A 55,596-nucleotide genomic window follows, 5' to 3' on the forward strand; every position below is an offset into this window, starting at 1 on the left:
ATGGTCGCCAACAAGGCCGAAGGGCGCGCGGGCGAGGCCGGCGTGTTCGAAGCCTATGGCCTCGGCTTTGGCGAGCCGGTGGCGCTGTCCGCCGAGCATGGCGAAGGCGTGGCCGACCTCTTCGGCGCGTTGTGGCCGATCATCCGCGACAAGGCCGAAGCGCTCGAAGCCGCCGAAGCGGCCCGCGCCGAGGCGGTGGCAGAAGGTGAGGAAGACGCGCCGCTCGGCCCGCTGCAACTGGCGATTGTCGGGCGTCCTAATGCCGGCAAATCGACCTTGATCAACCGGATGCTGGGCGAAAATCGCCTGCTGACCGGGCCGGAGGCGGGCATCACCCGCGATTCGATCGCGGTCGACTGGACGTGGACCGACCCGGCTACGGGCGAGACCCGCGCGGTCAAGCTGATCGACACCGCCGGGATGCGCAAACGCGCCCAGGTGACCGACAAGCTCGAAAAAATGTCGGTCGCGGATGCCCAGCGCGCGGTCGATTTCGCTGAGGTCGTCGTGCTGCTGCTCGACGCGACGCGCGGGCTCGAACATCAGGATCTCAAGATCGCCGCCCACGCACTCGAGGAAGGGCGCGCGCTGATCATCGCGATCAACAAATGGGACATTGCCGAGGAACCGAGCGCCCTGTTCAACGGGATCAAGCGCGCGCTGGAAGACGGGTTGTCGCAAGTGCGCGGCGTGCCGGTGCTGTCGGTGTCGGCGCGCACCGGGCGCGGGATCGACCAGTTGGTTGGCGCCGCCTTCGCGCTGCGCGAGGTCTGGTCGAAGCGCGTGCCGACTGCCGCGCTCAACCGCTGGTTCGACGATGCGCTGGCAGCCAATCCGCCACCGGCGCCGGGCGGGCGGCGGATCAAGCTGCGTTACATTACCCAATCCTCGGTCCGGCCGCCGCGCTTCGTGGTGTTCGGCACACGGCTCGATGCGCTGCCCGCCAGCTATGAACGCTATCTGGTCAACGGCATTCGCCGCGAGCTCGGATTTGACGGCGTGCCGATCCGGGTGGTGATGAAAAGCGCCAAGAACCCCTACGCGTCGCAGTGATGCTCGACATGCTGTCCCTTGCCGGCGATCTGATCGCCCGCACGTCGAGCACCGCGCGCGTACAGGAAATCGTCGAGCTGAGCCTCGCGCCGGTGTTCCTGCTGGCGGCGATCGGTGCGCTGCTCAACGTGGTCAATTCGCGGCTCATCTGGATTGTTGACCGGGTCAACCGGATCGAGGGCCTCGCCGAAGACGGGCGCGGTGGACGGCTGGTCGAGGAACTGCCGGCGCTTCGCCGGCGGCGCGGCTGGGCGCAAGGGGCGGTCAACCTCTCGGCCTCGGCGGCGCTGACGATCTGCTGCGTGGTCGCCCTGCTGTTCATCAGCGCCTTTGTCAGGCCGCCGCTGGGCACATTGGTGGCGGTGCTGTGGATCGTCACCATGGGCCTCATCATCGGTGCTCTGCTGCTGTTCCTGCTGGAAACGCGCGCCGCCATTGCCAGCCCGCGCGACCGGCGCCGCATCTCGCGCGCGATCCTGCGGCGCGGGGCCGATCACGCAAGCGAGTAGGGCCGCTGGCTCCTCAGCGTCGCAGCGGAAAACGCTGCCAGTAGGTCAGGCAGCGCCACAGCCATTCGAGCGGGCCGTAGCGGAACCGGTCGAGCCAGGCTTTCGACCACAGCAGCATCACGCCCCACGCGCCCAGCACGACAACATAAAGCTCTGGCCGGGTCAGCTGGCCATACAGGCCACCTGCCCAACCGTGGAACACGAACAGCATCAGCAGCGACGTGCCGAGATAGTTGGAAAAAGCCATCCGCCCGGCCGCGACCAGCCGCTCGCCCAGCCAGCCATGCACGCGCGCGCCGATAATCGGCAGCACGGCGGCAAGGCCGAGTATCATCGGCAGCCGCGCCAGCCCGCCGATGCCGACCATGATGAAATTAATCAGATAGAACTTGTCTAGCCCCTGATCGAGCGCCCACCAGGCGAGCGGCGCCTGCAACGCCAGGCCAAGCGCGATCCCGGCCAGCCCCCAGCGCATCTGCCGCCCCTGGTTCAATCGCCCGTCGAACAGGCCGAGCCTGAACAGGGCCATCCCGGCCATCATCAGCGGTACGGTTTCGAACAGCGCAAAGATCAGCTGCGTGCCGACGTCAGACCCATGCTTGGTGAAATTATGCGCGACATATTGGAACCAGTTGCCGTCCAGAATGATCGCCTGCTCGGCGCGGCCATCCTTGATCAGCTCGTTCACCGCCTTGGTCAGCTCGTTGGTCGCCTCGCCTCCGCCGGGCAAGCCGCCCGCTTCCATCAGCGCCATGCTCCCCAGCATCAGCGACAGCAGGAAGGTGCCGATCAGATAGGCCAGGCCCGCGACAAGCAGCAGCTTTTTCGGACGCCAGCCTATCGCGGCGAGGCCGATAAAGCCGCACGCCGCATAAAGCGTCAGGATATCGCCGCGCCACAGCAGGAAGAAATGCGCCATGCCGAAGACCAGCAGCCACATCAGCCGGCGGACCTGCAATTCGGTGCCGTCGCCTGCGGCCGCATCCTTGCGCGTGACGAACAGCACCAGCCCGGCCCCGAACAGCAGCGTGAACAGGCCGCGCATCTTGCCGTCTATCAGCACAAACTGCGCCGCCCACAGCAAGTCGGACAGGCGGTCATGCGCGGTCAGAAAGGCGCCGGGCCAGAAGGCCGCATTTACCGGGTGACCGAACGCGGCGATATTGGCCGCCAGAATGCCGAGCACCGCAATGCCGCGCGTAAAATCGAGACTGGTCAGCCGCTGCGCCCCGCTTGCCGGAGCCGGCATTGCTGGCTGGTCGGGCGTTGCGAGCGAAGCACCTGGCGGCGCGGTGTCGTTCATTGCGAGATCCCCCTTGCCGCGCGTCTAGCGCAGACGCGGGCGCGGCGGCAGCCCCTATCGCCGAGCGGCCGCGCGCGCCCGACCGGCGTCAGCGCGTCACCAGGCACTCATGTCCGGAACGCCGTAATCCGGCGCAGGCCGAGGCGGCGGCCTGCTGGCTGTCAAAGCCGGCGACGAGCAACCGCGTGACGCGGCCCTGCGCGACGAATTGCCGGCTCTTGCCGGCCAGCTCCGGCCGGGCCGCCACGCGCTGCCACAGCGCCTCGGCATTGCCGCGCACGGCGAAGGCGCCCAGTTGCAGCTTCCACGGCCCGCTGGCGGTGGCGGGTGGCGTAGGCGCGCGCGCTGGCTGGGCGGGCGCTGGCTGGGCGCGCACCGGTCGAGGCGCGGCCACCGGCGCGGTGGCCGCGCGCGCAGTCCGCACCGACGGCTGATCGAGCCCGGCCAGCGCGAGATCCACGGCGGCCAGGTCACTCGCGCGCCGCGCATCGGCCTGCTGGCGCAATTGGTTGGACAATTCCTGCGCGCGGCTGCGATCCTCTAGCGCGATATGCGTATCCATTTGCTGCAGCGCCGAGGCGGCTTGCGGCAGCCCGGCAGACTGGGCGAGCGTCAGCAGAGCATAGGCCCGCACCCAGTCGCGCGGCACGAGGTCGCCATTGAAATGGGCGATGCCGAGCAGATATTGCGCGCGCGGATCGCCGCGTTCGGCCGCCGCGCTCACATAGGGCAGCGCCTGCTCGCGCCGGCCGCTCTGAAACAGCAGCAGGCCGTAATTGTCCGCCGCCTGCACATGGCCCTGCCGAGCGGCGGCATCATACAGGCGCTCGGCCTCGGCCAGATTCGCCGCCACCCCGCGCCCGAGGCGGTAGGCCTGCGCCAGATTGAACTGGGCATCGGGGTCGCCAGCCTCAACGGAGCCGCGCCATTCGCGCACGGCGGCAACGTAATCGCCCGCGCTCCACGCATCGACCCCGCGCCGCACATCGGCCGCCGCCGGCGCCGCCAGCAAGGCGGCGGCAAGCAGGGCAGGAACGATGGAATGACGCGGCAGCATGGCAGGAATCCTCAAGCTTGCGTCGTTCTATAGTCAACCGGGCATTAGCGAAACCTTGCCGAATGAACGGCCCGTGCGGGCAGACTGCGTTAACCCAAAATTAGGGGTATCCGGCGCATTCCCTGCCTGACCCCGCACAAGGATGCGGGCGATGGGGACATTCAGGGGGTATCGGCCTTGCGCGTATTGGCACTGGCTTCGCAGAAGGGGGGATCGGGCAAGACCACCCTGTCAGGGCATCTGGCAGTTCAGGCGCAGCGCGCCGGGGCCGGGCCGGTCGTGCTGATCGACATCGATCCGCAAGGATCGCTGGCCGATTGGTGGAACGAGCGCGAGGCGGATTTGCCCGCCTTTGCCCAGACCACCGTCTCGCGTCTCGCCAGCGACCTCCAGGTGCTGCGCCAGCAGGGCTTCAAGCTGGCGGTGATCGACACCCCGCCCGCGATCACCATGGCGATCCAGTCGGTGATTTCCGTGGCCGAGCTGATCGTCGTCCCGACCCGCCCCAGCCCGCACGATCTGCGCGCCGTGGGCGCGACGGTCGATCTGTGCGAGCGCGCCGGCAAGCCGCTGGTGTTCATCGTCAATGGCGCCACGCCCAAGGCCAAGATTACCTCGGAAGCGGCGGTCGCGCTGTCGCAGCATGGCACCGTGGCGCCGATCACGCTGCATCACCGGACCGATTTCGCCGCTTCGATGATCGACGGCCGTACGGTGATGGAAGTCGATCCCGAAAGCCGCAGCGCGGCCGAGATCGCGGCGCTGTGGAACTATATTTACGACCGGCTGGAACGCAATTTCCGCCGGACCGTGTTTGCGGCGCCTGCCGCGTCCTCGCCGATCGCCGGCCTGCATCACCGTCCGGCCGGGGGCTTCGGCCGCCGCGTCGCGCAGTGAGGCGGTGGTGCCCGAATCCGACGAACCGGCCATGAACGAACCCGCTTTCGCCTCGCTCAGCTCGGCCCTGCTCGCCCGCAAGGGCGGCGCGCGCCCCGCGATGCGCCCGCAGCACGCCACGCTGGCCGCGCTGAGCGGCGCAATTCCCGAAGGTGCCAATCTGGAGGATTTGGGCTGGAACGACATGGGCGATGACGAGCCGCGCCAGCACCCCGTCCCGCTGCAGTTGACGCCCGCGCCCGATCCGCACGCCGCTTCGGCCGAAGCGGTGCACGATTTCTATGGCGAGCCCGAAACAGCGGAGCAGCCGCTAACCGCCGAGCCCACCATTCAGCAGCCCGAGGTGCATCGTCAGCACGAAACGCTGGCACGCTGGGTCGAGGATCAACCGGCCGCGCCCGCTCTCTCTTCGGCTCCGGCACCCGCTCCGACACCGGCTCCCGCGCCGGTTCGCCGTTCGGCGTTGTCCAGCGGGCGCCGCGCCGCTTTCACCCTTCGGCTCGATGCCGACCGGCATCTGAGACTGCGTCTTGCGGCGACGATCCGCGGCTGCAGCGCGCAGCAATTGGTGACCGAGGCGCTTGACCGGGTGCTGGCGGAGTTTGTCGAACTCGACGCACTTGCCGCGCGCATGAAGCGCGACTGACCGATTTTCGAGAGGGGGACAGACCATGACCCGGACCACCGACAAGAGCCTTGCACGTCGTCGCACGGCGCTGGTTGCCTCGACCGCGCTGGCCGCAACGCTGTTGACCGGCTGCGCGATCAAAGCGGCCCCGCCGGCGAACCTTTCGGCCGCCCGCGCCGAAGCGGCCCTGGCCCGCGGTTCGACCGGCCAGGCGGTGCGCCATGCCGAGGCGGCCGTGCAGGCCCAGCCGCATAACGCCGCCTTCCGCGCCACGCTCGGCGCGGCCTATCTGGACGCCGGCCGGTTCCGTTCGGCGGCGACCAGCTTCACCGATGCGATGGCGCTTGGCGATGCCAGCCCGCGCACCGCGATCAGCCTCGCCCTGGCACTGATCGGCGCAGGCGACCGACAGGGTGCGCACGCGATCCTGACCGACTGGCGCGATCAACTCGACCCGTCCGATCTCGGCCTCGCTTTCGCGCTGGCCGGCGATGCACGGCAGGGTGTCGGGCTTCTGTCCGACGCGGTGCGCAATGGCGCGGCGACGCCGAAAACCCGGCAGAACCTCGCCTATGCCTACGCCCTTGCCGGAGATTGGCGCGCCGCGCGGCTGATGGCTTCGCAGGATCTGCCCGCCGGCGAGGTTGACCAGCGGATCGAACATTGGGCGCGGACCATCCAGCCCGAAGCGTTTCAGGCCCGCATGGCCGGCCTGCTCGACGTGCCGGTAACGGCCGATGCCGGGCAACCCGCGCGCCTCGCCCTCGCCAATAATCCGGCGATGGAGCAATTGGTCGCCGAGGCCGCCGCACAGGGCGCCCCGATGGCGAGCGAACCGGCGACCGCGCAGATGGCGGGCGGGGAACTGCCCGCGCTTGCCGCGCCGGTGCCCATGGAAGCGCCCGCGCCCGCGCCGCAACTGGCGGCCGTCGCTTATGCCCCTGCTGCCCCCGTGCCGCAGTTTGACGACACCACGGTGGCGGCCGCTCCGGCGATGCCGACCCCGCAGCCGGCGGCCACGCTCGCTGCCCAGACCGCCGAGGCGTTGCGGATCGCTGCCGCGCCCGCAATGCGCGAATTGCCAGCTCGCGTCGCCGCGACTGTGGCCCCTGCCCCATCGCAGAGCGCTGCGCCGCGCCGCGTGGTCCGGCCGGTGCCGCGCGCCGCTGCGCCTGCCGCCGCGGGCGGCCAGCATCTCGTGCAGCTCGGCTCGTTCGCCAGCGAACAGGGTGCGCGCCGCGCCTGGGGCATTTACAGCCGGCAATATCCGCAATTGCGCGATTACCGGATGGTCATAACCCGCGCAGAGGTGAACGGCCGGAACTATTACCGCGTCTCGGCCGGCGGGCTGCACCAGGCCGCCGTGCGCTCGGTTTGTGGTACCGTGCGCGCGTCAGGCGGCGGCTGCATCGCCTGGCGCGAAGGCAGCCCGCTGCCGGGTGCGGTGCGCGCCGCGCCGGCCCGCATGGCACGCCGCTAAGCGCCGTCAGACCAGCCGTGCGCCGCCCTTGAACAGGGCGGTTGCCCGGCCCTGCACCGGCTGCCCGTCAAACGGCGTATTGCCGGCACTGGCGGCCATCTTGCGGCTGTCGACCACCCACGGGCGGTCGGGATCTATCAGCGCGATATCGGCAGCGGCGCCGACGCGCAGCACGCCGGCATCGACGCCCAGCAAGCGCGCGGGCGCCCCGGCGACAAGGTCGAAGGCGCGCGCCATCGTGATCGTGCCGTCGCGCACCAGCCCGAGCACCGCCGGCAGCAGCGTTTCGGCCCCGGCCATGCCCGGCAGCGCATCGGCAAAGGGTAGGCGCTTGTCTTCCGGCCCGCGCGGATCGTGGCCGCTGGCGACGATGTCAATCGTCCCATCCGCCAGCGCCGCCAGCACGGCGCGGCGATCGTCTTCGGCGCGCAAGGGCGGCGAGAGCCGGGCGAAGGTGCGAAAGCCGCCCGTCGCGAGGTCGGACAGCATGATATGCGCCGGCGTTACCCCGGCGGTGACTGCGACCCCGCGCGCCTTGGCCGCGCGAACCAGATCGAGCGCGGCGCGCGTCGTCACCTGCCGCAAGTGCAGCCGCGCGCCGGCCATTTCCGCCAGCGCTATGTCGCGCGCGGCGGCCAGCGCCTCGGCCTCGGCCGGCGCGCTCGGCAGGCCCAGCCGGGTCGCCATTTCGCCCGCGGTCGCCGCTGCTGTCCCCGCCAGCCCGCCATCCTCCGCATGGGTGACGACCACCAGGTCGAGCATCGCGGCATAGCGCAGCAGGCGCAGCATGACGCCGGAATCGGCGATCCATTTGCGCCCGGTGGCAATTCCGCGCGCGCCGGCCTCGCGCATCAGGGCGATCTCGGCCAGATGCTCGCCAGCCAGGTTCACCGTCGCGGCTGCCAGCGGATGGACCCACAGCCCCGGCTTGCCGCTCTGCGCGGCGAAGCGCACCCGTGCCGGGTGATCCAGCGGCGGCGACTGGTCGGGCATCAGCGCCGCGCGCGCGATGCCACCGAAATGGAAGGCCGGCTTGTCGACCGCAAAGGTGCCGTAATCGACCAGCGCCGGGGCGATCAGCGCGCCGCGCGCATCGACCCGCTCGTCCCCCTCGGCCGGGGCCACTTCCCCCAGCGCGGCGATGAGACCGTTCTCCAGCCGCACGCCGCCGTCTTCGATGCCGCCGGGCAGGACCAGCCGCCCGCCGGTAATGGTCAGCGGGGCGGCGATCATACCCACTGCTCCGTGCCCGGCGCCGGATCACCCCAGCCCGGCAATCCGCGCGCCCGCCGGGTCAGCACGTCGAGGCAGGCCATCCTCAGCGCAACGCCCATCTCGACCTGGCGGGTGATGAGCGAGATGCCGTCCATCTCGGCCACGTCGCTGTCAATCTCGACCCCGCGGTTCATCGGGCCGGGATGCATCACCAGCGCGCCGGGTGCGGCCAGCGCCAGTCGTTCGCCCGTAAGCCCGTAAAGATAGCGATATTCGCGCGCCGACGGGATGAACTGCCCGCTCATCCGCTCGCTCTGAAGCCGCAGCATCATCACCACATCGGCCCCGGCCAGCGCGGCGGCGAAATCGTGGTAGGGAATGACGCCCAGCCGATCGACCGCGGCCGGCATCAGCGCCGGCGGCGCGCATACGCGCACCTCCGCGCCAAGTGCGGTCAGGGCCAGGATGTTCGACCGCGCCACGCGGCTGTGCAGGATGTCGCCGCAGATCGTCACCTTGAGGCCGGTGAAATCATCCGCCGTCTCGCCCCGCTCGCGCAGCGCATGGCGCAGCGTCAGCGCGTCTAGCAACGCCTGCGTCGGATGCTCGTGCTGCCCGTCGCCGGCATTGAGCACCGGGCAATCGACCTTGTCCGCGATCAGCGCGACCGCACCGCTCGAGCCGTGGCGGATGACGATCGCATCGGCGCGCATGGCGTTGAGCGTCATCGCCGTGTCGATCAGCGTCTCGCCCTTTTTCACGCTCGATTGCGCGGCGTGCATGTTGACCACGTCGGCGCCCAGCCGCTTGCCGGCGATCTCGAAGCTCAGCAGCGTGCGGGTGGAGTTTTCGAAGAACGCGTTGATGATGGTGAGGCCGGCCAGGAGATCGACCCGCTTGGCCGCCTGCCGGTTCAGCGCGACCCAGCGTTCGGCCTCGTCCAGCAGATAGAGGATTTCATGGCGCGCCAGATGGCCGATGCCCAGCAGGTCGCGGTGCGGGAAAGCCAGCCCTCCTGCCGGATAGCGGCCATCGGCGGCGGGAGGTGGCGGCAGGTCCATTAAAGCCACGCCCTTAATCGAGCCTCATGGACCGCTCAAGCGGTTTCGGGTAGCGCGCATCGCTGCCGCCGCATACGCCGGCGATCAGTGCTGTTCTAAAGGTTGTCCGATGTCCTTTGCGCGCAAGGTATGGCATTTTCTGGTTGCGGTGAAGGACGGGCTGAGCCTCGTGTTCCTGCTGCTGTTCTTCCTGCTGCTCTATGCCGTGCTGACCGCGCGGCCCAGCCCGGTGCCGGTCCGCGAGGGCGCGCTGCTGCTGCGGCTGAATGGCGCGGTGGTCGAGGAAAAGTCACGGATCGACCCGCTGGCCGTGCTGATGTCGGACAGCGCGCCGGCGCGCGAATTCCAGGCGCGCGATCTGGTCCGCGCCATCGATGCCGCGGCGGGTGACGCGCGGATCAAGGCAATCGTGCTCGATCTGTCGGAATTTACCGGCGGCGGGCAGGCGCATCTGCAGGATATCGGAGAGGCGCTGGGCCGGGCGCGCGCGGCGAACAAGCCGGTGCTTGCCTGGGCGGTGGCCTATGCCGATGACGGATTGGCGCTTGCCGCCCATGCGAGCGAGATCTGGGTCGATCCGCTGGGCGGCGCGATGATCGCCGGACCCGGCGGCTCGCACCTCTATTATGGCGGCCTGTTCGACCGGTTGAAGATCAATGCCAGGGTCTACAAGGTCGGAACCTACAAGTCGGCCGTTGAACCTTATACGCGCAGCGACATGTCGCCCGAGGCGCGCGAGAACTACACTGCGCTGAACGGCGCGCTGTGGGAGGAATGGCAGGCCAATTTCCGCAAAGTGCGGCCGCAGGCCGATCTGGCACGGGTGACCGGCCAACCGGCCGAGTGGGTCGACAGCGCCCAAGGCGATCTTGCCACGGCCGGGTTGTCGGCCGGTCTGGTCGACAAAATCGGTACCAAGGTCGATTTCGGTCGCCGCGTCGCGCGGCTGGTTGGCGATGACGAGTGGGACAATGCGCCGGGCGCCTTTGCCCACACGGAACTCGATCCCTGGCTGGCGGATACCCAGCCATCGGCAACAGGCGACAAAGTGGGCGTTGTGACAATCGCCGGCACGATCGTCGATGGCGATGCCGGGCCCGGCACGGCGGGGGGCGAGCGCATCGCCAAATTGCTCGACGATGCGCTGGACGATGATTTGAAGGCGCTCGTCGTGCGGGTCGATTCGCCCGGCGGTTCGGCGCTTGCCAGCGAGCAGATCCGTCTCGCCATCCTGCGCCACAAGCGGACCGGGATCCCGGTCGCGGTATCGATGGGCAATGTCGCGGCCAGCGGAGGCTATTGGGTGGCGACACCGGGCCAGCGCATCTTTGCCGAGCCTGAGACGATCACCGGCTCGATCGGCATATTTGCCGTCGTCCCGACCTTCGAGCGGTTGGCTGCCGAATGGGGCGTCAACGCCGATGGCGTGCGGACCACGCCGCTGTCCGGCCAGCCCGATCTGGTCGGCGGGTTCACGCCCGAAGTGGACGCGATGCTGCAAAGTCTGATTGCCAATGGTTATCAGGATTTCCTCGGCCGGGTGGCCTATTCGCGCAAGATGAGTGCGGCGCAGGTCGATGCGATCGGACAGGGCCGCGTTTGGGATGGGGGCGCCGCCCGCCAGATCGGCCTGGTCGATCAGTATGGCGATCTCGATGATGCGATCGCCTGGGCGGCTGCGCAGGCTAAGCTGGACAAGGATGGTTATGCGGTGACGTATCTGGGCGACGGCCTGCCGACCTTCGACAGCTTGCTGGAAAACCTGGTCATGCGCGACAGCAGCGAGAATGCGGGGGCGCGTGACCTGTTCGCGCTGGTGGCAGGGCGTGAACAGGCAGCGCTCGAACGGCTGGCCGACGATGTGCGGCTAGTGTTCTCGCGCCGCGGGGTGCAAGCATACTGTCTCGAATGCCCGATGCCGCCGCAGCCAGGAAAGGTAAACGCGCCGCAGGATGCACTGACCATATTCAAGCGCCTGTGGCTTGAATGATTTGCCTGTCATCGGCGGGTTGCCAAAGCACCGGGTACATGGCAAAGGCGCGCCCCTGCCGCCTTGCTGGCCGGCGGGCGCGTAGCTCAGTGGTAGAGCACACCCTTCACACGGGTGGGGTCGCAAGTTCAATCCTTGCCGCGCCCACCATCTTTTCAATGACTTAAAAGAGATGGGCAGCGTTTCCATGAAAAAAACATGAAAAACCTGGGTGGACATCCGCGAACATCGGCGGGGACCTCGGCGCGATGAGTCTTCAAGCAATCGCCAACTCGATCGACCTGCATAGCCGCAGCGAACCAGAGGGTTACCGCATTTTCACGATTGGCTGACAAACATGCCCCGTCAAACTCGAGAGAAAGCATGTCAGCCCATCAACCAGTCCTTCCGGCCAAGGCCATTGAGCTCGTTAAGTCCAGAAATCTCGAAAAAGCTGATGATTTGCTAGCCGATTTCGCTGCGGCCGGTCTGATCAAACCTATGCTCTCGTGCGAGAAATAAGACCCCGCTGGGGGTCCGAGCAAGGTAGTGCGCGATGCTCAGATTCCGACCCAAGATTGGGAAAGGATTGTAGCATCAGAAAAATTCATGCCGCCCTAAACGGTGGAACGGTTCGGCTAGAAGGATCGCCTCTACAGGGGGCTTGCCGTCAGTCCTCATAACCGGAATCAGCTTTTCCGAAGCTGCGCTCGTCAAGGTTCTCGATAGGTATTGCGTGGGTTTACCGGCCTGTGCCTCCGAGCAATCTAGCGGCTGCGATGCGCACGCTATGACGAAAAGCATCGCTCCATCCATCGAAGTTTCCGAGGCAAAGAAGGAAGACGTGCAACCGATCAGGTCCGGCGATCTTACCGCGTCAGTCGCTCAGACCGAACAGGCGACTGGGTTGGGTCGGACGACAATCGACAAGCTTATGCGAGATGGCACGCTGGTCAGGAAAAAAGTCGGCAGACGAACTCTGATCACGGTCGAAAGCATCGAGCGTTTGGTTGGTGCAAAGGTAGCCTGACAACTAGGTTCAGGACCCATTAAATCGCTTGCGCGGGAGGCAATCGGTTGATTCAATGGCAGCATCAAGGAGGAGGTGGTGCTGTTGTCAGATCTGTGGTTGTTGAGCGAGGCGCAGATGCGCCGGATCGAGCCCTATTTCCCTCTGTCGCACGGCATTCCGCGGGTCGATGATCGCCGTATCGTGAGCGGCATCATCTTCGGCATTATTGCGGGCACCTTTTTCGATCTGGCCGGGAGCCTCGCAAATCGAGCATCCAACCTGCCCATGATCGCTACAATGTTCGTAGTCGCGCTGGCTGCCGCCTGGAAGCTAAAGGGTGCTTGGGTGGTCCCGATGCTTGTCGCTGCCGGAGCGGCAACTGGGTTTGTTCTGCTTGGCTGAGATAAGGTCAGAATGACCCCAGACAATGTCCGCTTTGAGGAGCTAAGAACTCGGGTGGCTACGTCCGACATCGGGGCGCAAAGCTGCCGATGCAGGATAGGCATTGGACAGGTGCAAAAAACGGATTCACAGAGGCACAGCAATCCTGCAAAACCGCGGATTTCCGTGGTTTTGGGTGAGAGCTATTCTGGTCTCGAATCCTCTCTCCCAGTCCAATGTACTGATGCTATCTGGATTCTTGTCGGCTGGCCTCATGCTAGAGGAATAAGGTCGCCAGCGCGTCTTCGGCATCGTCGCGCACAAGATGGCCATAGTGCTTCTCGATCATCGCGACACTTGTTCCTGACAATTGGGCAACTGTCAGGATCGGCAAGCGCACGCGCACAAGATCCGTGATTACGCTATGGCGTAATGTGTAAGCGGACACGGCATCCGGCAAGTTGGCTTCCCTTACAGCATCCTTGATTGGGTGCTTCCAAGTATCCTTGTTCCAGGCGTCGCCCGACGGCCGAGCAAAGACCGGCGCCGTTGGTAATTTGCCCTTCGCCTGAGCGGCAAGGAAACTGGCAATCACTTGTGGTAACGAAATCTGCCGCGGGCTGCCGTTCTTGTCCTTGCCAATTGTTAGTGTCCGGGTGCGCTTGTTAAAGTCACGCGCGACCAGGCCTGCAAGCGAGCCGGGACGCAATGGCAGGAGACATAGCGCCATTAGGAACGGCCGCACTTCCGCGCAGGCGGTATCGATCAGTCTCTTGCGCTCAGCCTTGTCCAAATAAAGTTCTCGGCGCTTGTCGGCACCCTTGGGGGGCTTAAGGGCCTCCTGCCATGCTGCATCGGTATTGGGGGAGCCGACCGTGAGTACACGCCCCAGCGCCGCGCGCAATGGCACCATGTCGCGGTTCACCGTCGATCTCGCTCGTTCCTTCCAGCGCTTCTCACCTTCCTTGGTCCGGGTCAACAAGGCGGGCGCCTTTTCCAGCCGCTTGCGCCAGCTGCGCAAGTGGTGCCGCCGAAGCTTGTCGAGCTTCACCTTGGCGATGGGATCATCGTAGACATGTCTTCGGAACACACCTTCAGCGATGGAATTGGGCCTCTCCTCCAGATAGGCGAGACAGGCATCCTTCACCGTCACCATATCGCGGGCGAGTTCGCCGCCGGACTCCACAGTTGCCGCCCACGCCTCAGCGTCGTTCTTGGCCTGCTTGAAGACGTCATGACCGGTAAGCGTGCCGTAATCGCCGAGCCGCTTGCGCTGGTTGCGATTGCGGTCCGCGTCGTAAAATCTAGCAAACCACGTGCCGCCGTCGGTCTTCTTCGATGGCCTATAGCCAAGGTAGACCCCTTGGCGTAGACGATGCCAATGCGGCTCAAATCTGGTATCCGGAATCGCTATCCTAAAATCCATGAAAAAAACATGAAAAACTTGGGTGGACAGCAGCGAACATCGACGGGCGCTATCCGCTGTTTTTACTAGATTTTCTCATTTCGAAAAACCGCAGATTTGCGTTATTCCCACCCTTCACACGGGTGGGGTCGCAAGTTCAATCCTTGCCGCGCCCACCATTTCAGACATCAAAGCGGGGCGACCCTTTGGGCCGCCCCGGTTTGCTCATTCCGCGGGCTTGATGACGGGTGCCCGGCCGCTCACGCCAGCTTGACCAGCGCCTTCGCGCTCTTTCTGGTCGAAGAAACGCTTGGCGACATAGCCGCCCGCCCCGAGCGCTATCATCGCCGGGAGGCTCATGCGGCGGAGCATGGTTGTTGCTACGACACCCAAGGCCGCGCCGGCGGGGCCGCCGACAGTGTGAGTCTGACGGGCGATCTTGTCGCCGACATAGGCACCGATAATCTTACCAATCACGTGTAATCTCCTTCGGGACGACAACACGCGGTGGCCAGGCATGTTCCGGCGTGGCGCGGCGAACAGGCGGCAGCGTGCGCCCCGCCTTCCTCGGGAACGCCGAATTCGTCTGCATAGTCACCCAGACGCGCGCGCACGGCCTCACGCGAGAGGCCGAACTGACCGAGATTGTAACTGTGCGGACGCGACTTCAGCGCGCGCGAACGATCAATATAGGCCTCCATCCCGGCTACGGCGGGTCCGATGTCGAGTTCGAGGAAACGATAGACCCGGTTCATCGTCCCGCGCCAGTCGCGCTCCATATCCTCGTACTGGACATCGATTTGGCGGTGTGCGGGGACAGCCTGACGAGCGGCACGCATCCGGTCAATCTGAAGGCCCGTCTTGCGCAGCCATTCCGCGCCGATCTGCGCGGGATCGACATGGTTCGAGTAAATGATCGTCTGGTTCCAGGCGAGCGATGCGGCGCTGCCGACGATGGCGGTTGGCGCGCGGTGCGTGAAAATCAGACGGGCATCTGGGAACACGGCGAGCAGCGCCGGCAGGTCGAGCATATGTTGCGGCGTCTTCAATATCCATGGCCTTATCGACGACACCTGCTGCGACCAGCCGATCAGCCGCAGCAGATCTGCGAGATAGGCATAGGCGGGCGTTGCATCGGCCGCTTCGCACCAGCGCGCATAGGCAGGGATCTGCCACTGCGCCTCGTGCTTCATCCCGTACATACTCGCCACCAGCAGGCCGAGCTCTTCTTCCGGTTCGTACGGGCCGGTCGGGTGGATCGACAGCGTGCGCGGATTTGCAAGGCGCGCGACCTGCATGATCCGCGCTGCCAGTACCGGGCGAAAATCGGCCTTGCGCCCGGCGAGAACCTCTTCGAAATCGGGGCGCGGCACCGGGCTTATTGTCTCGAAACTGCGCAGATGGCTGAACCGCCTGTCGGCCGCGAGCAACCGGTGCATCCGCGTGGTGCCCGAGCGCATCGGGCCGACAATGACCACCGGCCGCTTGAGCGGACGAGCGAGGATCTCGGGATGGCGGGCAAACCATTGCTGCGCCCACAGCCGGTCCACCAGCACCTTGCGAAACTGCTGAATGGCGGCAAATTCGCCCGCAGCGTTCAGCCGCGCCTCGTGCCGGACGGCATCGAGCAGCACCTCGAACGGGCCGGTGAACCAAGCGTCGCCGAAATCGTCGAGGCCGGCGACGCGCGCCGCATCGGCCATCAGCGCCTCGCGTTCCAGCACCGGCGAGCGCATCAGCCCGGTCGCGCGGCCCGCGCGCAGGCCGGCATCCAGCAGCGAGATAAACGGGGTTCGCCGCGGGGGTTGGCTTTCGCTGCTCTGCATTGCCCCCCCGTGCTGGCCCGTCCCCGCGCGATAACCACCGCACGGGCGCGATTCAATCGTCTGCTTGGTGGCTGTTCCATACTGGACAAGGAATGAACCTGGCCCGATAGCGCCGCCCATGCACGATATTCGAGCCATCAGGAACGATCCGGCAGCGTTCGATGCAGGGCTCGCGCGGCGGGGTCTGCCACCACAGGCAGCGGCACTGATCGCGCTCGACGAGCGGCGCAGAGCTGCGGCAACCGAGGCGCAAGAGGCACAGAACCGGCGCAATGCGGCGTCAAAGGCGATCGGCCAGGCGATGGCCAGCGGCGCAGCGGACGAAGCCGAAGCGCTCAAGACCGAAGTTGCCGCGATCAAGCAACAACTCCCCGAGCTTGAGGCGGAAGAGCGCGACGCCGGCGCGGCGCTCGACGCGGCGCTGGCGGTCGTTCCCAACCTGCCCGCCGATGACGTTCCCGAAGGCGCGGACGAGCAGGCCAATCGCGAGATCGCCCGCTGGGGCACACCGCGCCAGTTCGATTTCACGCCGCAGGAACACGCCGACCTCGGCCCGGCGCTGGGGATGGATTTCGAAACCGGGGCGGCATTGTCCGGCGCGCGCTTCACCTTCCTGCGCGGCCCGATTGCGCGCCTTCACCGCGCGCTCGGCCAGTTCATGCTTGACCGGCATATTGACGCCAATGGCTATACCGAGTGCAACCCGCCCGTGCTGGTCAATGACGGGGCGATGTATGGCACCGACAAGCTACCCAAATTCGCCGAGGATTCGTTTCGCACGACCGATGGCCGCTGGCTGATCCCGACCTCCGAGGTCAGCCTGACGGCATCGGTCGCCGGCCAGATCCTGCCCGAGCTCGCCCAGCCGATGCGCCTGACTGCGCATACGCTGTGCTTCCGCAGCGAGGCGGGCGCGGCGGGGCGCGATACGCGCGGGTTCATCCGCCAGCATCAGTTCGAAAAGGTCGAACTGGTCAGCATCTGCCGCCCGGAAGACAGCGAGGCGGAGCACCAGCGGATGCTCGCCTGCGCCCAAGGCGTGCTGGAAGCGCTCGACCTGCCCTATCGCACGATGCTGCTGTGCACCGGCGACATGGGCTTCGGCGCGCGCAAGACCTACGATCTCGAGGTCTGGCTGCCCGGCCAGGATGCCTGGCGCGAGATCTCCTCCTGCTCCAACACTGGCGATTTTCAGGCGCGGCGGATGAACACCCGCTACCGCCCGGCGGGCGAGAAGGGCACCGCCTTTGTCCACACGCTCAACGGCTCGGGCCTCGCAGTCGGGCGCACGCTGGTGGCGGTGATGGAAAATTATCAGCAGGCCGATGGCAGCATCTCGGTGCCGCCTGCCCTCGCCCCTTATATGGGCGGCGTCACACGGCTGGAGCCGGCCGGCTGATGCGCATCCTGATCACCAATGACGACGGCATTTACGCCCCCGGCCTCGAAGTGCTGGAGTCAATCGCCCGCCAGTTCACCGACGATATCTGGGTCTGCGCGCCAAGCGAAGAGCAGTCGGGCATGGGCCATGCGCTCACCCTGACCCGGCCGATCCGCATGAAGCGCCACGATGACCGGCGCTTTTCGGTCAGCGGCACGCCGACCGACGCGGTCACGCTGGGTCTGCGCAAGGCGCTCGATACGGCGCCCGACGTGATCCTGTCGGGCGTCAATCGCGGGGCCAATCTGGCCGACGACATTACCTATTCGGGCACCGTCTCGGCCGCGATCGAGGGCGCGCTGGCCGGGGTCCGTTCGATCGCGCTGAGCCAGGTGATGCCGCATGAAGGGCGCGGCGGGGGCAATCACGAGATTTTCTCCGCAGCGCGCGGCTGGGGTGCCAAGGTGCTCGCCCCGCTGCTCGATACGCCGCTGGCCCGGCGCACGCTGGTCAATGTGAACTTCCCGCCGGTGCCAGCCGACGCGGTCAAGGGCATCCGCGCCGTGCGCCAGGGCTTTCACGACTATGCGCGTGGCTCGGTGGTCGAAGGGCGTGACCCGCGCGGCCAGACCTATTACTGGTTCGGGCTGGAAGCGATCGAGCACACGCTCGATCACGGCACCGATCTGGAGGCGATCGATGAAGGCTATGTCGCGGTGACGCCCTTGCAGCTCGACCTCACGCACCATTCCTCGCTCGGCAATCTGGCCGACCGGTTCGGCGCATGATCCGCGCTGCCGTGATCGCGCCTCTGGCGCTGCTGGTGATGGCCGCAGCCGGCGATCCGGCGAGGGAGAGCAGCCATGTCGTGGCCGAGGGCGAAACGCTGGGCGGCATTGCCAACCGGGCGGGCGTTCCGGCCGCAGCGATTGCCGCCGCCAACGGCCTTGTCGAACCTTATGATGTTCGCGCGGGGCAGCGGCTGCTCATTCCGCGCCAGCGGGCGCACCGCGTGCGCGCGGGGGAAACGCTGCTCGGCATCGCGCACCGCAACGGCGTAACGCTGAGCCAACTGGCAATCGCCAACAACCTTGTCGAACCATACCGCTTGCGACCGGGGCAGACGTTGATCATCCCGGCGGTCCTGCCTGCGTCCGCCCGTGCTGCCGCCGCAGTCGCCGCCGCAGCAGCCGTTGCCGATGCCCCGGCGGCCCCGCATCGGCCGTATTTTCGCCGGCCCCATGATGGGACGGTGCGCCTCGGCTATACAAGCCGGGCCGATGGCGGCGGCCATGACGGGGTCGATTACGCAGTTCATACCGGCGACATGGTTCGCGCGGCAGCCGGCGGCACGGTGGTCTCGGCGGGCGCGGTGCCGGGCCGCTATGGCCGGGTGGTGGCAATCGATCACGGTCAGGGCTGGACGAGCTTTTACGGACATCTGGCGCGCGTTACCGTCAGCCAGGGCGAAATCGTCCGTGCGGGCGAGCGGATCGGGTTGGCCGGGCAGGCGGGCGAGGCTGAGCGGCCGCAGCTGCACTTCGAAATCCGCCGCAACCAGCAGCCGGTTGACCCCGCACCGTTGCTGGGGCGGCGCTAACGGCAAGGGCGATGGCTGACCGCTTTCCTCGCAAGCGCGCACCCGCCTTCCAACCGCTGCGCCGCGCGCTCAAAGTGCCCGTCTGGGGCGATTTGGGCATCCGCCTCGGCCTGGCCCTGTGGCTGATCTTCATTGTCGTGATGATCCACTGGTGGGACCGCGACGGTCTGGTGGACAATCACGACGGCCACATCAGTTTTCTCGACGTGATCTATTTCACGATGATCTCTGTCACCACCACCGGATTTGGCGACATCGCCCCCATTTCGGACCGGTCACGGCTGGTCGAGGCGGTGATCGTCACGCCGATCCGTTTCGCCGTCGTGTTCATTTTCGTCGGTGCGGCATACAATTTCATCATCAAGCGGAGCTGGGAGAAATTTCGCATGCGCCGGATACAGCAGCAGCTGGCCGACCACATCGTTGTGCTGGGCTACGGCATCTCCAATTCGCAGAGCGTCGGCGAACTGATCGAGCGGGGCACACCGCCCGAGGCCATCGTGGTGATCGACCCGGAAGAGGAACGCACGCTGGAAGCCGAACAGCTCGGCTGCAATGTGATGACCGCCGACGCCACACGGGACGAGACGCTGCAAGCCGTCAATATCGATCGGGCATGCCGGGTGCTGGTGTCCGCTGGCCGGGACGATACGTCCATCCTGCTGGTGTTGACCGTGCGTCATCTGGCCCCTTACGTGCCGATCAGCGTCGTGATCCGGGCCGAGGATAACGAACTACTCGCGCGGCAGGCGGGGGCCGACAATGTCATCAACCCGGTACGCTTCACCGGACTGCTGCTGGCCGGTTCCGCCCAGGGCAGCCATGTCGCTGAATATATGGCTGATCTTGCCTCGGCACAGGGCCGGGTGCAGCTGGTCGAACGGCAAGCCGGGCCGCAGGATATCGGCCGCTCGCTAAGCGATCTGCCCGGCAAGGCGCGCGGTTTGCGGATTTTCCGCGGCGGCGACGAAATCGGCTTCTGGGAGGAGGACGAGGCCGTCATTCGCGAAGGCGACATCGTGCTGGCGATCGTTCCGACGCTTCACGACAGCGCCCAGAACACTGCACCCATCGCCAGATAGGACGCAATCCAGTACCCCCCATCCATCAGCGCCAGCCGCAGCGGGCGGCGTTGGTGGATATAGCTGGTCCACAGCGCGGGCACCACGAAGGCCAGCGCCACCCCGCCCGACTGCATCGCATACAGCCACGGTTTCTGCGCCAGTACGACAGGTCCGATGCGCGCGAAGAAATGGCCCAGCATGGTCGCCGATACCAGCATCAGCAGCAGCGTGGTGCCCAGCGTCACCACCTTGTTGCGCCGCGCTTCGGCGATGCGCGGGGCATATTCGCGCTTGGCTTCACCAAATAGCGGGCCGTACCACACCCCGCCCAGCGCAAAGGCACTGAGCGCGGCGACCATTACAGCACTCCAGTCGACCAGACCCATCACAATCCCCGTTCACCGCAGCGTGTAGCGGTTTTGCGCCGCGTCGTGTAGGGGCGGCGCGCGATGCGTGTGCCAACCCCTCCCGTGACCCTTCCCGATCAGAAGAAAGTCGGCATGGTCAGCCTCGGCTGTCCCAAGGCGCTGGTCGATTCCGAACGCATCCTGACGCGGCTGCGCGCCGATGGCTATGCGATGAGCGCCGATTATGCCGGCGCGGACGTGGTGCTGGTCAACACCTGCGGCTTTCTCGATTCGGCCAAGGAAGAAAGCCTGGAGGCGATTGGCGAGGCGGTCGTGGAAAATGGCCGGGTGATCGTGACCGGCTGCATGGGCGAGGAGGCCGAGGCAATCCGCGCCCGGTTCCCGCAGGTACTCGCGGTGACAGGTGCCCATCAATATGAGGCAGTGGTCGAGGCGGTGCACGAGGCCGCGCCGCCCAGCCAGGGGCCCTTTGTCGATCTGATCCCGCAACCCGACATCAAACTGACCCCGCGCCATTACAGCTATCTCAAGATCTCCGAAGGCTGCAACCACTCCTGCGCCTTCTGCATCATCCCGCAATTGCGCGGGCGGCTGGCCAGCCGGCGGGTCGATGCGGTGCTGCGCGAGGCCGAAAAGCTGATCGCGGCCGGCACGCGCGAATTGCTGGTGATCAGCCAGGATACCAGCGCCTACGGGGTGGATATCCGCCACGAGGCGCGCCGCTGGCAAGATCGCGAGGTGCGCGCGCACATGACCGATCTGGCGCGCGAACTGGGCCAGTTGCGCACGCCGCAGGGTGCGGTGCCGTGGGTGCGGCTGCATTATGTCTATCCCTACCCCCACGTCGATGCGGTGATCCCGCTGATGGCCGAAGGGCTGCTGACCCCCTATCTCGACATCCCGTTCCAGCACGCCAGCCCGGCGGTGCTGCGGGCGATGAAGCGCCCCGCGAACGAGGCGCGCGTGCTTGAACGGATCCGCGCCTGGCGCGCCATCGCGCCCGACCTCACCATCCGTTCGAGCTTCGTGGTCGGCTTTCCGGGCGAGACCGAGGAGGATTTCCGCTATCTGCTCGACTGGCTCGAAGAAGCCCAACTCGACCGGGTGGGCGCGTTCCGCTTCGAACCTGTGGCGGGCGCCCAGGCCAACGACCTGCCCGGCCATGTCCCCGAGCCGGTCAAGGAAGAACGCTACGCCCGGCTGATGGAGGTGACCGAGCGGATCAGCGCCGCCCGGCTCGCGGCCAAGGTCGGGCGCACGCTGCCGGTGATTATCGACGCGGTCGGCGAGCCTGACGAGGACGGCGATATCGGCGCCACCGGGCGCAGCCAGGCCGATGCGCCAGAAATCGATGGTGCAGTCTATTTGCGCAATGTGCCGTCAACGCTGGTCGCCGGAGACATCGTTTCTGTCCATGTCGAGGATGCCGACGCGCACGACCTCTACGGCGTGATCAGCGCAGCGTCCGCAGCGTGATCGACCGGCGCATCACCTCCATTGGCGCGATCGAATGCTCCCACTCCTCGCGCGCTTCACCCGACAGCCGATAGAGCGAGCGTGGCGGCAGGGGCACGTTGACACGGTCGAACCCGGCGGCGCTGCGGCGGCGGAACCGCATGGTGGCGGGCGCTGACAACGACAGGCCGAGGACCTCGCCATAATGCGGCCGGTCGCGGTGCCAGCCGATGCCCGCACCCGGATCGTAGCGGATCAGCAGCGCCTGCACGCATTGGTAAGCGGCCACACCCCCCAGCGGTGCAATCTCTTGCGCCAGGCGGCGCAGCCAGGCGGGAAAGGGTGCATCCTCTACCCGCCGGCCAGCGGCATGATCGTAAGCCGCGCCGTAACTCGCGGTGAGGCGCCTGCCGGTCCATCGCTGGAACCGGAACGGCGCGAGCGGGGCAGCGTCGACCAGGCCTTCGAGACGGGCGGCCTCTTCATGACTGACCGCCTCTGTGACAAGCGTCAGCCCTGCCGGGCGGGCTGGGGCTACGCCGAACAGGTCGTGCTGAGCGCTCATGACGCACGATATGGGCACGCCCGCCGCGCTCGATAAGTATCGGGTGGAAAATCCCTCGCCGCTGGCGCATGGGGCAATCATGGCCATAGACATCGACCTCGCATTCTCGTTCACCATGCCGCAAACGGTGGACGTGCTGCTACAGTTCGAAGCCGCCGTCATACCCGAACAGAAACTGCTCGAAACCGATACCTGGGTGACCAGGGGCGAACATTTCGCCCGCGTTCCAGCGCAGGATCTGATCGGCGAACGCATCTGGATCCGGGCCAGCGGACGCTACGATGTGAGTTACAAGGCCAAGGTCGAGGTCAACCGGCTGCTGACCGAAATCCGGCCGCTCCAGCGGGTCGAGCCGCATGATCTGCCGGGCGATGTGGTCAAATATCTGTTCGATTCGCGCTATTGCCCGGCCGGGCGCTTCCAGCCTTATGTCGAGGCCGAATTCGGCAGCCTGCAGGGCGGCGAGCGGATCATGGCGATGCACGACTGGATCGCCGAGAACATCAGCTACACCCCCGGGGTCAGCGATGCCAACACGACCGGGCTCGACACCTTTGTCGAACGCCACGGCATTTGCCGCGATTTTGCGCATGTCATGGTGATGCTGGCGCGCGCCTCGACCATACCGGCGCGGTTCGTCAGCTGCTTTGCCCCGGGCGTCACGCCGCAGGATTTCCACGCCGTGGCCGAGGTCTTCCTCGCCGATCCGACCACGCCCGGCGGCGGCGCATGGTATCTGGTCGATGCCACCGGCATGGCGCAGCCGGAAAACATCGTGAAGATCGGCGTCGGCCGCGATGCCGCCGATGTCAGCTTCATGAGCAGCTTCGGGCCGACCGAATTCCTCAGCAAGACGGTGACGATCAACGGCCGCACCAATGACCAGGGCTGACCATTAACCTGCCGCCCGCCGCCAGTCCCGCAGCGGGGCGGCACGGGGCAGCATCTGGCAAAGGCTGCGGCATTCTGCCATTCCCGATTGCATGAACGATGCGGTGAAATGGATCGGCGGGGCGAGCGCGCTGGTGGTCGCGGGCTTTGCCGCGCTGGTGTTGATGACCGACGATCCCCCGCCCGCCAATCCGTTGCCGGCGCGGGCCCAAGGAGCGCTCCCCCCGGTCGCCCCGCCCACACCCGGTGCGATAACGGCCCCCACCCCCGCGCAATCCGCAGCGCCATCCGATAGCCCGTTCGTCGTCAAGCGGGTGCTGCCGATTACCGGTCCGATCAAATATGGCGAATGGCATTGGGACGACGAAGGCGTGCCCGATGGGCCGCTGGTAATCACCGTCGATCTCGAGGCGCGCGTCGTGTCGGTCTTTCGCAACGGCTATGAAATCGGTGCGGCGGCGGCGATGCTCGGCACCGATGATCACCCGACACCGCTCGGCACATTCCCGATCCTGCGCAAATCGCGCCATTATCAATCGCGCACTTATAACAACGCGCCGATGCCGTGGTCGCTGTGGCTGACCAATGACGGGATCGCCATGCACGGCGGAGCCGAGGTCGAGAACGGCTATGCCAGCCATGGCTGCGTGGCGATCCCCAATGGCCTTGCCAGCCGGTTGTTCGAAGTCGCCAATGTCGGCGACAAGGTGATCATCACGCGCGGGGCGAAGCTGGGGATCGGGCAGTCGATCCTCTAACCCGGCCCGGTTCCACCATCATCTTATCCCCGGTCGCCGTGCGGGTGACGATCACCCCCGCCAGTGTCGCGCGCGCACCGGGCACCAGCGACGCATCGAGCCGCGCGACATCGCCCGGCAGGACGGTGCGCCCGCCAAGCTGCGCCAGCGCGCGTTCGAGCACCAGCAGGCGGATGGCGGCCGGCGCATCGCTTCGGCGGTAGAACAGCCGCCCCGGCGCCGGCGCGCTGACCTCGGCCCGCCATTCGGCATCGGCATAGTGCGCGAGCGCCGCCGCCGCCTGTTCGAGATGCCCGGCAGACCGCGCCAGCGCCGCCGCATCGAGCCACGGGGCAGCGGCCAGCTGCCCGCGCATCCGCGCGCGGTCGTAATGCAGGTCGGCATTGGTCGGGTCGTCCACCACCTCGAGCTGAGCGTCGGTCACAACCGCCGCGAGCTCGGCCCGCCGCCAGCCGAGCAACGGGCGCACCACCGGCACCGGCCCGGCCAGGCAAGCCGCCGGCCTGATGCCGGCGAGCCCGCCAAGCCCGCTGCCCCGATTGAGCCGCATCAAAAGCGTTTCGGCCTGGTCGTCGGCGTGATGCGCGGTAGCGATCGCAGCAAGGCCCAGTTTGGCCGCCCACTCGCCCAGCGCCGCATAGCGCGCCTGCCGCGCCGCTTGCTGCGTGTTGCCCGGTGCGAGCGAGACGGCGAGCGTCCGGTGCGGCACGCCCATACGGGCGCACAATTCGGCCACCAGCGCCGCTTCGTCGGCGCTCTCGGCACGCAAGCCGTGGTCAACGGTTGCCGCCGCGATGCGCCCGGGAATGGCGGCGGCGGCCAGCAGCAGCATGGCCACACTGTCAGACCCACCCGACACCGCCAAGCCGACGCGCGCGCCGGGCGGATCGGCCGGGTTCAGTGGCGCAAGATCGCCCGCGAAGCGGCTGACCAGCGCCGCTGGCAGCAGATCAGGCGGGGCAGCGGACCCGGCCACGCGCCGCCTGATACTGGCTCGCCAGCCGGCCTGCCGCGACCGCCGGATAATTCTCGCTGAATTCGGCGAGCGCGATGCAGGCGCGGTTGGTGTCCTGCATGGCGATCATCGATTCGCCAAGGAACAGCAGGCTGTCGGCCGCGCGCGCGCCGTTCCGGTCGCTCTGGTAATTGCGCAGGAACCACGGTGCCGCCTCGCGCGGCTTGTTATCGTCGAGATAGGCCCGGCCGAGCAGGTTGCGCCCGAAGCTGATCCGCGCGTGGCTGGGATAGCGTTCGACGAACAGCGTCAATTGCTGCTGCGCTTCGGGAAACAGCCCCGCTTCCCACAACCGGAAGCCGTAGGAATATTCATCGTCGCCGGCATCGCCGGTCTGCGGCTTGGCAATCGCCTGCACGCGGGCCAACCGTTCGGCGCTGAGCCGCGCGGCGGGGGCCGGTGTGGCTCCGGCAGGTTGCGTCGCCGGACGCGCGGCCTGGGGTGCCGGGGCCGGTGTTGCAGCGGAAGGGGCCGGAGTGGTGGCCGCCGGCGCGGCGGCTGCCGGTGTGCCGGTGCCTTCGAGCGCGGCGACACGCGTGGTCAGGATGCGCAGCGCATTGGCGTTTTCCTCGCTCTGCGCGGTGAGCCGCTGGAGCGAGCTTTCCACCGCGTCCATCCGCGCCAGAATGTCGGTCACCGCCGTGGTCGCCGGCGGGGTGCTTCCGGCCGGACGCGGGGCCTGGGCATTGCTGATCTCGGGTTCGAAATAGCGCCCGTCGCCGCCGGGAAAGACCTGCCGCTGCAGGGCGCGCACTTCCTGTTCGATCCGGCGCAGGCGCGCCTCAGCATTGGCGTCCTGTGCCAAGGCCGGCACGGGCGCCGTCAGCAGTGCCGCCAGCGCGCTACCGGCGGCCAGCAGGCGGCTGATAGTCTTGAACTTCATCTCTTCAATCCCTCTGGTCCGGTGCTGTCCATCGCCGGCGAGGGCCGAACAGCGGCTGAACGATCCGTGTGCCTTGCTGCCGGGCGCGCAAGCGCTTGTCGAGAACGGGGTGCTACGTGGTCGGGGAAATCCGCCCGTCCGAGGTTGGCGACGGTGCTGTCCCCGGCATGGGCGCGGCCGGCGTTGCCGCACTCGGCGCACCGCCAGCGCTGACCGGACCGGGCGCCCGGCGGGCCGCGAGCGAGGCCGCGTCAACCGGCACATCACGCATCACCTGCTGCCGGTCGGCCAGCTTGGCGACCGGCCGGCCGCCCACCGTTATTGCCAGCGCCTCGGGCCGGCCGGTCCACAATTGGGGCCGGTCGGTGCCGGGCGGCACGGTATAGCTTTCGCCGCGGGCCAGTTCCTTTTCTATCAGCCGGGTGCCGGCGCCATCGTAAAACCGCACCCACACCCCGTCATCCTCGGCTGTGAACACCACCGGGCCGCTGGCGGCTGCGGGCGCCGCACCGCCGGCTGTAGGCGCGCCGGTCGGGCGGGCAGCGACCGTTTCCGTCGTGAGCGGGGGTGGGGTCAGGCCGGGGGCGAAATAGGTGCGGTAGAACATCACACCGCCCGCCAGCAGCAGCGCCAGCGCCGCAAGGCTCGCGAGCGCCAGCCCGCGCGATGGTACGCGCGCGGGGTCGCCTGGTTCAAAATTGCGCAGTCGCTGGGGCGCGTCAGCCGTGCGGGCCGTGCCGAGTTCGGCGCGCACGTCATCGGCGATTGCACGTGGATCGAGGCCGACCGCGCTGGCGTAGGAACGCGAAAAGCCCACCGCATAGGTGCGTGCGGGAAGGGCATCGAAGGCGCCATCCTCGATCAGCGTAAGGTGCCGCTGCGGGATGCGGGTTTCGGCGGCGATCTCGGCCAGCGACTTGCCGGTCGCTTCCCGCGCGCGGCGCAAGCGCTCGCCCACACCCATCAGGGGCAGTTCCCCGCCCGGATAACCCTCGTCGTCGACCATCAGCGTCCCATCCCGTCAGGCCGGTTTTTGATCCGGCGCCGCCCCGATCCCCTTGCCCGGTGAAAGCCCCGGCGGACAGCGCCTGTCAAGCGCGCACTGGCGGCGCCCGCAGCCTTTACGACGAAGCGGCGCGCGGCTGCGCTCATCAGTCCGTTTCGATCCCGCGCGCCGTCGCCCATTCCGTCAGCGCCGCGCGCAGATCGGGCGGGGGCTGGGCCAGCCACAGCGTCATCTGCCTGCCCAGTTCCGCCAGATCGACCTTTCGCACCAGTTCCTTGATCGGGCCGACCGAGGCGGGTGTGATCGACAGCCGGCGATAGCCGAGACCGAGCAGCGCCAGCGCCTCCAGCCGGCGCCCGCCCATCTCGCCGCAGACGCCGAGATCGACCGGATAGCCGGCACTCGCCTGCACCACCCGCCGCAGAAAGCGCAGGATCGCGGGCGAGAGCCAGTCATAGCGCTCGGCGAGCTTGGGATTGGCGCGGTCGGCCGCGAACAGGAACTGGGTGAGGTCGTTAGTGCCGATCGAGAGGAAATGAATCTGCGGCAGCAGCAGATCGAGCACCTCGGCCAATGCGGGCACTTCGAGCATTGCACCGAAGCGGATTTCGTCAGGCAGGTGCCGGCGCTGACCGCGCAGGAAAGCGATCTGGGCCTCGAACACTGCCTTGGCCGCCGCAAATTCCCACGGTTCGGAGACCATCGGGAACATCACGTTGAGCACCCGCCCGGCCGACGCCTCGAGCAGCGCGCGGGCCTGGGCCTTCAACAACCCTTCGCGTTCGAGCGCGAGGCGCAGCGCGCGCCAGCCCATCGCCGGGTTTTCGTCCTGATCGGCAATGTCCGAGCGCAGATAGGACACCGCCTTGTCGCCGCCAATATCGACAGTGCGGAAGATGACCGGCCGCTCGCCCGCGGCGTCGAGCACATCGCGGTAGAGCCGCGTCTGGCGCTCGCGCTGCGGCAGGGTGGCCGAAACGAGGAACTGGAATTCGGTGCGGAACAGGCCGATGCCGTCCGCCCCGGTCAGGCTCAGCAGCGACATATCGTCGCGCAGGCCCGCATTGATCATCACCTGGATGCGGGTGCCGTCGCGGGTGAACGGTTCGACGTCGCGCAATTCGGCGTAGGCGGCCTGCCGCTCGCGCGAGCGGGCAAAGCGCGCCTCGAACGCATCGATCATCGGCGGCGCGGGCCGCACGGTGACGGTCGCCCGATCGGCATCGAGCAGGATCTCGTCGCCATCGCTGACGACGCCCCGAATCCCGCGCGCCCGGCCGAGCACCGGGATGCCCATCGCCCGCGCAACGATCACGACGTGGGCGGTGAGGGAACCCTCCTCGAGCACCACCCCCTTCAGCCGGCGGCGATCATATTCGAGCAGTTCGGCCGGGCCGAGATTGCGCGCGATGAGGATCGTGTCGCGCCGCAGACCCGCGCTCGCCGCCGTGCCGATCTGCCCCGAAACGATCCTGAGCAGCCGGTTCGACAGATCTTCCAGATCGTGCATCCGGTCGGCTAGCAAGGGATCGTCGATCTCGCGCATCCGCATCCTGGTGCGCTGCTGGACCCGCTCGATGGCAGCCTCGGCGGTCAGCCCGGAATCGATCGCCTCGTTGATCCGCCGCGACCAGCCTTCGTCGTAAGCGAACATCTTGTAGGTCTCGAGTACCTCCTCGTGCTCACCGGCGGCGCCGAACTCGGCCTGGCTGGCCATCTGGTCGATCTGTTCGCGCATCCGGTCGAACGCGCGATAGACCCGCTGACGCTCGGCCTCGGTATCTTCGGCCACGACGTGTTCGATTGTAATCCGCGGCTGGTGGAACACCGCCGCGCCGGCGGCCAGCCCCTTTACCAGCGTTTGCCCGCTGATGATCGCCGGCCCGGTCATCTCGGGCGTCAGGCCGACGCCGTCCTCGGCATCGACCAGTTCGGCATGTGCGATCAACTCGCTCAGCACCATGGCGACGGTCTGCAGCGCCTCGATCTCGACATCTTCGTAGCGGCGCGGCTCGACGTGCTGGACACACAGCGTGCCGACCGCGCGTTCGCGATAGACGATCGGCACACCGGCGAAGGAATGGAACTTGTCCTCGCCGGTTTCGGGCCGGTACGAAAAATCGGGATGCGCCTTCGCCTCGGCGAGGTTGAGCGTGTCGATATAGGCCGCGATGGTGCCGGTCAGCCCTTCGCCCATCGCCAGTCGGGTAACGTGCACCGCCGATTGGTTGAGCCCGCGCGTGGCATAGAGTTCAAGCATCCCCTCGCGCAGGAGATAGATCGAGCACACCTCGCTATTGAGCGCGGTGCCGATAATCTCGACCACCCGGTCAAGCTTGGCCTGCGCGTGAAGGCGCGAGGCCATGACCTCGTGCAACTGGTTGAGGATCGACCGGGCGGCCGCGGCTGCGCTCATGCTGCCGCTATAGCAGCTTCGCCGCCGAGGGGAACGCGGGCGAAGCCCTTATCCGGCCGCGATTTCTTCCTTCAGCCGGAGTTTCTGTTTCTTGAGCGTCTGGATGGTCGCCGCGTCGGGCGCGGGGCGCGCCAGTTCGGCCCGCAGCATGGTCTCGATACCGGCATGCTTGGTCTGCAGGGCGTGGACGTGAGACGAGGCCATCGTGTCGCTCTCCTTTGTTGGTCCGCAGCCGGAAGCGGCCCGGACGGGGCGACTCGCGCTTGCGCTGGATACGAGCCGCGCAAAGACCATCAAATCATAGTCCGGGCCCCTTGCGAAGCCCGGATATTCGCTTAAGCGACGAAGCGCGGGGCCAGGCGCGACGAAGCGCCGGCGAGCGGTAAGGGGCACAGTGCGGCGTGACCGAGCAGGAATTGCGCAAAAGGCTCGAGGCGCTGCGCACCGAACATCGCGATCTCGACGCGGCGATCGCGGCGCTGGGCGATGCGGGCGCGCAGTCGGGCTATGTCGACCAGTTGCAGATCGCCCGGCTGAAAAAACGCAAGCTGCGCCTGCGCGACCAGATCGCGGCGGTCGAGGATATGCTGATTCCTGACATTATCGCCTGATCGCAGCCCTGTGGCGGCTGAGCGGAAAACTTGGGAAATCCCGGTCCGCACCCTTCCCACCGGCAGCCGCGCGGTTTTATCGCGGGGCCTTCCATGAATACCGCCAGCATCACCCGGCCGATCATCGAGGCGCTATATGTCGAGGCGCTGGGCCTTGCCGATGCGGTGCGCGACGGCTTCGGCCGCGCCGGCGATACGCAAGCGGCGGCCGACGATCCGGCCGTGCGGCTGGCCCTGTCGGTCGAGGGCCTTCGAACGACGACGCGAGTGATGCACATCCTTGCCTGGCTGCTCAACCGGCGGTCCTATTACGATGGCGGGATCAGCGAATTCCAGTTGCGCCGCTGCGCGCTGCTGGCGCCGGCACGCGCCGCCGAACTGGACAATCTGGCGCTGCTGCCCGCCGCGATCGTCAAGCTGATCGGCGATAGCGAGCGGCTTCATGCGCGGGTCGCGCGGCTCGATGCCGACTGGCACCACAGCTTCATCATGCAGCCGCCGGCGGTCGAACGGCTGCGCGAACGGTTGACGGCGAGCGGCGGGAACTAGCTCTCAGGCCTGCGCCACCGCGCGGTGCCAGCGGGCCAGCCGCTCGGCCCGCACATCATCCGCCATTGCCGGCGTGAATTCGGCTACCGAGCCGCGCATAGCCGCCGCCGCGGCGTTGAGCGAGGGGTGGACGCCCGCCCCGACCGCCGCCAGCATCGCCGCGCCGAGCGCCGTGGTTTCGACAAAGGCCGGCCGTTCGACTGTCAGAGCGAGAATGTCGGCAATGTCCTGCGCCATCCAGTCATTGGCGCTCATCCCGCCATCGATGCGCAGCCGCGTCCAGCGCGCGCCATCGGCCGCGAACGCAGTGGCCAGATCGTGCGTCTGGTGGGCCATCGCCTCCAGCGCGGCGCGGGCGATCTCGGCCCGGCCGCTGGCAAAGCTGAGGCCGCCGATCAGCCCGCGCGCGTCGGCCCGCCAATGCGGCGCGCCCAGCCCGGCGAGTGCCGGCACCACCACCACCTCGCCGCTGCCCTCGACCGATCGGGCCAGCGCCTCCGTCTCGGCGGCATTGCCGATGATCCGCAAACTGTCGCGCAGCCACTGGATCAAGCTGCCCGCGACAAAGGCCGATCCTTCCAGCGCATAGGTTCGCTGCCCGCCGTGCTGATATAGCACCGTTCCGAGCAGGCGGTGATCGGACCGTGGCAGCGTCTGGCCCATATTGGCGAGCATGAAGGCGCCCGTGCCATAGGTCGCCTTGGCCTCGCCCGGTGTCAGGCACCCCTGGCCAATCGTCGCGGCCTGCTGATCGCCGATCAGCGCGCACAGCGCAATCGGCCGACCGAGCACCTCTGCGCTTGTGACGGCGAGCGCGCCATGCGTATCGACCACTTGCGGCAGCGTCTGCCGGTCGATCCCGAACCACTGGCACAGATCCGCGTCGAGCTGGGCCCCGTCCAGCCGGAGCAGCAGCGTGCGCGAGGCGTTGCTGGCGTCGGACAGATGCGCCCCGCCGGTCAGCTTGAACGTCAGCCAGCTTTCGACCGTGCCGAAGGCGAGGCGATTGGCCGGCACGTCCCGCACGCCCGCGTCATGATCGCGCAGCCAGCGGATCTTCGTGGCCGAGAAATAGGGATCGAGCAGCAGGCCGGTGGCCGCCTGCACCTCCGCCTCGCGCCCGGCCTCTTTCATCGCGGCGCACATCTCGGCGGTGCGGCGATCCTGCCAGACGATCGCGCGGGCAACCGGCTCGCCGCTGGCCTTGTCCCATGCCACCACCGTCTCGCGCTGGTTGGTGATACCGATCGCCGCGATCCGGTCCGGCCCGCCGAGCGCGGCGATAACCTCGCGCGCACAGGAGAGGCTCGCCTGCCAGATTTCGTTCGCGTCGTGTTCGACCCAGCCGGGGCGGGGATAATGCTGCGTCAGCGGCCGCTGCGCGGTGGGGCCGGCGCGCCCGTCGGCAGTGAACGCGATGGCGCGGGTCGAGGTGGTGCCCGCGTCGATGACCAGAATGTGTTCGCCCATGGCCGCGTTGTAACCGCCGCAGCCCTGCCGCCAAGAGGCCTTGGCACAGCACCTTCCACCCGCCACATAGGGTCGATGGCGCCCCCCCCCCAGCCCTGGCCGACCGGCACGGCCGAACAGCTCGAACCGCTGGTCCGCCGCGTGCTCGCGCCCAACCCCTCGCCCTATACCTATACGGGCACGCAGACCTATCTGGTCGGCGCAGGCGCGGATGTGGCGGTGATCGATCCTGGCCCTGCAGAGGACGCGCATCTCGCGGCGATCCGCTCCGCGGTCGGCAGCGCGCGGATCGCCGCGATCCTGTGCACGCATACCCACCGCGACCATTCGCCTGCCGCCGCGCCGCTCGCCGCGCAGACCGGCGCGCCGATCATCGGCTGCGCGCCGCTGGCGATGGCCGACGATCACCCGCGCGCCGATGCGCCGTTCGATTTCGCTTATGCGCCCGACCGGGTGCTGGCCGATGGCGAGGCGCTGGTGGGCGACGGCTGGACCTTGCGCGCGCTGGCCACGCCAGGCCATGTGGCCAACCATCTGTGCTTCGCGCTCGAAGAAAGCGGCGCGCTGTTCACCGGTGATCACGTGATGGGCTGGTCGACCAGCGTGGTCGTCCCGCCCGAAGGCGACATGGCCGATTACCTCGCCAGCCTCGACCGCCTGCAGACGCGCGAGGACCGCATCTATTACCCGGCGCACGGGCCGGCGATCGACAATCCGCGCCAGCTGGTGCGCGGGATGATCGGCCATCGCCGCCAGCGTGAAAACCAGATCCGCCGCCTGCTCGAGGCCGGCCCGCAGCGGATCGCGGAGATGGTGCCGGTGATGTACAAAGGGCTCGACCCCCGGCTCAACGGCGCAGCGCAAGGCAGCGTGTGGGCGCATCTCGAAGATCTGGCCCGGCGCGGGCTCGCCCGCCGCGAAGGAGATATATGGCACAGCGCATGACCGACACTGACCGCCCGGCCCCCGTCAATCTCGCGCGCGTTCAGGGCGTGCCGTGGTTGATTATCGTCGCGTTGCTGGCAGCGGTGGCGTGGCTCGGCTGGAAAGCGTTCTTCGAGACCGAGGAAGGCGATCCGGTCGGTAGCGCGATGCTCGCCTTCCAGAAGCAGAATTCGCTGACCGTGTTCTCCTCGCGGTTCGAGGTGGTCGCCGAGAGCACCGACAGTCGCGGCGTGGCCGGGGTGCCGATTCTCCAGTCGCGGCAGGCGACGATTGTGCCGGCAACGGTCGAATATCGCGTCGATCTGGCGCAGATGGACCGCGACCGGCTGCGCTGGGACGAGGCCAGCCGCACGCTCGAAGTGATCCTCCCGCCGCTCCGGATCTCGCGCCCCAATATCGACGAAGGCCGCGCGCGGGTGTTCACCGAGGGGGTGTTCGTCACCCGCGATGCCGCGCAGGACCTCAGCCGCAACAACTCGCTTCAGGCCGAAGCGAAAGCCGCTGCCTTCGCCAAGAACCCCGAGGTGCTGGCGCTCGCCCGGCAGGCCGCGCGCGAGGCACTGCGCCAGAACCTCGCCGTGCCGCTGGCGAGCGTCGCCAAGGGGGAGGTGACGGTCGAGGTTCGTTTTGACGGGGAAGCGCCCGCTGCGCTGCCCCCCGGCACCGCGAAGCTCGCACCGGCCCGCGCAGCAGCCGGCGCCAGCCCCGCGCTGATACGGGAACGCTGGCAGCTGCTGCACCGTTCTATAACGACACGCGCGAGCCTTCGCGCCTGACGGGGATGATAATGACCGCCTTCAATACCAGACTGCCGACCGGAACCGACCTGCTGGCCGAAATCGACCGCCTGCGCAAAGAGCGCAATGCAGTGATCCTGGCGCATTATTATCAGAAGCCCGAAATCCAGGACATTGCCGATTTCGTGGGGGACAGCCTCGAGCTGAGCCGCAAGGCGGCCGCCACCAATGCCGACGTGATCGCCTTCTGCGGCGTCAAGTTCATGGCCGATACCGCCAAGATCCTCAGCCCCGACAAGATCGTCGTGCTGCCCGATCTCGACGCCGGGTGCAGCCTCGAGGACAGTTGCCCGCCCGACAAGTTCCGCGCTTTCCGCGAAGCGCATCCCGACCATATCGCGCTGACCTACATCAACTGTTCGACCGAGGTGAAGGCGCTCAGCGATATCATCGTCACCAGTTCGAGCGCGGAGACGATCCTCAGCCAGATCCCGCCCGAGCAGAAGATCATTTTCGGTCCAGACCGGCACCTGGGCGGTTATCTCAGCCGCAAGTTCGGACGCGAGATGCTGCTGTGGCCGGGCGTGTGCATCGTCCACGAGGCATTTTCCGAAACCGAACTGCTGAAGCTCAAAGAACAGCATCCGGGCGCGCCTGTGGCCGCGCATCCCGAATGCCCGCCGGCGATCATCGATCACGCCGATTATGTCGGCTCGACCAGCGGCATTCTGCAATTCGCCAAGACCTTCCCCGGCGATACGCTGATCGTCGCCACCGAACCCCACATCATGCACCAGATGGAAAAGGCGGTGCCTGAAAAGCGGTTCATCGGGGCGCCCGGCGCCGACGGCAACTGCAATTGCAACATCTGCCCCTACATGGCGCTGAACACGATGGAGAAGCTTTACACCGCGCTGCGCGATCTCGAACCGCGGATCGAGATCGAGGAAGGCCTGCGGATTGCGGCGAAGAAGAGCCTCGACCGCATGCTGGAAATGGCCAGCGGGACTGTCGGCCAGGGCGATCTGGGGGCGCGCTAGGTTTTCCCGCCGGCTTTGGCGAGAACCAGCGCCGCGCTGACCAGCGCCATGCCGACCAAGTCGAGCGGCGCCAGCACCTCGCCAAACGCCAGCCATCCGCTCAGCGCGGCGAGCGCCGGCTGGGTCAACAGCGCCATGCCGATGATCAGCGGCGTAAAGTGCTTGAGCGCATAGACCAGTAGCCCCTGCCCGATGACCTGGCTGGACAGGGCCAGGCCAACCACCGGGAGCCACCCGGCGTCACCCGGGACAACCGGTTCGCCGATGAACAGCGCGATTGCCAGCAGAACGGGCGCTGCGGCAAGACTGATCATCGTCAGCACTGTCCACTGCCCCAACGTCGCGCGGGCCATTTGTGCCGGCAGGATATAGATCACATAGAAGGCCCCGGCGAGCAGGCAGAACAGGTCACCGACCAGCGTCGCGGCCGAAATCTCGAGGCTGCGGCCCATCAACAGCGCCGCCCCGCCAAAGGCCGCCGCCAAGGCCAGCCATTCCTTGCCATCGGGCGCGCGGCGCAGCGCTACCAGACCCCACAGCATGATCAGGATGCTGCCCGCATTGCCGAACAGGGTGGCATTGCCCAGCCGCGTCAACTCGATCCCTGTATGCCAGCTCGCAAGGTCAAGCCCGAAGGCCGTTCCTGCCATGATCAGCAACATTGCCGTGCGCCGGGTCGGCCGGTTGGCGCCGCGCTCGCGCCAGGCCAGGAACAAGAACAGCGGCAGCGGCAGCGCCATGCGCCAGAAACCCGCAGCCACGGGGCCGGTATCGGTCAGCCGCACCAGCCACGGCCCCAGGGCGAGGAAGGCATTTCCCAGCAGCAAGGCCGCCAAGTGCCACGCGCGCGGGGCCAAGGATTCGTTGTCATGCGGGCTGGTTGCACTGCTCATCGCGCGCCCCTAGCCCGGAAATGACACGAAACCAGCGAAAAGGATTCGCCTGCAATGCATGACGCGCTGTTCCAGCCGATCGATCTTGGGGCCATTCACTGCCCGAACCGCATCTTCATGGCCCCGCTGACGCGCGGGCGCGCCACGGCGCCGGGGATGGTCCCGAACGAGATGATGGCGACCTATTACAGCCAGCGCGCCGGGGCCGGGCTGATCATCAGCGAGGCAACCGGGATCAGCCAGGAAGGGCTCGGCTGGCCTTTCGCGCCGGGCATCTGGAGCGACGAACAGGTCGATGGATGGGCCCGCGTCACCGATGCCGTGCACGAAGCGGGCGGACGTATAGTTCTTCAGCTGTGGCATATGGGACGGCTGGTCCATGCCGATTTCAATGATGGCAAGCCGGGCGTCTCGCCGTCTGCCACCTGCGCGCCGGGGCACGCGCACACCCCCACCGGCCGCAAGGATTACGAACCCGCCCGCGAATTGCCGCTGGCCGAAATTCCGCGCGTGATCGAAGATTACGCCAAGGCCGCCGAGAATGCCCGGCGGGCGGGGTTCGATGGCGTCCAGCTGCACGGCGCCAATGGCTATCTGGTGGACCAGTTCCTGCGCGATTCGACCAATCTGCGCGAGGATGAATATGGCGGCAGCCCGGAAAACCGCACGCGCTTTTTGCGCGAGGCATTGAGCGCGCTGATCGGCGTCTGGGGGCCGGAGCGCGTCGGCGTGCGCCTGTCGCCCAATGGCGAGACGCAAGGCTGCGACGATAGCGATCCGGCGGCGACCTTCGGCGCGGCGGCGCGGGTGGTCGAGGAGTTGAAGGTTGCCTTCCTTGAACTGCGCGAACCTGGCCCCGATGGCACCTTCGGGAACACCGATGTGCCCAAGCAGAGCCCGCTGATCCGCTCGCTCTACTCCGGCAAACTGGTTCTCAATTCGGACTATACGGCGGAGCAGGCCGAGGCGGATATCACGGCCGGGCGGTGCGACGCGGTCAGCTTCGGGCGGCCCTATATCTCCAACCCCGACCTCGATCTGCGCATTGCCGAAGGGGCGCCTTTTGCGCCCAACGTCAACGTGCCGGTCAGCTGGTATCTGCCCGGCCCGGAAGGCTATGTGGATTATCCGACGCTGGCCGAAGAACGCGCCGCCTGAGCTATTCTGGCGCGTCGGCCCCATCGGCCGCCGCCGCGTCCGGCTCCGGCGCCGCATCGGCGAGGGGGCGCGACGCGGACGGCGCGGCGGCGGCGGGGGTATCGTCAGCCTGGCCGGGCGCGCGCTCCGCCCCGCCATCGCCGGAACCGTCAGCCTCCGGTATCGCATCGGGTTCGGCCGGGGCGGATTGCGAGCGCACCGTGTCGAGCGGCAGCATGGCGTCGCTGATCGAGCCGCCCAGCACCTCGCCCTTGCTGTCTTCGGCCGTGCCGGCATCGATGCCCGAACCGCCGCAGGCGGCCAGAGCCAGCGCCGGCAGCAGGGCAAGGATGGCAGTAAGGCGCACAGCAGGCATCAGGGTCTGTCTCCGCAGCGGCCGAGAGCGGCCAGGAAATCGGGCAGGCGCGCCAGCAGCGCCTGGTCCAGTTCCTCGCTGGTAATATCTATCCCCAGCCGTGCAAGGCTCGTCACGCCGTGTTCGGCAATCCCGCAGGGCACGATGCCGCTGAAATGGTCGAGATCGGGCGCGCGGTTCAGCGACAAGCCGTGCATCGTCACCCAGCGGCGCACGCGCACACCGATCGCGCCGATCTTCGCCTCGCGCCCGTCAATGTCGGTGGTCCAGATGCCGACCCGCCCCTCCGCGCGCCAGCTGGCGAGGCCCAGATCGCCCAGCACCGCAATCACCCAGCCTTCGAGCGAATGGACGAAATTACGCACGTCGCGTCCGCGTCGCGACAGGTCGAGCAGGACATAGCCGATCCGCTGGCCCGGCCCGTGATAGGTATAGCGCCCGCCCCGCCCGGCCTCGACAACCTCGAACCGCGGATCGAGCAGTTCGGCGCCCGCCGCGCTGGTCCCGGCAGTATAGACCGGCGGATGGTCGAGCAGCCAGACCAGCTCGGCCGCCTCGCCCGCAGCGATCGCCCGGTTACGCGCCTCCATCTCCGCCAGCGCCGCGCGATAGGGTACGAGCTTGCTCTCGCGGCAAATTTCTGGGGTCGGCGGCGTGGACGGCGCAGTCATGGCCATTGCGTGGCGCGGTCCGGGCCGCTTATCAAGGGGCTAAGCATGAGGGGTATCGAGATGGCGCGCAAATTCGACATGAGCCGGGCGTGGAACGAGGCGCTGGCCATGCTGTCGGCCAATCGCGAAACGGTGCTGATCATCGCCGGGCTGTTCTTCTTCCTGCCTTATCTGGGGATGATGCTGTTGCTGCCCGACATGGCCGAAGGGCTGTCCATGGCGGGCAAACCGGGGGGCGATCCCGAGGCAGCGATGGACGCGTTGCGGAGCTTTTACGCCCGGCACTGGTGGGTCTTCCTGCTGATCGGCCTGGCGCAGGCCGTCGGGATGCTGGCGCTGCTCGACCTCCTCGGCCCGCGCCGGCCGACCGTGGGCGAGGCGCTGAAGCAGGGCACAGGCGCGCTATTGCCTTATATCGGGAGCCAGCTGATCGCAGGGTTTGGTGCCGGGCTGTTGCTGATCATTCCGCTCGCGCTTATGGCTGTGTCGCCCGCCGCTGGTGCACTGCTGCTGATCGCTGCCATCGTCGGACTCATCTACCTGATGACCAAATTCGCGCTGGTATCGCCGGTGCTGATGATCGACCGCCAGCGCAATCCGGTGGCCGCGCTGCGCCGGTCCTGGCAGCTGACCCGGGGCAACAGCCTGCGGCTGTTCCTGTTCATCTTCCTGATCGCGCTGGCGGTGACGGTGGCGTTTATCGTCGTGTCGATGATCGCAGGGCTCATCTTTGCTCTGTTCGGCCCCGAAGGCGCGCTGATCGGCAATGGCCTCGTTGCCGCGCTGCTAAATGCAGCATGGGCGGTGCTGATCCTCGCCGCGCTCGCCGCGGTGCATCGCCAGCTTGCCGGTGCAGAGCCCGCCGCACCGCCTGCCCCAATCGAATAGAAGGGTCGCCGGTCAGGCGGCGTCGTCCTTCCAGCCCCAGAACAGCTGGCAGGGCAGGATGTTGAGCAGTTCGAACCCCTGCTCGATCCGCGCGAAATAGGGCGCCATGAAATCGCGTGCGGCGCTCGAAAACTGATAGACCAGGAAGGCCCCGCCCGGCCGGATCACCCGGTGCGTCGCTGCCGCGATCCGGTCGCCCACGCCATCGGGCAGGGTCGAAAAGGGCAGGCCCGACAGCACGTAATCGGCGTGGTCGTGGCCCAAAGCGCGGACGATCTGCTCGACATCTTCGGCAGAGCCCAGCACCGCGTGGAACCGGCTGTCGGCAAAGGTGCGCTTGAGATAGTCGATATAGAGCGGGTTGGTGTCGATCACGATCAGCTCGCCATCGCGCCGCAACCGTTCGAGCACCGGCCCGCAGAACGTGCCGACCCCCGGCCCGTATTCGACGAACAGCCGGCATTCGTCCCATTTCACCGGCGCCAGCATCTTGCGGATGGTGAAGCGGGAAGACGGAATGATCGAGCCGACCATCCGCGGATGTTCGACAAAGCCCCGAAAAAACACGCCCCATTGACCGAACAGATGGGCCAGTGAGCGGCGGCGTGGCAGGCGCGGCGCTGCCAGATCGTTGGTCGAATTCAAGATGGCTTACTCGCAGGCGCCGCCGGAAGGTCGCGGCCAAGGATGCCAGCGAAATCGCAAATTCGCCGCCGCTTGGCAAGCATCGCCGGCGGGCGATTGCCAGTCTGCCCACCGAAGGCTAGCGCGGGCGCAATGGCGGAAAACGACCTCCCCCCTGCCGCGCCGGCAGCGGCGCCGGGAACGGGCAGCGCGATTTCGCGCGGGCGCATGGCACTGCTGTTCATGGTCATGCTGGTGACGGCGGCGGGCAATACCGCGATGCAATCGGTGATGCCCTCGATCGGGACCGATCTCGGCGTAGCGGATGTGTGGATCAGCACGGCCTATACGTGGTCTGCGGTGTTGTGGATGTTGATGGCGCCGTTCTGGGCGCGCCGCTCGGACCGGCGCGGTCGCAAGGCGATGATGGCGCTGGGACTGATCGGATTCATCCTGTCGTTCTCGCTGTGCGGGCTGGTGCTGTGGTTCGGCCTCGCCGGCGCGCTTTCGGCGACGCTGACGCTGGTGCTGTTTGCCGCCGCGCGCAGCCTTTATGGCGGGTTCGGCTCGGCCGCGCCGCCAGCGGTCCAGGCCTATGTCGCCAGCCGCACCGCCCGCAGCGAGCGGACACGGGCACTGGCGCTGGTCGCCTCGAGCTTCGGGCTCGGCACAGTGATCGGCCCGGCGCTGGCGCCGCTGCTGGTATTCGACGGATTGGGGCTGGTGGGCCCGTTCGTGATCTTCTCGGCCATCGCGCTGGTGGTTCTGATAGCGCTGCGGGCCATTCTGCCCGATGACACGCCAAGCTATGCGGCGCGCGGCGAGGTCATTGCCGCGCCCTTCAGCGCCGGCTCGAACGCTGGGATGGCCAGCCGCCGCGACGATGCCGACGATGAAGCGGAAGATGCGGGCGCGCTGCCGGTGGGCGATATCCCGCATCTGCGCTGGACCGACCGGAGGCTGCGCCCGTGGCTGGTCGCCAGCCTGCTCGGCGGCCATGCGCAGGCGGCATTGGTCGGGGTGATCGGCTTTGTCGTGCTCGACCGGCTGGGCCTGCGCGGCGATGCCCATGCCGCTGCCGGGCCGATCGGGCTGGTATTGATGGCGGGCGCGATTTCGACGCTGCTGGCGCAATGGGGCCTGATCCCGATGCTCAAGCTGGGGCCCAAGGCGTCGACGCTGTGGGGTGCCGGGCTGGCGGTGGTCGGTACCCTGCTGGTCGGTGCGGCGCACCAGTTGCACCCGATTGCGCTCGGCATGGCGATCGCATCGCTCGGCTTCGGCCTGCTTCGGCCGGGGGTGACCGCCGGCTCCTCACTCGCGGTGACGCGGGCCGAGCAGGGCCAGATTGGCGGGATCATCGCCTCGGTCGCAGGTGCGGCCTATATCTTCGCCCCCAGCCTCGGCGTGCTGATCTATGGCTGGCACCCGTGGCTGGGCTTCGGCCTGATCGCGGCACTGTGCCTGGCGGTGCTGCTGCTGGGGCGGACCAGCCTCGAAAGCGACGCCGTGCTCGAAGGGCGCGGCTAGAGAATTTCCTCCAGCACCTCGGTCGGCCGCGCCAACCGGACACCCTTGTCGGTTTCGACCAGCGGGCGTTCGATCAGGCGCGGATCGGCCGCCATGGCGGCGAGAATGGTCGCGGCATCGGCATCCGGCCGGCCGCGTTTGGCCGCGTCGGTTCCACTTAGCCGCAGCCCCTCGCGCGGGTGCATCCCGGCCCGGTCATAAAGCGCGGCGAGCGTTTCAGCCGAAGGCGGCTGCTCAAGGTATCGGATGACCTCCACCGCAATGTCGCCGCGGGCTTCGAGCATCGCCAAAGCCGCGCGCGATTTGCTGCAATTCGGATTGTGCCAGATGGTTGCTTTCATACCCCGAGCATAGGGCGCATCGCGGGCCACGCAATGTTTCCGGTTGACCTGCGAATGAATCGCAATAAGGGCGATTTTGATAATCATTCGCAAGTGGAGTCTTATTGTGAGCATTCGAGCCGCCATGCTTATCGGCGCAGCCATCTCAGCCGTAATCGCGCCCGCCGTCGCGCACGCCGAAGCGGCCGATGCCGCGCCGGGCGATTACCTGCCGCCCGAAATCGTGGTAACCGCAGCAGCGCATGGCTACGCGCATGGCGATGGGGCGGCCGCGGCGAAGGCGCCGACGCCGCTGATCGACATCCCGCAGACGATCACCATGATTACTGCCGACCAGCTCAATGATCAGGCCACCCGCCAGCTCAATGACGCGCTGCGCTATGTCCCCGGGGTGACGATCGGCACCGGCGAAGGGCACCGCGACCAGATCAATCTGCGCGGCCAGAACACCACCGCCGACTTCTTCCTCGACGGGATGCGTGACGACGCGCAATATTACCGCCCGCTCTATGATGTCGAACGGATCGAGGTGCTGAAGGGCGCCAATGCGCTGCTGTTCGGGCGCGGCGGGGGCGGCGGGGTCATCAACCGTGTCAGCAAGACCGCCGATCCGCGCCGGGCGGTCACGGATTTTGCCGGCACGCTCGACAGTTTCGGCGCCTGGGCCGTTACGGGCGACATTGCGCGTCCGCTTTCAGGCACGGCCGCGGCGCGGCTCAATGCGACTTACGAGGAGTTCGCCAACCACCGCGACGTCTATGACGGCCGCTTCTGGGGTGTCTCGCCCACTGTCACCGCCGAATTGGCGCCCGACACGCGGGTCATCGCACATTATTCCTATGGCGACGATCGCCGCACCACCGATCGCGGGATCCCGTCGCTGGGCACCGCGCCGCTTGCCGGCCATGACAAGACGTTCTTCGGCGATCCGGCCTTCAACCAGAGCCGCGCGCAGACGCATACCGCGCAGCTCCGGCTCGAACAGCGGCTGGGCGCTGACCTGACGCTCAGCCTGGGCGGGCTGATGGGCGATTACGACAAATATTACGGCAACGTCGTGCCCGCCGCCACCAATGGCACCACCGTCACCCTCAATGGCTATGCCTCGAACACCGACCGCCGCAACTGGCTGGGTCAGGGCTATCTGGTGTGGACGCCGACGACCGGCGGGGTGCGGCATACCATCGTTGCCGGGTTCGATGCCGGCACACAGGACACCACGGCGGATCGTTATGAGGTCGATTTCGGTGGCGGCCTGCGCACCGTGACGATCCCGTTGCAGCGCGCCCTGGCCGTGCCGGCGGCCCGGCTGGGGGTCCGCAGCCGCGCGACTGCGGCCGAACTGACGACCTTCTCCGCCTATCTCCAGAACCAGCTCGATTTCGGGCCGGTGCAGGTGCTGGCCGGTGTGCGCCACGATTCTTTCGAACTTGCCAGCACCAACCTCCTGACCGGGGCCGGCCTCTCGCGGACCGACCGCAAATGGAGCCCGCGCGCGGCGATTATCGGCAAGCCGGCCGCAGATGTCTCGCTCTATGCCAGCTACGCAACCAGCTTCCTGCCGCAATCGGGCGACCAGTTCGGCGCGCTCGACACGGTGACCGCCGATCTGGCGCCGGAAAAGTTCGTCAATTGGGAAACCGGCATCAAGTGGGCGCCGCGCCGCGATCTGGTGCTGAGCGCGGCGCTTTTCCGGCTCGAGCGGTCGAACAGCCGCGCGACGGACCCGGCCAATCCGGCCCTCACCGTGCTGACCGGCAAAAGCCGCGTGCAGGGGGTGGAACTCGGCCTCGTCGGGCGGATCAGGCCGAACTGGCAGGCCAATCTCGGCTATGCGCTGATGGACGGCGAGTATCTGACCGATTCCGCCGCCGCGCCCGCCGGGCGCGTGCCGGGCCAATTGCCGCGCCACCAGCTGTCCGCATGGACCCGCTACGACCTGACCGATCGCTTTGCATTGGGCGGCGGGCTCTTATGGCAGAGCGGGCAATACGCCACCGCCAGCAACACCGTTCGCCTGCCCGGTTTCGCGCGGGTCGATCTGGCGGCCTATTACGCGCTGAGCGAGCAGGTGAGCGTGCAGCTCAACATCGAGAACCTGCTCGATGAACGCTATTACCCGAGCGCGCACGGCAACAGCAATATCCAGCCGGGAGAGCCTCTGAACGGCTCGCTGAGCGTGCGATTCGCGTTCTAGGGTGCCGGGGTGGCGGCGGTGTTGGAAAGGGGCTGAGCGGGGCGCTGAGGGGCGCTGGCGCGCGCCAGCCTCGCCGCCCGCCGGACCGCCCGCACCAGGCGCGGATAGACTCCGCAGCGGCACAGATTGGGCAGCGCCGCGCGGATGTCGGCATCGGAGGGATCGGCATTGCGCGCGATCAGCGCGGCGGCCGCGATCACGATACCCGGAGTGCAGAACCCGCACTGGATCGCCTGGTCGGCGACCAGCGCCTGCTGCACCGGGTGCGAGCGGTCGCGGCTCAATCCCTCGATGGTGACGATATCGCGCCCCTCGGCGGCCGCCAGCGTCAGCTGGCATGATCGCATCGCGGTGCCGTCGACCAGCACGGTGCAGGCATGGCAATCGCCCGCGCCGCAGCCATATTTGGTGCCGGTGAGGTTGGCCGCCTCGCGCAGCGCGACCAGCAGTGGCATCGCCGGGTCGAGCGCGAAATCGAGCGGCCGGCCATTGACCGTCATCCCCGGCATGGTGCGGCGTTCCCGGCGCTCAGTCGCGCCACGAGGGGTCGATACGGTCGATCCGCCGTTTCCAAGCCTGGAAATCGGCATAGCCCGCCCCGCCCGGCGCCTGCACCTGCCCGAGATCGCGCTGGTGGACCCCAATCACATCGGTGCCGACATGGATCGGCTGCCCCATCGCCAGCGTCGCGCACTGGATTTCGCAGGCCCGTTGCAGCGCCCAGGTTTGCAGGAACATCTCGTAAATCGTCCGCCCCATCACCACCGGGCCGTGGTTGCGCAGCATCAGGATGCGCTTGTCGGCTAGATTGGCGAGCAGCCGGTCGCCCTCCTCGGCGCGCACCGTCACCCCTTCGAAATCGTGATAGCCGATCTGGCCGATGAAATTGCAGGCATAGAAATTGGTCGGCAGCAGCCCGTGTTCGGTGCTGCACACGGCCATCGTTTCGGTCGTATGGGTGTGGCAGATCGCGTGCGCCCAGTCGAGATGGCGGTGGAAATAGGCGTGCTGGGTAAAGCCCGCCTTGTTGACCGGGTAATTGCCCGCCAGCGTGTTGCCGTCGATGTCGATCTTGACGAGGTTCGAGGCGGTGACCTCGCTATAGAGCAGGCCGAACGGGTTGATCAGGAACGCCCCCGCCTCGCCCGGCACGCGGACCGAGATGTGGTTGTAGATCGATTCCGACCAGCCGAGGTGGTCGAAGATCCGGTAACAGGCGGCCAGGTCCTGCCGCGCTTCCCATTCTTCGGCGCTGCATTCGATCCGCGGCTTCATCTGGGTGGCCACCTGTCGTCTCCTTCGTGCTGCTGCGCTAGCTATCGCACAGCGCCGCGCCGGCGCACAAGAGCCGGGCCTGCAAAGCGCGCTGGCGACCAATCGTTAACCATCTCGGCCTACACCCTCAAGCGAGGGGGGTGCGGGCATGGACGATCTTTTGGCCGACTTCGTGGCCGAAACACGCGACATGATGCAGGCGATGGCCGGCGAGCTTGTCGCGTGGGAGCGCACGCCCGACGACCGCGAGAGCCTCGATACCATCTTCCGCTTCGTCCACACGGTGAAGGGCAATTGCGGCTTTTTCGACTTTCCCAGGCTCGAGCGGCTGAGCCATGCCGCCGAAACCGCGCTGGCCGACGTCCGCTCGGGCAATCGCACGGTCGATGTCCGGCTGGTCGATGCGGTGCTGGCGATCATCGACCGGATCGGCGAGCTGACCGACGCGATCGAAGGCGGCTCCGACCTTGATCGCGGGGATGACGAACACTTGATCGCCGCGCTGGAGGACGGGGCCGGCGCGCTGCGCGACATGGCACCGCTGCTTGCCGCCGAAACCATTGGCACCAGCGCGCCGGCCCCGACCGCGCCCCAGCGCAGCATCCGCCTGCCGCTTGACCTGATCGACCGGGTGATGAGCGATGTCTCCGACCTGGTGCTGGCGCGCAACGAATTGGCCCGCACCCTGCGGCTTGGCGCGCCCGATACCGGTGACGGCACGCTGGAACGGCTGTCCGCCATCATCGACAGCCTGCGCGATGGCGTAACCCGGATGCGGATGCAGCGCATCGACACCTTGTTCGGCGCGCTGCCCCGGCTTGTGCGCGACCTCGCGGCCGATCTCGGCAAGGAGGTGCTGGTCGATTGCGAGGGCGGCGATGTCGAACTCGACCGCGAGTTGATCGAGATGCTGCGCGACCCGCTGACCCATATCATCCGCAACGCGGTCGATCACGGGATCGAGCCTCCGCATCAGCGGATCGCCGCGGGCAAGCACGAGGAAGGCGTGCTGAAATTGCACGCCCGCCAGGCTGATAATCGCATCCATCTCGAAATCACCGATGATGGCCGGGGAATCGATGGCGAGCGGCTGGTGGCCAAGGCCGTCGAGGCAGGTTTGTGCACCGCCGCCGAAGGCGCAGCCTATGACCGGCGCGAGCGCCAGCAACTGATCTTTCACCCTGGCCTCAGCACTGCCGCAGCGGTGACAGCGGTCTCGGGGCGCGGGGTCGGGATGGATGTGGTGCGCGCCAATATCGAGCGCATCGGCGGTGCGATTAAGGTCTGCTCGGAGCCCGGTCAGGGCACGCGCTTCACCCTCGCTTTGCCGCTGACCCTCAGCATCGTGCCCTCGCTGACGGTGTGCAGCGGCGGGCAGATGTTCGCCATCCCGCGCGGGGTGGTGGAGGAGATCGTCCACGCCGGGAATGCCGCACTCGACTTCGCCCGCATGGGCGACGCGCTGCTGGCAAATGTTCGCGGGCGGCGAATGGGCTGCCTCTCGCTGGCCGACGTCCTTGGCCTCAGCGCCGCGCAGGCTGCCGAGAACGCGCCGCTGGTTCTGATCCGGCTGGCGGGGGGTGACCTGTTTGCGCTCGCGGTGGACCGCGTGCTCGATCACGAGGATCTGGTGATCAAGCCGGTCGCTCCGGCGATCATGCAATTGGGCCTGTATGCCGGCGCGACGCTGCTCGACAGCGGGGAGCCGGTGATGATGCTCGACATGGCGAGCATCGCGCGCACCCACGCCATGCTGCGCGATCACGCCGATCGCACCGCCACCGCCCCGGCCGCCGACCGCGTACAGGGCCACCGGCCGCGCACGGCCGGCCTGACCGTGCTGGTCTACACCTCGCTCGCCGGCCGCCGACGCGCGATCCGGATGGACCGGGTGATGCGGATCGAGCGGGTGGCGCGTACCGATGCCGATTGCGGCGGTGCGCGGCCGCAAATCGCCATTGACGGGGCGATCCTGCCGCTCGCCGGATGCGAGACGGGCATCGCGCCCGGCGACCGGCCACTCACCATCTTGCGGCTGGCCGCCGACAACCCGGCGGCGGGCGAGATTGCCCTCGCCATCGATGCGATCGAGGATACCGCCCTGCTTGAGGGACCCGTGCTGCCGCCGCTGGGCAGCGGGCAACCGCTGCTGGGCAGCGCGATGATTGGCGGGGCGCTATGCGAGCTGGTCGATTGCGACGCGCTGTTCGCGGCCCATCGACCCGCCCTGATCGGCGCCGCGCGATGAGCGGCCCGGTGCTTTGCGTAACGCTGGCGGGCCGGTCGGCAGCGATCGATGCCGCAGCCGTGCATTCGGTGGTCGAGCTCGGCGCGCTGACGCCGGTGCCGCGCGCGCCCGCCCACATCCTCGGCCTTGCCGCGCTGCGCAGCCGCACGCTGACCGTAATCGACAGCCGGGCCGCGCTGGGCCTCGCCGCCGCGCCCGGCCCGTTACCCGCTGGTCAGCAAGCTGTGATTACCGATATTGACGGCCACGCCTATGCGCTGCTGGTCGATGATGTCGCCGGGGTCAGTGACCTGGCCGGCGAACCGGAACCGATCATCGGCCGCGCCGGTCCTGGCTGGGAGCGCGTCGCGCGCGGGGCAGGTGACACCGCCTTTGGTCCGGCATTGCTGATCGATCTGCCCGCGCTTGTCGCCGGGCTGCCGGCGATGGCTGCCTGAGATGCCCGGACCAATCGCCATGCCATCCACTATCACGCAGCTTTCAGCAGACGCACATATGGGGTCGCAGCCAATGCATACTTGTCTGATCGTCGATGATTCGCGCGTCATCCGCAAGGTGTCGCGCCATATCCTCGAGGAATTCGGTTTCGTCGTCGAAGAGGCCGAAAACGGCCAGGACGGTCTCAACAAATGCATCGCCGCGATGCCCGCGCTGGTGCTGCTCGACTGGAATATGCCGGTCATGTCGGGGATCGAGTTTCTCGTTCGTTTGCGCGCGCATCCGGGCGGCGACCGGCCCAAGGTGGTGTTCTGCACGACCGAGAACGACGTCGCCCATATTCGTGAGGCGATCGCCGCGGGGGCGGACGAATATGTCATGAAGCCGTTCGATCACGATACCTTGCAGATCAAGCTGCAGCTCGTCGGCTTCGCCTGAGGGGCGCCCGTATGCCCGACGCCTCGCCTTCTCCGGCCCAGCCTCCGCCGTTCCGGCCGGCCCTTACCGCCGGCGGGCCGCTGCAGGTCATGGTGGTCGACGATTCGCTGACCACGCGGACCGCGATTGCCCGCCTGATCGACAGCGCGGAGGACATGGTTGTCGCCGCCACCGCCGCCTCGGCCGAGCGGGCGCTGGCCGAGTTGCCTTGCCGGCCGCTCGACGTGATCGTGCTCGACCTCGAAATGCCCGGCATGGGCGGGATGGAAGCGCTGCCGCGCCTGCTGGCAGCGCGTGCCGGAGTGCAGGTGCTGGTCGTTTCCGCCCTTACCGAAATCGGCGCCGAAGCAACCTTGCGGGCGCTCGCGCTGGGCGCGGCCGACACCATGCCCAAGCCGCGATCGGGCGGGTTCAACGCGCGCTGGCGCGAAAGCCTCCTGAAGCGCGTGCGCGTCTTGGGCCGCGCCGCGCGGGGTACGGACGAGACAGTGGGCGAAAGCTGCGCCGGGCGCGCCAGCACTGCTGTGCGGCCCCGGCCCGCCAACGGGCAGGATCGCAAGGCGCCGCGCATCATTGCCTTCGGCGCATCGACCGGGGGCATCCATGCGCTGTGCCAGGTGATGGCCGATCTGCCGCGAGCGGTCGACCTGCCGATCCTTGTCACGCAGCACCTTCCGCCGAGCTTCATGGAGGTATTCGCGCGGCAGCTGACCGCTGCGGCAGGTCGACCGGCCAGCGTTGCGCAGACCGGGACGGTGCTCGAACAGGGCCGGATCTATGTCGCGCCCGGCACCGGGCACCTGCTGGTTGGCGAGGTGGGCGACCGGCTGGTGGCGGCGATCGACCCGGCCCCTGCACCGAGCGGCTGTCTCCCCTCGGTCGATCCGATGCTGCAATCGCTTGCCGATGCGCTGGGCGGGGCGGCGATTGCGGTTATTTTGTCCGGTATGGGCCGTGACGGCGCGCTGGGCGCAGCGGTGCTGGCCGCGAAGGGGGGCACGCTGATCGCCCAGGACCGCGCCAGCAGCGCCGTCTGGGGGATGCCCCGCGCCGTGGCCGAGGCGGGCCTTGCCGATGCGGTGCTGCCACCTGCTCTGATCGCGGCCGAACTGGGCGTACGGACCGCTGCTGCGCCGCGGGTATCAGCCACATGGCCGTGAGCCGAATTTCCCGCCAGATCCTGGCTGATCTGATGCGCGCGCGAACCGGGCAGCACATGGCCCCTGAACGCGATTGGCGAATCGATAGCGCCCTGGCGCCGCTGTTCCGGCGGCACGGGATCGACAATGCCGATCACCTCGTGTGCCTGCTGGCGCAGGACCGGACCGGCACGCTGGCCGATCAGGTGGTCGAGGCGCTGCTCAACAACGAAACCTATTTCTTCCGCGACCGCGCGATCTTCGATGCGCTGCGCGACAAGGAGTTACCTGAACTGGCCGCGCGGGCACCGGCCCGGCGGCTGTCGCTCTGGTGTGCCGGGTGCTCGACCGGGCAGGAACCCCTGTCGCTGGCGATACTGGGCGATCAGGTGCCCGCCGGGCCGCGCAACCTGTCGCCGGCGATCCTGGCCACCGACATTTCGGGCGCGGCGATCGCTCAGGCGCGGGCGGGCAGGTACAGCCAGTTCGAAATCCAGCGCGGTCTGACAATGCGCGAGACCGTCAGATATTTTACCGAAGCTGATGATGGCTGGCAGGCTGATCCGGCGCTGCTTGGCCGCATCCAGTTCGGCATTCACAACCTGCTCGACCGCCCGCCCGACGACGCTCCGTTCGACCTCATTACCTGCCGCAACGTGCTGCTTTATTTCGATCCGGCCACGCGCGCGGTTGCGCTCGGTCGCCTGGTTTCGGCGTTGACCGAAGGCGGCGTGCTCCTGCTCGGTTCGGGCGAAACGCTTGAAAGCGGGCATGGTCTGCCCCTGGCGCCGCGGCCCGGTTTGCCGGGGCTGTTTGTGCGTATGGCAATTGGCGCTGCGCAGCCGGCACCGCGCCGCGCCGGAGGGCGCGGATGATGGTTCACCATTCCTTAGCCGTCATGTCGCTATCGCTGCGCGCAGGGGAGAGCTGAGTGCATCGCGGTGCCGATCATAGCTGGCTGCCGGCCAAGGTGGTCGTTCTGTTACCGATTGCGGTGCTGACGGGCATGTTCCTGTCCGGCGCCATGCTGCTCGCCCGCAGCGAGGCGCTGTCCACCCGCGAAATCGCCCTCTATATCGTGGGCAGCGGCATCGCTTACGCGCTGGCCGTTCTGCTGCTGTGCCGGTTTGGCCTGCGCCGGATAGAGAAGCTCGAGCAGATGGGACTGATCGATCCGCTCAGCCTGCTGCCCAACCGTCGTGCGCTGCATGACGATGTCCAACGCCATCTCAAGCGCCAGAATAACGTGGCGCTGGCCCTTATCGACCTTGACGGGTTCAAGCTGGTCAATGACCATCACGGGCATTTCGTCGGCGATATGTTGATCGGCGACATCGGGCAGACCCTGAGCGAGATTTGCGGCGCAACAGCGCGCGCCTACCGGCTCGGCGGCGACGAGTTCGCGGTGGTGGCGACCGGGCCGCTGGCGCCGACCATTCTCGAGGGGCTGTGCCGCTCGCTGCTGATGCGGCTGGCGACGCCGGTGGCGCTTGACGATCGCAAGATCGTCATCGGCGCATCGATCGGCATCACGCGCAGCGCAGGGCCAACCAATTCGTCTGAATTGCTGCGGCAGGCCGACCTTGCGATGTACGCCTCCAAGCGCGGTGGCAAGATGCGCTGCACCTGGTTCGTCGAGGAGTTCGACCGCGATCTCGAAACAAATCGGGTGCTCGATGACGAGTTGCGGCGGGCACTGACCGGGGGCGAGTTGCAGGTGTTCTACCAGCCGCTGGTCGACGCCTGTACCCGCCGGGTGGTCGCGGCCGAGGCGCTGATCCGCTGGCAGCGGCCTGATGGCCGCGCTTTGGGCCCCGACGTGTTCATCCCGGTGGCCGAGGAATCGGGGCTGATCAACGCGATCGGCCTGTTCGTGTTGCGCACGGCGTGCACCGATGCACTGGAATGGGACGGCATCCGACTGTCGGTCAACATCTCGGCGGCGCAATTGCGCAATCCCGAATTCCCCATCGCGCTGGGCCAGATACTCGAAGAAACCAGGTTCCCTGCCGAGCGCCTGGAGATCGAGATCACCGAGACCTGCCTCGTGCTCGACCCGGTGGTAGCCGAGCGCAGCCTGCGCCTGATCCGCAGCTTCGGGGTTGATGTGGTGCTCGACGATTTCGGCACCGGCTACGCCTCAATCGGTTTCCTGCGCCAGTTCCGCTTCGAAAAGCTCAAGCTTGACCGCTCGTTGATTGCCGAGGCGGAGGGGTGCGAAAGCAGCCGCGCGGTCATGCTGTCCTCGATCAGCGTGGCCCGGGCAATGAAAATGGACGTGACCGCCGAGGGTGTCGAAACACAGTCGCAGGCTGATCTCGCGCGCGCGGCGGGTTGCGACAATTTGCAGGGCTGGCTCTATTTCCGTGCCATGCCGGCCGCTGAACTGACGGCGCTGCTGCGCCGCACGCACGAACGGAAGATCGCATGAACGCTATCAGCAAATTTGCCGCCGTCGGCTGGAGCGAGGAGGACGCTCGCGCCTTCGACGCCATTCAGATTAACCTTCCCGCGCCGGACCCGGAAGCGGCCCGCAAGGCCGCGCGGTATTTCGACCGTCAGCCGCTGGCCAAAAAATTCACCCAGACGATGGGCGGCGCGGCGGCGGCGCTGGCCGTTTGCGGGATGGCCGGCTGGCTTGGCATGGTCGGTGCGCGCGGCTGGCTGGCGCCCGGCATCGTCGCCGCTCTCGAACTGGTGGTGATCATCGTTGCGACCTTTACCGTCCCCCTTTTGCTGGTGGCGCTGCAACGGATGCGCACCGAACTGGTCGAGCCCCTGCGCGTGCTGGCGGGCGAGATGCAGCGGCTGGCCGAAGGGGAGAAGGATCTCGCGATTCCCTATCGCGAACGCCATGACGAGATCGGCGATATGGCCCGGACAATGGAGGTGTTCCTGCGCGCGTCGCACCGGATTGGTCAATTGCAGAAGGAACAAGAGGCTGCGCGGCGTGAGCGTGACGCAATGCGCGCGCGGCAGGATGACGAGCTGCGCGCGTTGGCAGCGACGTTCGAGACCAGCGTCGCCGGGATCGTCGGCGGGGTCGCCAGCGCCGCCGGGCAGTTGCAGGGCACGGCAAGCGCGATGGCTGAAACCGCGCGGCGCTCATCCGCCCAGGCGGAAGCGGTGTCGCGGGCAATGGACGAAACGTCGGCCGGCGTCACCGCGGCTGCGGCAGCCAGCGACGAGTTCGCGATGTCGATCGGCGAAATCAGCCGCCAGGCCGCGAGCAGCGCAGGCCTTGCCCGCGACGCTACGCTGGCCACCGAGCGCGCCGATGCCACGCTCAGCGCGCTGTCGCTATCGGCCGAGCAGGTCGGGCAGATTGTCGAGCTGATCCGTACGATCGCCCAGCGGACCAATCTGCTGGCGCTCAATGCGTCCATCGAGGCGGCCCGCGGGGGCGAGGCCGGGCGCGGCTTCGCGGTGGTCGCGGCGGAGGTCAAGGATCTCGCCAACCAGACCAGCCGCGCGACCGAGCAGGTTGCCGAGCAGATCCGCACCATGCAGGAATCGACGTCGGACAGCGTTGGCGCCTTGCGGTCCATCGGCGAACAGGTCCAGCAGCTTGAAGCGACGGCGGTGTCGATTGCAAGCGCGGTCGATCAGCAATCGGTCGCCGGACACAACCTTGCACGCAGCATCGACCTTGCCGCGCGCGGCGCGCAGGATGTGGCCGACAATTTCGACCAGGTGCGCGACACTGCGCTGGCAACCGGTGCAGCGGCGAGCCAGTTGCTCGGTTCGGCAACGGAGATGGGCCGTCAGTCCAATGCGCTCAGCGACCAGGTTGACCGGTTCCTGCGCCATGTACGATCCCAGGGCGCGACCTAAGAAAAAAGGCCCGGACGGATAAACCGGCCGGGCCTGTAAAGTCTTGGGAGAGGATGCCTGAAAGGCCCCACCTATCTGGGCCATGACGTTTTTGTTCGCAAGTGCGAAAACCACACTGCCTGTTGCGTTTGGCGCAACAATCATTGCGTATCATGTCATCCGCCTGATAATCATAAACTTTATCTGATTTCGCGAAGCTTCCGCCCGCCGTTCTATATCGCTCACATGGTGCAGCGCACCATTTAACCTGCTGCATCGCCGGGCGTGACAGGTCTGCTGCCATCTTCTAGACAAGCGTGGCAAGCGGAGAACCCATGAAGAAGCTTTTCCCTGATGCCGCCAGCGCCCTCCAAGGCGTGCTGCGCAACGACATGGTCATCGCCAGCGGCGGATTTGGCCTTTGCGGTATCCCCGATCGCCTGCTCGACGCGATCCGCGAGAGCGGCGTGACCGGGCTGACCTTTGCCAGCAATAATGCGGGAATTGACAATGAGGGCATCGGCAAGCTGCTGCGCACGCGGCAGGTGAAGAAGATGATCTCGTCCTATGTGGGCGAGAACAAGGAATTTGAGCGGCAGTACCTCTCGGGCGAACTGGAGGTCGAGTTCTGCCCGCAGGGCACGCTGGCCGAGCGGATGCGCGCCGGAGGAGCGGGCATACCCGGCTTCTACACCAAGACGGGCGTCGGCACGCTGGTGGCCGAGCGCAAGGAAGTAAAGCGCTTCGGCGGCGAGGATTACATCCTCGAACATGGCATCTTTGCCGACCTTGCGATCGTCAAGGCGTGGAAGGCGGACGAAACGGGCAATCTCGTATTCCGCAAGACCGCGCGGAATTTCAATCTGCCGGCGGCCACGTGCGGCAAGGTCTGCGTGGTCGAGGTGGAAGAGATCGTCCCGGCCGGCGCGCTCGATCCCGACTGCATCCATCTGCCCGGCGTCTATGTCCAGCGGATGATCGTCGGCGCGCCGTACGACAAGAAGATCGAATTCGTCACCACCCGGCCGCGTGAGGCGGCCTGACGCGATGCAGCTGCCGGTGTCACGCTGGCTGCTGGCAGGCGCGGCGCCGCTGCTGCTCGGCGGCTGCGTTGCCGCAGTCGCGCCGATTGTCGGCGGGGGGATTTTCGTCGGCAAGCAGATCAAGGACGAGGTCGCTGAACGGCGCGCCTTGCGCGAAGGCGCGGCGGCCCTGCGCGCCGCTACGCCTGCGGCCGTCCCGGTCGAGGAAGGCGACCCAGGGCTGCCCGGCGTCGAACCGGTAGAGGCGCGGCTGACCGACCTGACCGAATTGCCGCCACCCACGGCAGCCGACATCCTCCCGCAGGGCGCAGCGGGGGGTAGCACCGCCTATGCCGCTTTTGCCGCGCGCGCGATGGAACTGGCCGCGGCCGATCCCCTCAGCGCCCGGCGCCGCTCGGCCGTACTGGCCGACCCCGCCAGCCTCAGGCCCACCACTCGCCCCTGCGGGCTGCAGCGCGGCGCGGTGTTGGTCGATCTCGACCCAGCCGGGGCGCTGTTCGACGCCGCGCGTGCGCAAACGCAAGCAGGCGATGCCGGTCTCGCCGCAGCTCTAGCCAATCTGCGCGCAGCGGATATCGAGATCGTCTGGCTGTCGGGCCTGCCGTGGATTGCCGAGGAGGAACTGCGCGGCCTGCTCGCCGCGCGCGGGCTCGACCCGGCGGGCGCCGACCGTATCGCGCTGCTGCAGACCGGCGAGGATAAACCCGCCGCGCGTGAGCGGGCGCTGGCGGGGCGCTGCCTGCAGGCGGTACTGGGCGACGATCGCGCGGATTTCGACCCGCTGTTTCAATATCTCCGGCGCCCCGAGGCTGCCGCATCGCTTGACGCGCTGCTCGGCGATGTGTGGTTCCTCGTGCCGACCCCATTGCAATAAGGACATTTCATGGCGAGCGACCCCACCCCCCGGCCGGCCGGCTGGACCCGTGACCAGATGGCTGCCCGCGCCGCACAGGAGCTTGAGGACGGGTTCTACGTCAATCTCGGCATCGGCATCCCGACGCTGGTCGCTAACCATATTCCCACAGGGATGCAGGTGACCCTGCAATCGGAAAACGGGATGCTCGGCATTGGCCCCTTCCCCTACGAGGGCGAGGAAGACGCCGACCTGATCAATGCCGGCAAGCAGACGATCAGCGAATTGCCCCACAGCGCCTATTTCGACAGCGCGGCCAGCTTCGCGATGATCCGGGGCGGGCATATCGACTTGACCGTACTCGGCGCGATGGAGGTCGCGGAAAATGGCGACATCGCCAACTGGATGATCCCGGGCAAGATGATCAAGGGCATGGGCGGGGCAATGGATCTGGTCGCGGGGGTCAAGAAGATCATCGTGGTGATGGAGCACACCGCCAAGGATGGCAGCCCCAAATTCATCCCCGAATGCACCCTGCCGCTGACGGGCCGCAATGTGGTCGACATGATCATTACCGATCTCGCCGTGTTTCAGCGGGCCGACCATGCCAGCCCCTTCCGCCTGATCGAAACCGCCCCGGGCGTCAGCGCGGACGAGGTCGCCGCCAAGACCACCGCGCATTACCTCGCCTGAGCACCCGCAATGTGGCTCAGCGAACCACGTAACACTCGTGCGCCGCTGGCGGGGCTCAAGGTGCTCGAACTGGCGCGTGTGCTGGCCGGGCCGTGGGCGGGCCAGATCCTGGCCGATCTAGGGGCCGACGTCATCAAGGTCGAAGGACCCGAGGGAGATGGCACACGCCAGTGGGGCCCGCCGTGGATCGAGCATGATGGCGAGCGCAGCGCCGCCTATTACCATTCGGCCAATCGCGGGAAGCGCAGCATCACCGCCGATTTCGGCGCGGCGAACGATCTGGCGCGGGTGAAGACGCTGGCCGCCGGGGCCGATGTGGTGATCGAGAACTTCAAGACCGGCGCGCTGGCCAAATTCGGGCTCGACTATGCGGCGCTTGCCGCCACCAACCCGCGTCTCGTCTATTGTTCGATCACCGGTTTCGGGCAAACCGGGCCGCGCGCGGGCGA

Annotated in this window: 56 protein-coding genes, 1 tRNA gene and 1 pseudogene (2 of these 58 only partly in view); 36 read left to right on the forward strand and 22 right to left on the reverse strand. The window is 67.3% G+C overall.

Translation table 11 applies throughout. The annotated features are described in order from the left end of the window. Both der and ILT46_RS02265 read left to right on the forward strand, forming a co-directional pair. Positions 1-1,053 carry the 3' portion of a ribosome biogenesis GTPase Der gene (gene der, locus ILT46_RS02260; RefSeq protein ID WP_199502978.1) on the forward strand. It extends 348 nt beyond the left edge of the window, so 1,053 of the gene's 1,401 nt are visible here — the last part of the coding sequence; the start codon falls outside the window, past its left edge; the stop codon is at positions 1,051-1,053. Continuing rightward, positions 1,053-1,562, forward strand: coding sequence for a DUF2721 domain-containing protein (locus ILT46_RS02265; protein WP_199502979.1), 510 nt, complete (start codon positions 1,053-1,055; stop codon positions 1,560-1,562). Before der ends, ILT46_RS02265 begins: the two co-directional genes overlap by 1 nt. 13 nt (positions 1,563-1,575) lie before the next feature. Here the strand turns inward: ILT46_RS02265 and ILT46_RS02270 are convergent, their stop codons facing one another. Then, positions 1,576-2,865, reverse strand: a complete 1,290-nt coding sequence (locus tag ILT46_RS02270; RefSeq protein ID WP_199502980.1) for a DUF418 domain-containing protein — start codon at positions 2,863-2,865, stop codon at positions 1,576-1,578. A gap of 88 nt (positions 2,866-2,953) precedes the next feature. After that, on the reverse strand, positions 2,954-3,922 hold the full coding sequence (locus ILT46_RS02275) for an SPOR domain-containing protein (RefSeq protein ID WP_199502981.1): 969 nt from the start codon (positions 3,920-3,922) through the stop codon (positions 2,954-2,956). A 177-nt stretch (positions 3,923-4,099) separates the two neighbouring features. Here ILT46_RS02275 and ILT46_RS02280 point away from each other — a divergent pair, with 177 nt between their 5' ends. Genes ILT46_RS02280 through ILT46_RS02290 form a run of 3 tightly spaced genes read left to right on the forward strand, consistent with a single transcriptional unit; the run spans position 4,100 to position 6,927 of the window. Continuing rightward, positions 4,100-4,819, forward strand: a complete 720-nt coding sequence (locus ILT46_RS02280) for a ParA family protein (protein ID WP_199502982.1) — start codon at positions 4,100-4,102, stop codon at positions 4,817-4,819. Positions 4,820-4,850: 31 nt separating this feature from the next. Further along, positions 4,851-5,465 carry a hypothetical protein gene (locus ILT46_RS02285; RefSeq protein WP_199502983.1) on the forward strand — a complete coding sequence of 205 codons (615 nt, stop codon included), beginning with the start codon at positions 4,851-4,853 and terminating at the stop codon, positions 5,463-5,465. Positions 5,466-5,490: 25 nt separating this feature from the next. Continuing rightward, positions 5,491-6,927, forward strand: a complete 1,437-nt coding sequence (locus tag ILT46_RS02290; protein ID WP_199502984.1) for an SPOR domain-containing protein — start codon at positions 5,491-5,493, stop codon at positions 6,925-6,927. 6 nt (positions 6,928-6,933) lie between these two features. Here ILT46_RS02290 and ILT46_RS02295 read toward each other — a convergent pair whose 3' ends face one another. Together ILT46_RS02295 and ILT46_RS02300 are read right to left on the reverse strand one after the other, a co-directional pair. Beyond that, entirely contained in the window at positions 6,934-8,160 is a 1,227-nt protein-coding gene (locus tag ILT46_RS02295; protein WP_199502985.1) for a dihydroorotase, read from the reverse strand. Continuing rightward, a complete protein-coding gene (locus ILT46_RS02300; protein ID WP_199502986.1) occupies positions 8,157-9,203 on the reverse strand; it encodes an aspartate carbamoyltransferase catalytic subunit in 1,047 nt (348 codons plus the stop codon). Before ILT46_RS02300 ends, ILT46_RS02295 begins: the two co-directional genes overlap by 4 nt. 109 nt (positions 9,204-9,312) lie before the next feature. Here ILT46_RS02300 and sppA point away from each other — a divergent pair, with 109 nt between their 5' ends. The 4 genes and pseudogenes from sppA to ILT46_RS12085 all read left to right on the forward strand — a co-directional run. Continuing rightward, complete coding sequence (gene sppA / locus ILT46_RS02305) at positions 9,313-11,193, forward strand: signal peptide peptidase SppA (RefSeq protein WP_199502987.1); 1,881 nt, start codon at positions 9,313-9,315, stop codon at positions 11,191-11,193. Positions 11,194-11,268: 75 nt separating this feature from the next. Further along, positions 11,269-11,343: transfer RNA gene (locus ILT46_RS02310), tRNA-Val, on the forward strand. A gap of 619 nt (positions 11,344-11,962) precedes the next feature. Further along, positions 11,963-12,202: a hypothetical protein gene (locus ILT46_RS02315; RefSeq protein WP_233396894.1), complete on the forward strand. Its 240-nt coding sequence runs from the start codon at positions 11,963-11,965 to the stop codon at positions 12,200-12,202. 84 nt (positions 12,203-12,286) lie between these two features. Continuing rightward, positions 12,287-12,403 (forward strand): annotated as a pseudogene (locus ILT46_RS12085) (IS5/IS1182 family transposase); the annotation flags it as partial. Between the two features lie 439 nt (positions 12,404-12,842). On the opposite strand, the gene ILT46_RS02325 reads toward ILT46_RS12085, so the two are convergent. From ILT46_RS02325 to ILT46_RS02335, 3 genes are all read right to left on the reverse strand, one after another. Then, the gene (locus ILT46_RS02325; protein WP_199502989.1) at positions 12,843-13,991 is read right to left on the reverse strand and encodes a tyrosine-type recombinase/integrase; all 1,149 of its coding nucleotides are present in this window, start codon (positions 13,989-13,991) and stop codon (positions 12,843-12,845) included. Positions 13,992-14,195: 204 nt separating this feature from the next. Beyond that, positions 14,196-14,447, reverse strand: a complete 252-nt coding sequence (locus ILT46_RS02330; protein ID WP_199502990.1) for a hypothetical protein — start codon at positions 14,445-14,447, stop codon at positions 14,196-14,198. Next, the gene (locus ILT46_RS02335) at positions 14,444-15,796 is read right to left on the reverse strand and encodes a sulfotransferase family protein (RefSeq protein WP_199502991.1); all 1,353 of its coding nucleotides are present in this window, start codon (positions 15,794-15,796) and stop codon (positions 14,444-14,446) included. Before ILT46_RS02335 ends, ILT46_RS02330 begins: the two co-directional genes overlap by 4 nt. A gap of 118 nt (positions 15,797-15,914) precedes the next feature. On the opposite strand from ILT46_RS02335, the gene serS reads away from it, so the two are divergent. Genes serS through ILT46_RS02355 form a run of 4 tightly spaced genes read left to right on the forward strand, consistent with a single transcriptional unit; the run spans position 15,915 to position 19,859 of the window. Next, positions 15,915-17,195 carry a serine--tRNA ligase gene (serS, locus tag ILT46_RS02340; RefSeq protein ID WP_199502992.1) on the forward strand — a complete coding sequence of 427 codons (1,281 nt, stop codon included), beginning with the start codon at positions 15,915-15,917 and terminating at the stop codon, positions 17,193-17,195. Further along, positions 17,195-17,965: a 5'/3'-nucleotidase SurE gene (gene surE, locus ILT46_RS02345; protein ID WP_199502993.1), complete on the forward strand. Its 771-nt coding sequence runs from the start codon at positions 17,195-17,197 to the stop codon at positions 17,963-17,965. The genes serS and surE overlap by 1 nt, the downstream gene beginning before the upstream one ends. After that, positions 17,962-18,777: a M23 family metallopeptidase gene (locus ILT46_RS02350; RefSeq protein WP_199502994.1), complete on the forward strand. Its 816-nt coding sequence runs from the start codon at positions 17,962-17,964 to the stop codon at positions 18,775-18,777. Before surE ends, ILT46_RS02350 begins: the two co-directional genes overlap by 4 nt. A gap of 11 nt (positions 18,778-18,788) precedes the next feature. Next, the gene (locus ILT46_RS02355) at positions 18,789-19,859 is read left to right on the forward strand and encodes a potassium channel family protein (protein ID WP_199502995.1); all 1,071 of its coding nucleotides are present in this window, start codon (positions 18,789-18,791) and stop codon (positions 19,857-19,859) included. Here the strand turns inward: ILT46_RS02355 and ILT46_RS02360 are convergent. After that, positions 19,820-20,227 (reverse strand): DUF1761 domain-containing protein, encoded by a 408-nt coding sequence (locus ILT46_RS02360; protein WP_199502996.1) that lies wholly within the window; start codon positions 20,225-20,227, stop codon positions 19,820-19,822. The genes ILT46_RS02355 and ILT46_RS02360 overlap by 40 nt on opposite strands. Positions 20,228-20,290: 63 nt before the next feature. Here ILT46_RS02360 and rimO point away from each other — a divergent pair, with 63 nt between their 5' ends. Beyond that, a complete protein-coding gene (gene rimO / locus ILT46_RS02365; protein ID WP_199502997.1) occupies positions 20,291-21,685 on the forward strand; it encodes a 30S ribosomal protein S12 methylthiotransferase RimO in 1,395 nt (464 codons plus the stop codon). On the opposite strand, the gene ILT46_RS02370 is transcribed toward rimO, so the two are convergent. Next, the gene (locus ILT46_RS02370) at positions 21,663-22,229 is read right to left on the reverse strand and encodes an alpha-ketoglutarate-dependent dioxygenase AlkB (RefSeq protein WP_199502998.1); all 567 of its coding nucleotides are present in this window, start codon (positions 22,227-22,229) and stop codon (positions 21,663-21,665) included. The two genes, rimO and ILT46_RS02370, sit on opposite strands and share 23 nt — an antisense overlap. On the opposite strand from ILT46_RS02370, the gene ILT46_RS02375 reads away from it, so the two are divergent. Together ILT46_RS02375 and ILT46_RS02380 are read left to right on the forward strand one after the other, a co-directional pair. Continuing rightward, positions 22,228-23,121, forward strand: a complete 894-nt coding sequence (locus ILT46_RS02375) for a transglutaminase-like domain-containing protein (protein ID WP_370592291.1) — start codon at positions 22,228-22,230, stop codon at positions 23,119-23,121. The two genes, ILT46_RS02370 and ILT46_RS02375, sit on opposite strands and share 2 nt — an antisense overlap. 91 nt (positions 23,122-23,212) lie before the next feature. Further along, positions 23,213-23,878: a L,D-transpeptidase family protein gene (locus ILT46_RS02380; RefSeq protein WP_199502999.1), complete on the forward strand. Its 666-nt coding sequence runs from the start codon at positions 23,213-23,215 to the stop codon at positions 23,876-23,878. On the opposite strand, the gene tilS is transcribed toward ILT46_RS02380, so the two are convergent. The 5 genes from tilS to ILT46_RS02405 all read right to left on the reverse strand — a co-directional run bounded on the left by tilS (position 23,835) and on the right by ILT46_RS02405 (position 29,402). Further along, positions 23,835-24,854 (reverse strand): tRNA lysidine(34) synthetase TilS, encoded by a 1,020-nt coding sequence (tilS, locus tag ILT46_RS02385; RefSeq protein ID WP_370592292.1) that lies wholly within the window; start codon positions 24,852-24,854, stop codon positions 23,835-23,837. The two genes, ILT46_RS02380 and tilS, sit on opposite strands and share 44 nt — an antisense overlap. Then, a complete protein-coding gene (locus ILT46_RS02390) occupies positions 24,829-25,776 on the reverse strand; it encodes a tetratricopeptide repeat protein (RefSeq protein ID WP_199503000.1) in 948 nt (315 codons plus the stop codon). Before ILT46_RS02390 ends, tilS begins: the two co-directional genes overlap by 26 nt. A 112-nt stretch (positions 25,777-25,888) precedes the next feature. Further along, on the reverse strand, positions 25,889-26,782 hold the full coding sequence (locus ILT46_RS02395) for a helix-turn-helix domain-containing protein (protein ID WP_199503001.1): 894 nt from the start codon (positions 26,780-26,782) through the stop codon (positions 25,889-25,891). Between the two features lie 145 nt (positions 26,783-26,927). Then, entirely contained in the window at positions 26,928-29,198 is a 2,271-nt protein-coding gene (ptsP, locus tag ILT46_RS02400) for a phosphoenolpyruvate--protein phosphotransferase (protein WP_199503002.1), read from the reverse strand. 48 nt (positions 29,199-29,246) lie between these two features. Further along, entirely contained in the window at positions 29,247-29,402 is a 156-nt protein-coding gene (locus ILT46_RS02405; protein WP_199503003.1) for a YdcH family protein, read from the reverse strand. A gap of 197 nt (positions 29,403-29,599) precedes the next feature. Between ILT46_RS02405 and ILT46_RS02410 the strand changes: the two genes are divergently transcribed. Beyond that, on the forward strand, positions 29,600-29,809 hold the full coding sequence (locus tag ILT46_RS02410) for a YdcH family protein (RefSeq protein ID WP_199503004.1): 210 nt from the start codon (positions 29,600-29,602) through the stop codon (positions 29,807-29,809). Positions 29,810-29,902: 93 nt separating this feature from the next. After that, positions 29,903-30,358, forward strand: coding sequence for a DUF1465 family protein (locus tag ILT46_RS02415; RefSeq protein ID WP_199503005.1), 456 nt, complete (start codon positions 29,903-29,905; stop codon positions 30,356-30,358). A gap of 3 nt (positions 30,359-30,361) precedes the next feature. On the opposite strand, the gene ILT46_RS02420 is transcribed toward ILT46_RS02415, so the two are convergent. Next, positions 30,362-31,828 (reverse strand): FGGY family carbohydrate kinase, encoded by a 1,467-nt coding sequence (locus tag ILT46_RS02420; RefSeq protein ID WP_199503006.1) that lies wholly within the window; start codon positions 31,826-31,828, stop codon positions 30,362-30,364. A 75-nt stretch (positions 31,829-31,903) separates the two neighbouring features. On the opposite strand from ILT46_RS02420, the gene ILT46_RS02425 reads away from it, so the two are divergent. The 3 genes from ILT46_RS02425 to nadA are packed head-to-tail and all read left to right on the forward strand — an operon-like array spanning position 31,904 to position 34,550. Next, positions 31,904-32,773, forward strand: coding sequence for an MBL fold metallo-hydrolase (locus tag ILT46_RS02425; RefSeq protein ID WP_199503007.1), 870 nt, complete (start codon positions 31,904-31,906; stop codon positions 32,771-32,773). After that, positions 32,770-33,549, forward strand: coding sequence for a DUF4230 domain-containing protein (locus ILT46_RS02430; RefSeq protein ID WP_233396895.1), 780 nt, complete (start codon positions 32,770-32,772; stop codon positions 33,547-33,549). Before ILT46_RS02425 ends, ILT46_RS02430 begins: the two co-directional genes overlap by 4 nt. Positions 33,550-33,560: 11 nt before the next feature. After that, positions 33,561-34,550 carry a quinolinate synthase NadA gene (gene nadA, locus ILT46_RS02435; protein WP_199503009.1) on the forward strand — a complete coding sequence of 330 codons (990 nt, stop codon included), beginning with the start codon at positions 33,561-33,563 and terminating at the stop codon, positions 34,548-34,550. Here nadA and ILT46_RS02440 read toward each other — a convergent pair. Continuing rightward, positions 34,547-35,443 carry a DMT family transporter gene (locus ILT46_RS02440; RefSeq protein WP_199503010.1) on the reverse strand — a complete coding sequence of 299 codons (897 nt, stop codon included), beginning with the start codon at positions 35,441-35,443 and terminating at the stop codon, positions 34,547-34,549. The two genes, nadA and ILT46_RS02440, sit on opposite strands and share 4 nt — an antisense overlap. A 54-nt stretch (positions 35,444-35,497) precedes the next feature. On the opposite strand from ILT46_RS02440, the gene ILT46_RS02445 reads away from it, so the two are divergent. Continuing rightward, positions 35,498-36,601 carry an alkene reductase gene (locus tag ILT46_RS02445; protein WP_199503011.1) on the forward strand — a complete coding sequence of 368 codons (1,104 nt, stop codon included), beginning with the start codon at positions 35,498-35,500 and terminating at the stop codon, positions 36,599-36,601. A 1-nt stretch (position 36,602) separates the two neighbouring features. On the opposite strand, the gene ILT46_RS02450 is transcribed toward ILT46_RS02445, so the two are convergent. After that, positions 36,603-36,956, reverse strand: a complete 354-nt coding sequence (locus tag ILT46_RS02450; protein WP_199503012.1) for a hypothetical protein — start codon at positions 36,954-36,956, stop codon at positions 36,603-36,605. Then, a complete protein-coding gene (lipB, locus tag ILT46_RS02455) occupies positions 36,956-37,627 on the reverse strand; it encodes a lipoyl(octanoyl) transferase LipB (RefSeq protein WP_199503013.1) in 672 nt (223 codons plus the stop codon). The genes ILT46_RS02450 and lipB overlap by 1 nt, the downstream gene beginning before the upstream one ends. A gap of 45 nt (positions 37,628-37,672) precedes the next feature. Here lipB and ILT46_RS02460 point away from each other — a divergent pair, with 45 nt between their 5' ends. Then, complete coding sequence (locus tag ILT46_RS02460) at positions 37,673-38,515, forward strand: glycerophosphoryl diester phosphodiesterase membrane domain-containing protein (RefSeq protein ID WP_233396896.1); 843 nt, start codon at positions 37,673-37,675, stop codon at positions 38,513-38,515. Between the two features lie 12 nt (positions 38,516-38,527). Here ILT46_RS02460 and ILT46_RS02465 read toward each other — a convergent pair whose 3' ends face one another. After that, positions 38,528-39,160 carry a class I SAM-dependent methyltransferase gene (locus ILT46_RS02465; protein WP_370592293.1) on the reverse strand — a complete coding sequence of 211 codons (633 nt, stop codon included), beginning with the start codon at positions 39,158-39,160 and terminating at the stop codon, positions 38,528-38,530. A gap of 132 nt (positions 39,161-39,292) precedes the next feature. Here ILT46_RS02465 and ILT46_RS02470 point away from each other — a divergent pair, with 132 nt between their 5' ends. Continuing rightward, positions 39,293-40,669, forward strand: a complete 1,377-nt coding sequence (locus ILT46_RS02470) for an MFS transporter (protein ID WP_233396897.1) — start codon at positions 39,293-39,295, stop codon at positions 40,667-40,669. Here the strand turns inward: ILT46_RS02470 and ILT46_RS02475 are convergent. Next, a complete protein-coding gene (locus ILT46_RS02475) occupies positions 40,666-41,010 on the reverse strand; it encodes an ArsC/Spx/MgsR family protein (protein ID WP_199503014.1) in 345 nt (114 codons plus the stop codon). The two genes, ILT46_RS02470 and ILT46_RS02475, sit on opposite strands and share 4 nt — an antisense overlap. Before the next feature lie 106 nt (positions 41,011-41,116). Here ILT46_RS02475 and ILT46_RS02480 point away from each other — a divergent pair, with 106 nt between their 5' ends. After that, entirely contained in the window at positions 41,117-43,207 is a 2,091-nt protein-coding gene (locus ILT46_RS02480) for a TonB-dependent receptor (RefSeq protein ID WP_370592294.1), read from the forward strand. On the opposite strand, the gene ILT46_RS02485 is transcribed toward ILT46_RS02480, so the two are convergent. After that, complete coding sequence (locus ILT46_RS02485; RefSeq protein WP_199503015.1) at positions 43,204-43,716, reverse strand: (2Fe-2S)-binding protein; 513 nt, start codon at positions 43,714-43,716, stop codon at positions 43,204-43,206. The genes ILT46_RS02480 and ILT46_RS02485 overlap by 4 nt on opposite strands. A 19-nt stretch (positions 43,717-43,735) precedes the next feature. Then, a complete protein-coding gene (locus ILT46_RS02490) occupies positions 43,736-44,494 on the reverse strand; it encodes a class II aldolase/adducin family protein (protein WP_199503016.1) in 759 nt (252 codons plus the stop codon). A 136-nt stretch (positions 44,495-44,630) separates the two neighbouring features. On the opposite strand from ILT46_RS02490, the gene ILT46_RS02495 reads away from it, so the two are divergent. The 11 genes from ILT46_RS02495 to ILT46_RS02545 all read left to right on the forward strand — a co-directional run. Beyond that, positions 44,631-46,730, forward strand: coding sequence for a chemotaxis protein CheA (locus ILT46_RS02495; protein ID WP_199503017.1), 2,100 nt, complete (start codon positions 44,631-44,633; stop codon positions 46,728-46,730). Next, positions 46,727-47,167, forward strand: a complete 441-nt coding sequence (locus ILT46_RS02500; protein WP_199503018.1) for a chemotaxis protein CheW — start codon at positions 46,727-46,729, stop codon at positions 47,165-47,167. Before ILT46_RS02495 ends, ILT46_RS02500 begins: the two co-directional genes overlap by 4 nt. Before the next feature lie 73 nt (positions 47,168-47,240). Then, on the forward strand, positions 47,241-47,606 hold the full coding sequence (locus tag ILT46_RS02505; protein WP_199503019.1) for a response regulator: 366 nt from the start codon (positions 47,241-47,243) through the stop codon (positions 47,604-47,606). Positions 47,607-47,617: 11 nt separating this feature from the next. Further along, positions 47,618-48,766 carry a chemotaxis-specific protein-glutamate methyltransferase CheB gene (gene cheB / locus ILT46_RS02510; RefSeq protein ID WP_233396898.1) on the forward strand — a complete coding sequence of 383 codons (1,149 nt, stop codon included), beginning with the start codon at positions 47,618-47,620 and terminating at the stop codon, positions 48,764-48,766. After that, entirely contained in the window at positions 48,757-49,620 is an 864-nt protein-coding gene (locus tag ILT46_RS02515) for a CheR family methyltransferase (protein WP_199503020.1), read from the forward strand. Before cheB ends, ILT46_RS02515 begins: the two co-directional genes overlap by 10 nt. 56 nt (positions 49,621-49,676) lie before the next feature. Beyond that, positions 49,677-51,176, forward strand: a complete 1,500-nt coding sequence (locus ILT46_RS02520; protein ID WP_370592295.1) for a putative bifunctional diguanylate cyclase/phosphodiesterase — start codon at positions 49,677-49,679, stop codon at positions 51,174-51,176. Further along, a complete protein-coding gene (locus ILT46_RS02525; protein ID WP_199503021.1) occupies positions 51,173-52,579 on the forward strand; it encodes a methyl-accepting chemotaxis protein in 1,407 nt (468 codons plus the stop codon). The genes ILT46_RS02520 and ILT46_RS02525 overlap by 4 nt, the downstream gene beginning before the upstream one ends. 314 nt (positions 52,580-52,893) lie before the next feature. After that, complete coding sequence (locus ILT46_RS02530) at positions 52,894-53,601, forward strand: CoA transferase subunit A (protein WP_199503022.1); 708 nt, start codon at positions 52,894-52,896, stop codon at positions 53,599-53,601. Beyond that, the gene (locus ILT46_RS02535) at positions 53,588-54,475 is read left to right on the forward strand and encodes a hypothetical protein (RefSeq protein ID WP_233396899.1); all 888 of its coding nucleotides are present in this window, start codon (positions 53,588-53,590) and stop codon (positions 54,473-54,475) included. The genes ILT46_RS02530 and ILT46_RS02535 overlap by 14 nt, the downstream gene beginning before the upstream one ends. A gap of 9 nt (positions 54,476-54,484) precedes the next feature. After that, positions 54,485-55,147: a CoA transferase subunit B gene (locus tag ILT46_RS02540; RefSeq protein ID WP_199503024.1), complete on the forward strand. Its 663-nt coding sequence runs from the start codon at positions 54,485-54,487 to the stop codon at positions 55,145-55,147. A 9-nt stretch (positions 55,148-55,156) separates the two neighbouring features. Further along, on the forward strand, positions 55,157-55,596 hold the 5' end (the start) of the coding sequence (locus ILT46_RS02545; RefSeq protein WP_199503025.1) for a CaiB/BaiF CoA transferase family protein. The gene runs 688 nt beyond the window's last position; 440 of the gene's 1,128 nt are visible here — the first part of the coding sequence; it begins with the start codon at positions 55,157-55,159; its stop codon lies beyond the right edge, outside the window.

The organism is Qipengyuania sp. YIM B01966 (genome assembly GCF_016461955.1).
Lineage (GTDB): Bacteria > Pseudomonadota > Alphaproteobacteria > Sphingomonadales > Sphingomonadaceae > QFOP01.

Coding starts and splice junctions, on each gene's coding strand:
- ILT46_RS02475 (WP_199503014.1), bottom strand. CDS start 41,010: ATGAAAGCAACCATCTGGCACAATCCGAATTGCAGCAAATCGCGCGCG.
- cheB (WP_233396898.1), top strand. CDS start 47,618: ATGCCCGACGCCTCGCCTTCTCCGGCCCAGCCTCCGCCGTTCCGGCCG.
- ILT46_RS02335 (WP_199502991.1), bottom strand. CDS start 15,796: ATGCAGAGCAGCGAAAGCCAACCCCCGCGGCGAACCCCGTTTATCTCG.
- ILT46_RS02360 (WP_199502996.1), bottom strand. CDS start 20,227: ATGGGTCTGGTCGACTGGAGTGCTGTAATGGTCGCCGCGCTCAGTGCC.
- ILT46_RS02505 (WP_199503019.1), top strand. CDS start 47,241: ATGCATACTTGTCTGATCGTCGATGATTCGCGCGTCATCCGCAAGGTG.
- ILT46_RS02275 (WP_199502981.1), bottom strand. CDS start 3,922: ATGCTGCCGCGTCATTCCATCGTTCCTGCCCTGCTTGCCGCCGCCTTG.
- ILT46_RS02440 (WP_199503010.1), bottom strand. CDS start 35,443: ATGAGCAGTGCAACCAGCCCGCATGACAACGAATCCTTGGCCCCGCGC.
- ILT46_RS02390 (WP_199503000.1), bottom strand. CDS start 25,776: ATGAAGTTCAAGACTATCAGCCGCCTGCTGGCCGCCGGTAGCGCGCTG.
- ILT46_RS02540 (WP_199503024.1), top strand. CDS start 54,485: ATGGCGAGCGACCCCACCCCCCGGCCGGCCGGCTGGACCCGTGACCAG.
- ILT46_RS02375 (WP_370592291.1), top strand. CDS start 22,228: ATGACGCACGATATGGGCACGCCCGCCGCGCTCGATAAGTATCGGGTG.
- ILT46_RS02485 (WP_199503015.1), bottom strand. CDS start 43,716: ATGCCGGGGATGACGGTCAATGGCCGGCCGCTCGATTTCGCGCTCGAC.
- ILT46_RS02470 (WP_233396897.1), top strand. CDS start 39,293: ATGGCGGAAAACGACCTCCCCCCTGCCGCGCCGGCAGCGGCGCCGGGA.
- ILT46_RS02500 (WP_199503018.1), top strand. CDS start 46,727: ATGAGCGGCCCGGTGCTTTGCGTAACGCTGGCGGGCCGGTCGGCAGCG.
- ILT46_RS02450 (WP_199503012.1), bottom strand. CDS start 36,956: ATGCCTGCTGTGCGCCTTACTGCCATCCTTGCCCTGCTGCCGGCGCTG.
- ILT46_RS02295 (WP_199502985.1), bottom strand. CDS start 8,160: ATGATCGCCGCCCCGCTGACCATTACCGGCGGGCGGCTGGTCCTGCCC.
- lipB (WP_199503013.1), bottom strand. CDS start 37,627: ATGACTGCGCCGTCCACGCCGCCGACCCCAGAAATTTGCCGCGAGAGC.
- ILT46_RS02445 (WP_199503011.1), top strand. CDS start 35,498: ATGCATGACGCGCTGTTCCAGCCGATCGATCTTGGGGCCATTCACTGC.
- ILT46_RS02425 (WP_199503007.1), top strand. CDS start 31,904: ATGGCGCCCCCCCCCCAGCCCTGGCCGACCGGCACGGCCGAACAGCTC.
- ILT46_RS02495 (WP_199503017.1), top strand. CDS start 44,631: ATGGACGATCTTTTGGCCGACTTCGTGGCCGAAACACGCGACATGATG.
- sppA (WP_199502987.1), top strand. CDS start 9,313: ATGTCCTTTGCGCGCAAGGTATGGCATTTTCTGGTTGCGGTGAAGGAC.
- ILT46_RS02515 (WP_199503020.1), top strand. CDS start 48,757: ATGGCCGTGAGCCGAATTTCCCGCCAGATCCTGGCTGATCTGATGCGC.
- ILT46_RS02350 (WP_199502994.1), top strand. CDS start 17,962: ATGATCCGCGCTGCCGTGATCGCGCCTCTGGCGCTGCTGGTGATGGCC.
- surE (WP_199502993.1), top strand. CDS start 17,195: ATGCGCATCCTGATCACCAATGACGACGGCATTTACGCCCCCGGCCTC.
- serS (WP_199502992.1), top strand. CDS start 15,915: ATGCACGATATTCGAGCCATCAGGAACGATCCGGCAGCGTTCGATGCA.
- rimO (WP_199502997.1), top strand. CDS start 20,291: ATGCGTGTGCCAACCCCTCCCGTGACCCTTCCCGATCAGAAGAAAGTC.
- ILT46_RS02405 (WP_199503003.1), bottom strand. CDS start 29,402: ATGGCCTCGTCTCACGTCCACGCCCTGCAGACCAAGCATGCCGGTATC.
- ILT46_RS02290 (WP_199502984.1), top strand. CDS start 5,491: ATGACCCGGACCACCGACAAGAGCCTTGCACGTCGTCGCACGGCGCTG.
- ILT46_RS02370 (WP_199502998.1), bottom strand. CDS start 22,229: ATGAGCGCTCAGCACGACCTGTTCGGCGTAGCCCCAGCCCGCCCGGCA.
- nadA (WP_199503009.1), top strand. CDS start 33,561: ATGACCGCCTTCAATACCAGACTGCCGACCGGAACCGACCTGCTGGCC.
- ILT46_RS02285 (WP_199502983.1), top strand. CDS start 4,851: ATGAACGAACCCGCTTTCGCCTCGCTCAGCTCGGCCCTGCTCGCCCGC.
- ILT46_RS02460 (WP_233396896.1), top strand. CDS start 37,673: ATGAGGGGTATCGAGATGGCGCGCAAATTCGACATGAGCCGGGCGTGG.
- ILT46_RS02525 (WP_199503021.1), top strand. CDS start 51,173: ATGAACGCTATCAGCAAATTTGCCGCCGTCGGCTGGAGCGAGGAGGAC.
- ptsP (WP_199503002.1), bottom strand. CDS start 29,198: ATGAGCGCAGCCGCGGCCGCCCGGTCGATCCTCAACCAGTTGCACGAG.
- ILT46_RS02430 (WP_233396895.1), top strand. CDS start 32,770: ATGACCGACACTGACCGCCCGGCCCCCGTCAATCTCGCGCGCGTTCAG.
- ILT46_RS02325 (WP_199502989.1), bottom strand. CDS start 13,991: ATGGATTTTAGGATAGCGATTCCGGATACCAGATTTGAGCCGCATTGG.
- ILT46_RS02380 (WP_199502999.1), top strand. CDS start 23,213: ATGAACGATGCGGTGAAATGGATCGGCGGGGCGAGCGCGCTGGTGGTC.
- ILT46_RS02355 (WP_199502995.1), top strand. CDS start 18,789: ATGGCTGACCGCTTTCCTCGCAAGCGCGCACCCGCCTTCCAACCGCTG.
- ILT46_RS02315 (WP_233396894.1), top strand. CDS start 11,963: ATGACGAAAAGCATCGCTCCATCCATCGAAGTTTCCGAGGCAAAGAAG.
- ILT46_RS02265 (WP_199502979.1), top strand. CDS start 1,053: ATGCTCGACATGCTGTCCCTTGCCGGCGATCTGATCGCCCGCACGTCG.
- ILT46_RS02420 (WP_199503006.1), bottom strand. CDS start 31,828: ATGGGCGAACACATTCTGGTCATCGACGCGGGCACCACCTCGACCCGC.
- ILT46_RS02270 (WP_199502980.1), bottom strand. CDS start 2,865: ATGAACGACACCGCGCCGCCAGGTGCTTCGCTCGCAACGCCCGACCAG.
- ILT46_RS02395 (WP_199503001.1), bottom strand. CDS start 26,782: ATGGTCGACGACGAGGGTTATCCGGGCGGGGAACTGCCCCTGATGGGT.
- ILT46_RS02415 (WP_199503005.1), top strand. CDS start 29,903: ATGAATACCGCCAGCATCACCCGGCCGATCATCGAGGCGCTATATGTC.
- ILT46_RS02300 (WP_199502986.1), bottom strand. CDS start 9,203: ATGGACCTGCCGCCACCTCCCGCCGCCGATGGCCGCTATCCGGCAGGA.
- ILT46_RS02530 (WP_199503022.1), top strand. CDS start 52,894: ATGAAGAAGCTTTTCCCTGATGCCGCCAGCGCCCTCCAAGGCGTGCTG.